General features: G+C 62.0%; 41 protein-coding genes. 15 read left to right on the top strand and 26 right to left on the bottom strand.

Annotated elements, in window-relative coordinates:
* Window positions 1-244: hypothetical protein (locus HX873_RS16465; protein WP_102606462.1), on the bottom strand; the 244-nt coding region annotated here is incomplete at its 3' end.
* 236 nt (window positions 245-480) lie between these two features.
* Here HX873_RS16465 and HX873_RS16460 point away from each other — a divergent pair.
* Complete coding sequence (locus HX873_RS16460) at window positions 481-1,779, top strand: hypothetical protein (RefSeq protein WP_003210581.1); 1,299 nt, start codon at window positions 481-483, stop codon at window positions 1,777-1,779.
* On the top strand, window positions 1,772-2,560 hold the full coding sequence (locus HX873_RS16455; protein ID WP_003210582.1) for a VacJ family lipoprotein: 789 nt from the start codon (window positions 1,772-1,774) through the stop codon (window positions 2,558-2,560). The genes HX873_RS16460 and HX873_RS16455 overlap by 8 nt, the downstream gene beginning before the upstream one ends.
* Window positions 2,561-2,590: 30 nt before the next feature.
* Here HX873_RS16455 and HX873_RS16450 read toward each other — a convergent pair whose 3' ends face one another.
* The 7 genes from HX873_RS16450 to HX873_RS16420 all read right to left on the bottom strand — a co-directional run bounded on the left by HX873_RS16450 (window position 2,591) and on the right by HX873_RS16420 (window position 15,396).
* Window positions 2,591-4,582, bottom strand: a complete 1,992-nt coding sequence (locus HX873_RS16450) for an FUSC family protein (RefSeq protein WP_177035109.1) — start codon at window positions 4,580-4,582, stop codon at window positions 2,591-2,593.
* Window positions 4,583-4,653: 71 nt separating this feature from the next.
* On the bottom strand, window positions 4,654-5,637 hold the full coding sequence (locus HX873_RS16445; RefSeq protein WP_177122909.1) for a GlxA family transcriptional regulator: 984 nt from the start codon (window positions 5,635-5,637) through the stop codon (window positions 4,654-4,656).
* Window positions 5,638-5,671: 34 nt separating this feature from the next.
* Window positions 5,672-6,577 carry a DUF808 domain-containing protein gene (locus tag HX873_RS16440; RefSeq protein ID WP_177008362.1) on the bottom strand — a complete coding sequence of 302 codons (906 nt, stop codon included), beginning with the start codon at window positions 6,575-6,577 and terminating at the stop codon, window positions 5,672-5,674.
* A gap of 66 nt (window positions 6,578-6,643) precedes the next feature.
* Entirely contained in the window at window positions 6,644-8,065 is a 1,422-nt protein-coding gene (locus HX873_RS16435; RefSeq protein WP_177122908.1) for an efflux transporter outer membrane subunit, read from the bottom strand.
* A complete protein-coding gene (locus HX873_RS16430; RefSeq protein WP_177122910.1) occupies window positions 8,062-11,187 on the bottom strand; it encodes an efflux RND transporter permease subunit in 3,126 nt (1,041 codons plus the stop codon). Before HX873_RS16430 ends, HX873_RS16435 begins: the two co-directional genes overlap by 4 nt.
* Before the next feature lie 5 nt (window positions 11,188-11,192).
* The gene (locus tag HX873_RS16425) at window positions 11,193-14,255 is read right to left on the bottom strand and encodes an efflux RND transporter permease subunit (protein WP_177019606.1); all 3,063 of its coding nucleotides are present in this window, start codon (window positions 14,253-14,255) and stop codon (window positions 11,193-11,195) included.
* A 13-nt stretch (window positions 14,256-14,268) separates the two neighbouring features.
* A complete protein-coding gene (locus tag HX873_RS16420; protein WP_177122907.1) occupies window positions 14,269-15,396 on the bottom strand; it encodes an efflux RND transporter periplasmic adaptor subunit in 1,128 nt (375 codons plus the stop codon).
* Window positions 15,397-15,637: 241 nt separating this feature from the next.
* Here HX873_RS16420 and HX873_RS16415 point away from each other — a divergent pair, with 241 nt between their 5' ends.
* Together HX873_RS16415 and HX873_RS16410 are read left to right on the top strand one after the other, a co-directional pair.
* A complete protein-coding gene (locus HX873_RS16415) occupies window positions 15,638-16,243 on the top strand; it encodes a TetR/AcrR family transcriptional regulator (RefSeq protein ID WP_003210590.1) in 606 nt (201 codons plus the stop codon).
* A 211-nt stretch (window positions 16,244-16,454) separates the two neighbouring features.
* Window positions 16,455-16,913 carry a transposase gene (locus HX873_RS16410; protein WP_003210591.1) on the top strand — a complete coding sequence of 153 codons (459 nt, stop codon included), beginning with the start codon at window positions 16,455-16,457 and terminating at the stop codon, window positions 16,911-16,913.
* 126 nt (window positions 16,914-17,039) lie between these two features.
* On the opposite strand, the gene HX873_RS16405 is transcribed toward HX873_RS16410, so the two are convergent.
* On the bottom strand, window positions 17,040-17,480 hold the full coding sequence (locus HX873_RS16405) for a heme-binding protein (RefSeq protein ID WP_003210592.1): 441 nt from the start codon (window positions 17,478-17,480) through the stop codon (window positions 17,040-17,042).
* Window positions 17,481-17,747: 267 nt separating this feature from the next.
* On the opposite strand from HX873_RS16405, the gene gcl reads away from it, so the two are divergent.
* The 8 genes from gcl to HX873_RS16365 all read left to right on the top strand — a co-directional run bounded on the left by gcl (window position 17,748) and on the right by HX873_RS16365 (window position 27,234).
* Window positions 17,748-19,523, top strand: coding sequence for a glyoxylate carboligase (gcl, locus tag HX873_RS16400; RefSeq protein ID WP_003210593.1), 1,776 nt, complete (start codon window positions 17,748-17,750; stop codon window positions 19,521-19,523).
* Window positions 19,524-19,533: 10 nt separating this feature from the next.
* Window positions 19,534-20,316 carry a hydroxypyruvate isomerase gene (gene hyi / locus HX873_RS16395; protein ID WP_003210594.1) on the top strand — a complete coding sequence of 261 codons (783 nt, stop codon included), beginning with the start codon at window positions 19,534-19,536 and terminating at the stop codon, window positions 20,314-20,316.
* A gap of 176 nt (window positions 20,317-20,492) precedes the next feature.
* Window positions 20,493-21,383 (top strand): 2-hydroxy-3-oxopropionate reductase, encoded by an 891-nt coding sequence (locus HX873_RS16390; protein ID WP_003210595.1) that lies wholly within the window; start codon window positions 20,493-20,495, stop codon window positions 21,381-21,383.
* A 178-nt stretch (window positions 21,384-21,561) separates the two neighbouring features.
* Complete coding sequence (locus HX873_RS16385) at window positions 21,562-22,857, top strand: glycerate kinase (protein ID WP_003210596.1); 1,296 nt, start codon at window positions 21,562-21,564, stop codon at window positions 22,855-22,857.
* Window positions 22,847-24,262 (top strand): pyruvate kinase, encoded by a 1,416-nt coding sequence (gene pyk / locus HX873_RS16380; protein WP_003210597.1) that lies wholly within the window; start codon window positions 22,847-22,849, stop codon window positions 24,260-24,262. Before HX873_RS16385 ends, pyk begins: the two co-directional genes overlap by 11 nt.
* 129 nt (window positions 24,263-24,391) lie before the next feature.
* Window positions 24,392-25,267, top strand: coding sequence for an urea transporter (locus HX873_RS16375; protein WP_177122906.1), 876 nt, complete (start codon window positions 24,392-24,394; stop codon window positions 25,265-25,267).
* A 31-nt stretch (window positions 25,268-25,298) separates the two neighbouring features.
* Entirely contained in the window at window positions 25,299-26,123 is an 825-nt protein-coding gene (locus tag HX873_RS16370; RefSeq protein ID WP_177008368.1) for an ion transporter, read from the top strand.
* Window positions 26,124-26,229: 106 nt separating this feature from the next.
* Window positions 26,230-27,234: a sulfate ABC transporter substrate-binding protein gene (locus HX873_RS16365; RefSeq protein WP_003210600.1), complete on the top strand. Its 1,005-nt coding sequence runs from the start codon at window positions 26,230-26,232 to the stop codon at window positions 27,232-27,234.
* Window positions 27,235-27,410: 176 nt separating this feature from the next.
* Here the strand turns inward: HX873_RS16365 and HX873_RS16360 are convergent, their stop codons facing one another.
* The gene (locus HX873_RS16360; RefSeq protein WP_003210601.1) at window positions 27,411-28,025 is read right to left on the bottom strand and encodes a DUF5666 domain-containing protein; all 615 of its coding nucleotides are present in this window, start codon (window positions 28,023-28,025) and stop codon (window positions 27,411-27,413) included.
* Window positions 28,026-28,203: 178 nt separating this feature from the next.
* Here HX873_RS16360 and HX873_RS16355 point away from each other — a divergent pair, with 178 nt between their 5' ends.
* Window positions 28,204-29,400: an MFS transporter gene (locus tag HX873_RS16355; RefSeq protein WP_087694461.1), complete on the top strand. Its 1,197-nt coding sequence runs from the start codon at window positions 28,204-28,206 to the stop codon at window positions 29,398-29,400.
* A gap of 157 nt (window positions 29,401-29,557) precedes the next feature.
* On the opposite strand, the gene HX873_RS16350 is transcribed toward HX873_RS16355, so the two are convergent.
* From HX873_RS16350 to phnC, 15 genes are all read right to left on the bottom strand, one after another.
* Window positions 29,558-31,540, bottom strand: a complete 1,983-nt coding sequence (locus HX873_RS16350; protein WP_177122905.1) for a M10 family metallopeptidase C-terminal domain-containing protein — start codon at window positions 31,538-31,540, stop codon at window positions 29,558-29,560.
* A 446-nt stretch (window positions 31,541-31,986) separates the two neighbouring features.
* The gene (locus tag HX873_RS16345; RefSeq protein WP_177049324.1) at window positions 31,987-33,483 is read right to left on the bottom strand and encodes a M10 family metallopeptidase C-terminal domain-containing protein; all 1,497 of its coding nucleotides are present in this window, start codon (window positions 33,481-33,483) and stop codon (window positions 31,987-31,989) included.
* A gap of 348 nt (window positions 33,484-33,831) precedes the next feature.
* Window positions 33,832-34,581 carry a phosphonate metabolism protein PhnP gene (gene phnP, locus HX873_RS16340; protein ID WP_003210610.1) on the bottom strand — a complete coding sequence of 250 codons (750 nt, stop codon included), beginning with the start codon at window positions 34,579-34,581 and terminating at the stop codon, window positions 33,832-33,834.
* Entirely contained in the window at window positions 34,572-35,135 is a 564-nt protein-coding gene (gene phnN, locus HX873_RS16335; RefSeq protein ID WP_087694466.1) for a phosphonate metabolism protein/1,5-bisphosphokinase (PRPP-forming) PhnN, read from the bottom strand. Before phnN ends, phnP begins: the two co-directional genes overlap by 10 nt.
* Window positions 35,135-36,280: an alpha-D-ribose 1-methylphosphonate 5-triphosphate diphosphatase gene (locus tag HX873_RS16330; protein WP_177122904.1), complete on the bottom strand. Its 1,146-nt coding sequence runs from the start codon at window positions 36,278-36,280 to the stop codon at window positions 35,135-35,137. The genes phnN and HX873_RS16330 overlap by 1 nt, the downstream gene beginning before the upstream one ends.
* Entirely contained in the window at window positions 36,270-36,989 is a 720-nt protein-coding gene (gene phnL, locus HX873_RS16325; RefSeq protein WP_008434762.1) for a phosphonate C-P lyase system protein PhnL, read from the bottom strand. The genes HX873_RS16330 and phnL overlap by 11 nt, the downstream gene beginning before the upstream one ends.
* Window positions 36,989-37,798 carry a phosphonate C-P lyase system protein PhnK gene (gene phnK / locus HX873_RS16320; protein ID WP_085988730.1) on the bottom strand — a complete coding sequence of 270 codons (810 nt, stop codon included), beginning with the start codon at window positions 37,796-37,798 and terminating at the stop codon, window positions 36,989-36,991. The genes phnL and phnK overlap by 1 nt, the downstream gene beginning before the upstream one ends.
* On the bottom strand, window positions 37,759-38,625 hold the full coding sequence (locus tag HX873_RS16315; protein ID WP_008434764.1) for an alpha-D-ribose 1-methylphosphonate 5-phosphate C-P-lyase PhnJ: 867 nt from the start codon (window positions 38,623-38,625) through the stop codon (window positions 37,759-37,761). Before HX873_RS16315 ends, phnK begins: the two co-directional genes overlap by 40 nt.
* Window positions 38,618-39,694 carry a carbon-phosphorus lyase complex subunit PhnI gene (locus HX873_RS16310; RefSeq protein WP_177122903.1) on the bottom strand — a complete coding sequence of 359 codons (1,077 nt, stop codon included), beginning with the start codon at window positions 39,692-39,694 and terminating at the stop codon, window positions 38,618-38,620. The genes HX873_RS16315 and HX873_RS16310 overlap by 8 nt, the downstream gene beginning before the upstream one ends.
* Window positions 39,694-40,284 (bottom strand): phosphonate C-P lyase system protein PhnH, encoded by a 591-nt coding sequence (phnH, locus tag HX873_RS16305; RefSeq protein ID WP_063028147.1) that lies wholly within the window; start codon window positions 40,282-40,284, stop codon window positions 39,694-39,696. Before phnH ends, HX873_RS16310 begins: the two co-directional genes overlap by 1 nt.
* Entirely contained in the window at window positions 40,284-40,721 is a 438-nt protein-coding gene (gene phnG / locus HX873_RS16300) for a phosphonate C-P lyase system protein PhnG (protein ID WP_003210619.1), read from the bottom strand. The genes phnH and phnG overlap by 1 nt, the downstream gene beginning before the upstream one ends.
* A gap of 11 nt (window positions 40,722-40,732) precedes the next feature.
* The gene (gene phnF, locus HX873_RS16295) at window positions 40,733-41,437 is read right to left on the bottom strand and encodes a phosphonate metabolism transcriptional regulator PhnF (protein WP_023659262.1); all 705 of its coding nucleotides are present in this window, start codon (window positions 41,435-41,437) and stop codon (window positions 40,733-40,735) included.
* Between the two features lie 35 nt (window positions 41,438-41,472).
* Entirely contained in the window at window positions 41,473-42,255 is a 783-nt protein-coding gene (phnE, locus tag HX873_RS16290) for a phosphonate ABC transporter, permease protein PhnE (protein WP_003210621.1), read from the bottom strand.
* 148 nt (window positions 42,256-42,403) lie between these two features.
* Window positions 42,404-43,405 carry a phosphonate ABC transporter substrate-binding protein gene (gene phnD, locus HX873_RS16285; RefSeq protein WP_003210622.1) on the bottom strand — a complete coding sequence of 334 codons (1,002 nt, stop codon included), beginning with the start codon at window positions 43,403-43,405 and terminating at the stop codon, window positions 42,404-42,406.
* Window positions 43,406-43,437: 32 nt separating this feature from the next.
* Complete coding sequence (phnC, locus tag HX873_RS16280; protein ID WP_177122902.1) at window positions 43,438-44,271, bottom strand: phosphonate ABC transporter ATP-binding protein; 834 nt, start codon at window positions 44,269-44,271, stop codon at window positions 43,438-43,440.
* Window positions 44,272-44,766: 495 nt separating this feature from the next.
* Here phnC and HX873_RS16275 point away from each other — a divergent pair, with 495 nt between their 5' ends.
* On the top strand, window positions 44,767-45,177 hold the full coding sequence (locus HX873_RS16275) for an NUDIX domain-containing protein (RefSeq protein WP_177122901.1): 411 nt from the start codon (window positions 44,767-44,769) through the stop codon (window positions 45,175-45,177).
* 141 nt (window positions 45,178-45,318) lie between these two features.
* Here the strand turns inward: HX873_RS16275 and HX873_RS16270 are convergent, their stop codons facing one another.
* Window positions 45,319-46,215, bottom strand: a complete 897-nt coding sequence (locus HX873_RS16270) for a LysR family transcriptional regulator (protein WP_177122900.1) — start codon at window positions 46,213-46,215, stop codon at window positions 45,319-45,321.
* Between the two features lie 135 nt (window positions 46,216-46,350).
* Between HX873_RS16270 and HX873_RS16265 the strand changes: the two genes are divergently transcribed.
* A complete protein-coding gene (locus HX873_RS16265; RefSeq protein ID WP_102370293.1) occupies window positions 46,351-47,550 on the top strand; it encodes an MFS transporter in 1,200 nt (399 codons plus the stop codon).
* Window positions 47,551-47,609: the final 59 nt, after the last annotated feature.

Raw genomic sequence — 47,609 nt, 5'->3', positions numbered from 1 at the left:
ACCCGGCCCGGCCCGGCACGAAAAACGCCAGCACCGCAGTGACCAGCGCCGCCCAGCCCAGCACCTTGAAGTGAATCATCAACCCCAGGTTGGAACGCACCTGGCATTCCCAGCGGCTGGCTTCGTCAGCGCAAATGCCCACCCAACGGCCATCCTCCATGAATCCGTAACGCGCGCCATAACTGGCGGCCAGCCAAAGCGGCAGGGCAATAAGCAACAGGATCAGCGGAAAACGGCGGGACATGGGGCACTCCGATAGGCGAAAACGGCGCCCAGCTTAATCCCCCGGTGGCCGTTGGCAAGTTTTGCAAACAGATAAGTGTTCATTAAGGCGTGCCAAAGTGTATCGTCTCGCTACTATTACCCCGATTCCGACGTTTTTTCCGACTTTTAGTGCCGAAGGCTGGCACTTCGGCAGCAACGCGGTGGTCATAGCCTGCGAACTCCACTTCAGCACGTTTTCCTCTTAGGGATTTAGTCATGCTCCGTTCCTTGCGCTGTGCGGCCCTGTTGGGCAGCCTTTTTCTGAGTGCGTCAGCACTGGCGGTCGATATCGACCAGGCCAGCTATGGCTACCCTTTGACCAACCCGTTTGAAGCGACCATCGCCACCACCCCGCCGAACCTGCGGCCGGAACTGCCATCGGACGATCAAATCAATCAGTCCGACTACACCCTGACGATGCGTCCCGAGCGCGAGTTCAGCCTGCCTGACAACTTCTGGGCGGTGAAGAAACTCACCTACCGCATCGCCAAGCAGGACCGTGCCGCACCGCTGATCTTCCTGATCGCCGGCACCGGCGCACGCTTTGACAGCACCATCAACGAATACCTGAAAAAGCTCTACTACAAGGCCGGTTACCACGTCGTCCAGCTGTCGTCCCCCACCAGCTTCGACTTCATCGCCGCCGCCTCGCGCTTCGCCACTCCCGGCATCAGCCAGGAAGACGCCGAAGACATGTACCGCGTGATGCAGGCCGTACGCGCGCAAAACCCGACGCTGCCCGTGACCGACTTCTACCTCACCGGCTACAGCCTCGGCGCCCTCGACGCAGCCTTTGTCAGCAAGCTGGATGAAACCCGTCGCAGCTTCAACTTCAAGAAAGTCCTGCTGCTGAACCCGCCGGTCAACCTCTATACCTCGATCACCAACCTCGACAAGCTGGTGCAGACCGAGGTGAAGGGCATCAACAACAGCACCACCTTCTATGAGCTGGTGTTGAACAAGCTGACCCGCTACTTCCAGCAAAAGGGCTACATCGACCTCAACGATGCCCTGCTCTACGACTTCCAGAACTCCAAGGAACACCTGACCAACGAACAGATGGCGATGCTGATCGGCACTTCGTTCCGCTTCTCGGCGGCCGACATTGCCTTCACCTCGGACCTGATCAACCGTCGCGGCCTGATCATCCCGCCCAAGTACCCGATCAGCGAAGGCACCAGCCTCACGCCGTTCCTCAAGCGTGCGCTGCAGTGCGACTTCGACTGCTACCTCACCGAACAGGTGATCCCGATGTGGCGCGCCCGTTCCGACGGCGGCAGCCTGCTGCAACTGGTTGACCAGGTCAGCCTGTATGCCCTCAAGGACTACCTGCACGACAGCCCGAAAATCGCCGTCATGCACAACGCCGACGACGTGATCCTGGGCCCGGGCGACCTTGGCTTCCTGCGTAAAACCTTCGGCGATCGCTTGACCGTCTACCCCCTGGGCGGCCATTGCGGCAACCTCAACTACCGCGTCAACGCCGACGCCATGCTGGAGTTCTTCCGTGGCTAAATATCTTCTGCTGCTCGCCGCCCTGATGTGCGCGGGCGTGGCCAATGCCGACAACAGCAAGGCTCACACGCCAACCGTAGTGGACTCCGACGGCTTCAAGGAGCCCCTGAGCCACCTCAAGTTCAACCCTGGCCTGGACCAGCGTGAGTTCGAGCGCTCGTCGGTCAACGCGCTGAATGTCTACGACCCGCTGGAGTCGTGGAACCGCCGGGTCTACCACTTCAACTACCGCTTCGACCAGTGGGTGTTCCTGCCCGTGGTGGACGGTTACCGCTATGTCACCCCGAGCTTCCTGCGTACCGGCGTCAGCAACTTCTTCAACAACCTCGGGGATGTACCCAACCTGCTGAACAGCCTGCTGCAGCTCAAGGGCCATCGTTCCCTGGAAACCACCGGCCGCCTGCTGCTCAACACCACCATCGGCATCGCCGGTCTGTGGGACCCGGCCACCGCCATGGGCCTGCCGCGCCAGAGCGAAGACTTCGGCCAGACCCTGGGCTTCTACGGTGTACCGGGCGGCGCCTACCTGGTGCTGCCGCTGTTTGGTCCGTCGAACCTGCGGGATACCACCGGCCTGCTGGTGGACTACGGCGCCGAGACCGAGATCAACTTCCTGAACGTGTCCAAGGTCAGCGAAAACCACCCGGAAATCTGGGCCCTGCGCGCCGTCGACAAGCGCTACCAGACCAGCTTCCGCTACGGCCAGATGAACTCGCCGTTCGAGTATGAAAAGGTGCGCTACGTGTACACCGAGGCGCGCAAGTTGCAGATCGCCGAGTAATACCCCGTGTAGGCGCTGGCTTGCCAGCGCCTACACCCCCCGCCGACACCACTTACGCCACGTAAACCGCAATTGCAGTACCGCCGCCCTGGCCATTTCCCGATCCTGCTCCGCCAATCCCGAAGGCTGTTCAAGCGCTTCAAGCATCGCAACGCTGGCCGCATCCATCAGCGACTCATTCGCCACGCTCGGCCCCCCCTCCTCCAACACCGACTCCAATGCCCGCAAATAGCGATCGCGCTCAATCGCCAACGCACCCCGGCTGTCCGCCAGGCAGGCGCGCAACTCCAGCAACTCATCCCCCAGGTCCAGCCCCAGCAATCCGTTATCCCAGTGGACACGGCGATCGGCAGGCAAGGTTTCGCTGTAGCGCGACAGGCGAATCAGCCGGTCCGCCATGCGCCCGCCAAACCAGCTTTCAGCCTGCTCCAGGGGACGGGAAGTCAATTGCGCCAGGTCGAACAGCGACGCCTTGAACATCCGCCGATAGTGATGCTCGCCGGGATTGAGTTGGATCAGCCGAAACACCACCACGGCAATCCCGACACCCACCAGCGTCGCGATGGCCTTGTTGAGGAACGCGGCGAAGTCATAGGTCATCACATTGCTGGGCCCGACGTTGTTGACGAAAAAGATGCAGAACGCCGAGGCCGTGGCCGCCAGCTTGAGGCGGCTCATGCACAATGAGGCGAAAAACAGCGGCACTCCCAACGCCAGGCATAACAGGGGAAAGCCATCGAAGCCGGGCAACAGCACGAAGCACACAAAACCGGCCACCGGGATCGACAGCGCTATGCCCTTGAGGAAATTCAGGCTGGAGGCCGACGGGTTTTCCCGCGCTGCAAACAGGCTCAACACCACGCCACAAATCGATACCGCGCCCAAACCCGAAGGCCATGCCGTAAAGATCCAGAACGCCGCGACCGCCAGAAACGCCAACGCACTGCGCAGCCCGCCAAGCACCCCCTGCTCGATATCCCGGTGCCAGGACATCGCCCCCGGTGCGCCGGGCGGCACCCTGCCCTGCTCGACCGCCGACAGCGTCAATGCACCCAGCTCAATCAAGCGCAACACCTGCGCCAGTTGCACCAGGCAAAAGTGCGCCTCCTGGCCAAGCTGCGGATCCTGCAACGCCAGGCCAAGCCGTTGTGACAACTCGGGCAGTTCATCAAGACGCTCCTGCTGCAACGCCGAAGCCACCGCTTCAATCAGTGGCCCGACCGCCGCCGTTTCATCGAGCATCATCCGCTGGCGCGCCACGCCCCGCGCCGCCCGCAGCAGGCTAAGCAGATCACGGCTGAGCACCCGCAAGGCCTGGGAGCGGCGCCGGCCCTTGGGCCCTTCAAACCAGGCATGGTCGCGCTGGCTGTCCACCGCCACCAGGCGGCTCAATGCTTCGAGCAAGCCTTTACGCTGGTCGGTACCCAACAGCTCCGAAGCGGCAGCCCGCACCCCGGCCTGCCAGGCGGCGCGCGCCTGAACCGCCAGCACCTGCTCGACCCGGCGCGGCCACAGAATCGTACTGGCGATGGAGGCACAAAGAATCCCCAGGCTGATCTCCTGGCAGCGTGCCACCGCCTCATCGAACACTCCCAGCGGTGCCGCCGTAGCGGGTAGCGCAATAATCGCCGTGGTGTACCCCGCCAGCACAAACCCATAGGACGCATGATTGCGCAGCAAGGATGCCCCCGTGGTGCAGAACGCCAGCCACAGCGCCATGCACAGCAGGAACAGCAGCGGCGCCTGGCCAAACACGCCGATCATCGCAATGGAAACCATGGCCCCGACAAACGTACCCACCAGCCGATAGGCGCCTTTGGCCAGGACCATGCCGCTGGTGGACTGGCCCACGATAAATACGGTGGTCAGGGCCCATTGCGGTTGCTGCAAGTCAAAACAGAAGGCCAGGTACAACGCGACCCCGCCGGCGATCATGTTGCGCAAGGCAAACAGCAGATCGCTACGGGACGGGGTCAACGTCGCCTGCCAGAAATCAGGGAGCTGGAAGGTGGAGGATTTCATTAAACCCACATATAGATAGCAAGCTAATGATTAGCATCGTATCTATATTTGTGGCGAATGCCAATCTCAGGCTATTTGACCAGGCGCTTTTCCTTGGATGGCCTGTAGCCAAAGTAGGCGCTGTAGCACTTGCTGAAATGGCTCGGCGAGACAAACCCGCAGGCCACCAGCACGTCCACCTGGGACAGCTCGGTGTGTTGCAGCAGCCGACGGGCCTCGGTGATGCGCAGTTCCAGGTAATAACGCTGGGGCGTGGTGCCAAGCTGCTCCTTGAACAAACGCTCCAACTGGCGTCGGGAACGGCCCGCATAAACGGCCAGTTGCTCAAGCTCCAGAGGCTCTTCGAGGTTGGCGTCCATCAGGTTGACCACCTCGCGCAGGGGCGCGCTCAAGCACACGTTTTCCGTGGGTTTCACCCGCCGGTAGCGCGACTCCTCAAACGCCAGGATGTCCTCGATCCCCTCCACAAGCGCTTTGCCGTACAGCCCCTTGATCCAGTCCAGCGCCATATGAAACGCACCGGAAGGGCTCGATGCCGTCAGCCGGTCGCGATCAATCACATAGGGTTCGCTGCTGACCTGCGTCGCCTTGCAGAAATCAGCGAGGGCCGGGCGATGTTCCGGGTGCACGGCGCAGCGGTAGCCGCCCATCAATCCCGCACGCCCCAGGAACCACGCACCATTCCACAAACCGGCCAGGCTCACACCCTGCTCCGAGGCGCTTTTCAGCAGGTGGATAAACTCCTCCGCAGCCTTCAGTTCAGTGCGATAGCCACCGCATATCACCAACAGGTCCAACGCTTTAAGCACCGAAGACTCAAGCCGCGCATCGGGCCGGATCACCAGCCCCAGGTCACTGATCACCTCGCCTTCCCGCAAGCCGAAGGTCGAGGTAGAAAAAGAAGCGGGCCGCAGCAGGTTGGCGGTGATCAGCGTATCCAGCGCCTGGGTAAACGCCGGCAGCGAGAAATGTTCGAGCAACACAAATCCCGCACGCACCGTCTGACGGGCCTCGCCGGGATTTTCATTCAGGTAGCGGAGGTTTTTGCCTTTCATGCCCCCGCTGAATTGCCGTCGCTCGATCAAATGCCTATGCCCTCACACGCTTCCAGAGGTTACCCACCACGCTGACCACCGCCAACACCACGGCCCCGGCAATGATCCCCGCCACGGCATTGAGCAACGTCGGCATCAACCACGCCAGGCCGCCAGTACTCTGGCTCACGGTCTCGATCCAGTGATGCACCACCGGCACACCATGGGTCAGGATGCCACCGCCGACCATGAACATCGCCGCCGTACCGATCACCGACAGGCTTTTCATCATGTACGGCGCCGCCCGCAGGATCGCCCCGCCAATGCTGCGCGCCGCCTGGCCGGGCTTCTGGGTGAGCCACAGGCCCAGGTCATCGAGTTTGACGATACCCGCCACCAGGCCGTAGACACCGATGGTCATGACGATGGCGATACCCGACAACACGATCACTTGCTGCATCAGCGGCGCATCGGCCACGGTGCCGAGGGTGATGGCGATGATTTCGGCGGAGAGGATGAAGTCGGTACGGATCGCGCCCTTGATCTTGTCCTTCTCGAAGGCCACCAGGTCCGTGGCCGGATCCGCCACGGCTTCCACCAGGTGCGCCTGCTCTTCGGTGCGCTTGTGGAAGAAGCTATGGGCGAGTTTTTCGAAGCCCTCAAAACACAAATAAGCGCCGCCCAGCATCAACAGCGGTGTCACCGCCCACGGCGCAAATGCGCTGATCAGCAACGCAGCCGGCACCAGGATCAGCTTGTTGACGAACGATCCCTTGGCCACCGCCCACACCACCGGGATTTCCCGCTCGGCGCGCACCCCGGAGACTTGCTGGGCATTCAACGCCAGGTCATCCCCCAACACGCCGGCGGTTTTCTTCGCGGCCATCTTGGTCATCAACGCCACATCATCGAGCACCGCGGCGATGTCGTCGATCAATACCAGCAAACTGCTTCCTGCCATGGCTCAGGCTTCCGTGATTCAAAGTGCGCCGAGAATAACGCGGCGCACACCGGGTTAGCGAGCCGTTCAGCGCGCAGGCGTTTGCCAGCCCCCGCCAAGGCTCTGGATCAGCGCCACACTGCCCTGGCTGAGCTGGCCCTGGGTGTCGCGAAGATTTTGCTCGGCTTGCAGCAACACCAGTTGCTGGGTCAGCACGGCCTCCTGGCTCACGGTGCCGGCGCGCAACTGTGCTTCCTGGCTGCCGAACAGTTGCTGATTACGCTGGTACACCTGCTGGAACGCATCGGCCTGGGTTTGCAGGTGGTTGATTGCCGACAGGTTGTCTTCAACGTTCTGCAAGGCGCTGAGCACGGTGCCCTTGTAGGTCGCGGCGATCTGGTCATAGCTGGCCTCGGCCTGCTTGACCGCCGCTTCGCGGGCGCCGCCATCGAACAGGGTTTCCGCCAGCGCCGGCCCCAACGTCCAGATGCGATTGGGCAGGGAGAACAACCCGCCCAACGCACTGCCGCGGTAACCGGCTTCGGCAGTCAGATCCAGCGTAGGGAAGAACGCAGCTTCGGCCACGCCGATTTTCGCGTTGGCCGCCGCTGCCGAGCGCTCCGCCGCCACCACATCGGGACGCCGTTGCAGCAGGGTCGACGGCAAGGTCAACGGTGGCCGCGGGACCACGAAGCTGTAGTCATTGCGCACCGCCACGCTGAATTCACTCGGCGCCACGCCCACCAGCACGGCCAGCGCGTGTTCGTATTGCTCGCGGTCGCGCAGGGAGGTCTGCAAGTCGGCAATCGAAGTGGTCAACTGGTCCTGCGCCACCAGCAACTGGTCGTTGGTGGCGACGCCCTGGGTGAACTGCACCTGGATCATGTCCAGCAGTTGCTGGTTGATCTTCTGTTGTTGCTGCAACAGGCGCACGTCGATGTCCATCTGCCGCAGGGCGAGGTAGTTACTCGCCACGCTGGAACTGATGGACAGCCGCACCCCGGCCAGCAACGCATCCGATTGCTGGGCCGTCGCCTGGCTGGACTCTATCCCGCGCCGCACCAGGCCCCACAGGTCCGGCTCCCAACTGGCGGTCAAGGTTGCGCTGACGCTGTTCGCGACGCCGCCCGTCGTGGTGCCTGTAGTCGACGTACCGCTGCCGCTGCCCGCCGTTCCCCGCGAACCCGACAACCCCACGCCCACCGTCGGCCACAAACCGGCCCGGCTGGACGCTACCTGCGCCTGAGCCAAACGGTACGCGGCCTCCGCCGCGATGATCGACTGGTTGGCCTTGGCCGAGCGCGCCACCAAATCGTTCAGTACCGGATCCTGATAAGCCAGCCACCACTGACTGTCCATCGCCCCCTGGGGGTTGGCCGCCGCACGCTGCCACTGCGCGCCTTCCTTGAAGGTCTGCGGCAGCTCCATGGCGGGCTTCTGGTAATCAGGCCCGACCATGCAGCCGCCGAGCAGCAGGCTGATGCAAAGCACGCTGTATTTCACGTTCATAACCTTGCTTCCTTACGCCGACCCAGGCGCTGTGACGCCCGGTCGAGCCACAGGTAGATCACCGGGGTGGTGTACAGCGTCAGCACCTGGCTGAACAGCAGGCCACCAATAATCGAAATCCCCAACGGCCGGCGCAACTCAGAGCCATAACCGGTGCCGAGCACCAGCGGCAGCGCGCCAAGGATCGCCGCCAGGGTCGTCATCATGATCGGCCGGAAACGGATCAGGCACGCTCGGCGAATCGCTTCCTTGGCCGTGAGGCCGAACTCCCGCCGCTCGGTGATCGCGAAGTCGATCATCATGATCGCGTTTTTCTTCACGATGCCAATCAACAGAATCACCCCCACCAGCGCAATGATCGACAGCTCGGTGCCGGTCAGCAGCAAGGCGATCAACGCACCGACGCCGGCCGAGGGCAAGGTCGAAAGAATGGTCAGCGGGTGCGTCAGGTTTTCGTAGAGGATGCCCAGCACGATATACACGCACAGCAACGCAGCGACGATCAGCAGCGGCTCACTGGCCACCGACGACTGGAACACCTGGGCCGTACCGGCAAACTGGCCGACCACACTGGCGGGCATGCGCAGTTGCTTCACCGCATCGTCCACCATCGCCGTGGCCTGGCCGATGGACGTGCCGGGCGCCAGGTTGAACGAGACTGTCACCGCCGGGAACGTGCCCTGGTGACTGATGGAAATTGCAGTGCGCGCCACCGTGTTATCCGCCAGTGCCGAGAGTGGCACCAGGGTCTGCCCGGTGGTCAGGTTGGGCGCCGCCGTGGTGCCCTTGGTGGTCGTGGCCTGGGTGCCCGTCGGCACATAAATGCCCTTGAGCGCGGAAGGGTCGGTCCAGTATTCCGGCGCGATTTCCATCACCACGTGGTACTGGTTGGCCGCGCGATACAGAGTCGCGACCTGGCGCTGGCCAAAGGCGTCGTACAGCGTCTGGTCGACCGCCGAGACACTCACCCCGAGGCGCGCCGCCGTATCCCGGTTGATTTGCACATTGGCCAGCAAGCTGTTGTCTTGCTGGTCGGTATTGAGGTCGGTGAGTTGCGGCAATTTGCGCAGCACCGCCACCACCTTGGGCACCCATTCGTCCAGCGACTCCTGGTCATCGGCGGTCAGGGTGTATTGGTATTGCGCGCCACTTTGCCGGCCACCCACGGTGATGTCCTGGGCCGACTGCAAATACAGCTTGGTGCCCGGCAAGTCGCCGAGGCTGCGGCGGATCTGGCCGATGATTTCGGTGGCGTTGTCCTTGCGCTCGCCCAAGGGCTTGAGCAATACAAACATCTGCGCGCTGTTGACCGCCCCGCCGCCCCCTCCGCCACCGCCGACAAACCCGGCGACGGTTTCGATGTTCGGGTTTTTCATCACCTTGCGGTTGATCTCGGTGAAGTCCTTCTGCATCGCCCCATAGGAAATGCTCTGGTTCGCCAGGATGCTACCCTGCAAGCGCCCGGTGTCTTCCTGGGGGAAAAAACCCTTGGGCACCAGCACGTACAACACGCCGGCGAGCACGATCACCAACACCGTCACAAAACCCATCAGCACCGTATGGTCGATCACCCAACCGAGGGTGCGATCGTAGAAGCGGTGAAAGCGCGAGTCCGGGTGTTCATTGCCTTCATGAATCGCTTTCGGCGCGCGCAGCAGCACGCTGGCGAGCATCGGTGTAACCGTCAGCGAGATCAGCATCGAGATCACAATGGCCACCGACAACGACACCGAAAACTCGCGGAACAGGCGCCCGACAATCCCGCCCATCAGCAGCAGCGGAATAAACACCGCCACCAGCGACACGCTGATAGTCAGTACCGTGAAGCCGACTTCCTGGGCACCGGCCAGCGCCGCTTCCACCCGGGTCTTGCCGCGCTCCAGGTGGCGCATGATGTTTTCCACCACCACAATCGCATCGTCCACCACAAAGCCGGTGGAAATCGTCAGCGCCATGAGTGACAGGTTGTTCAGGCTGTAGCCGAGGAAGTACATCGCGCCGAAGGTGCCGAGCAGCGACAGCGGCACCACAATCGCCGGCACCAGGGTGCTGCGCCAGTCGCGGAAGAAGCCGAAGGTCACCAGGGTCACCAGCAGGATCGACACCAGCAACGTGATCTCGACGTCATGCAACGAGGCGCGAATGGTGGTGGTGCGGTCCATCAGCAGGTTGAGCTTGATCGTCGCCGGAATCGAGCTTTGCAGGAACGGCAGCGAGGCCTTCACCGCGTCCACCGTCTCGATCACATTGGCGCCCGGCTGCTTGAACACCACCAGCAATACCGCCGGCTTGCCGTTGGACAGGCCGAAGTTGCGCAGGTCCTGCACGTCTTCGCGCACGTAGCCCAGGTCGGCGATATGGATCAGGTCGCCGTCGTGGGCCTTGACCACCAGCGGCCCGTAGTCCTTTTCATCGAGCAACTGGTCATTCGCCGCAATACCGTAGTTACGGTCGCCGATGGCCACGTTGCCCTTGGGCAAGTTGACGTTGGAGGCGTTGATCACCTGGCGCACCTGCTCCAGGCTGACGCCGTACTGGTTGAGCCGATCGGGGTTCAATTCCACCCGCACCGCCGGCAGCGCGCCGCCGCCCACCGTCACGTCACCGACCCCGGTGGTCTGCAACAACTTCTGCTCCAACAGGGTCGAGGCCACGTCATACATCTGCCCCGGCGTGGCGCTGTCGGAGGTCAGGCTGATGATCAGAATCGGCGAATCCGCCGGGTTGACCTTGCGGTACGTCGGGTTGCCGGACAGGTCGCTGGGCAGGTTGCTGCGGGCGGCATTGATCGCCGCCTGCACATCCCGCGCGGCGCCGTCGATGTCGCGATTCAGGTCGAACTGCAAAATGATCCGCGCCGAGCCCAAGCTGCTGGACGAGGTCATCTGCGTGACCCCGGCAATCTGCCCGAACTGGCGCTCCAGGGGCGTGGCCACTGAACTGGCGACGGTGGTCGGATCGGCGCCGGGCAACGAGGCGCTGACGCTGATGGTCGGGAAATCCACCTCCGGCAACGGCGCCACCGGCAACAGCATGAAGGCCAGCGCGCCAAACAGCGCGAGGCCGGCCGCCATCAAGGTGGTTGCAATCGGGCGGCGAACAAACGGCGCGCTGAGGTTCATTGCCATCAGACCGCTTCAGCCGGGCGGCGGCTGAAGCGCTGCCCCAGGCCGTGCATGGCGAGAAAGATCACCGGCGTGGAAAACAGCGTCAGCAACTGACTGAGCAACAACCCGCCGATAATCGCGATGCCCAGCGGGTGACGCAGCTCCGAACCAATCCCCGTACCGAGCGCCAGCGGCACGGCGCCGAACAGCGACGCCATGCTGGTCATCAGGATCGGCCGGAACCGCAACTCTGCCGCCTGGCGGATCGCGGCCGTGGGGCTCAGGCCGCCCTCGCGTAACAACTCCAGGGCAAAGTCGACCATCATGATGCCGTTTTTCATCACGATGCCGATCAGCAGCACAATGCCGATCAATCCGATAATGTCGAACTGTGTGCCGGTCACCAGCAGTGCCAGCAAGGCCCCGAGCGCTGCCGAGAGCAGCGTCGAAAGGATCGTCACCGGGTGCACGAAGCTTTCGTACAGAATCCCCAGCATCAGGTACACCACCACAATCGCCGCCACCACCAGGAATACCTGGTTGGACAGCGACTGTTCGAACGTCGCCGCCGCGCCTTCCAGGTTGGCCTGCACCGACAGCGGCAAGCCGACCTTGGCCTCGATGTCCTTGAGCCGCGTCACTGCCGTGCCAAGGGTCTGGCCCGGAGCAAGGTTGAACGACACGTCGGCATACGGAAACTGACCCAGGCGGTTGATGGTCACGGGCGTGCGCACCACCTGCAGGGTCGCCATGCTCGACAGCGGCGCCACACCGCCACCGGGAATGTCCACGTACAACCCGGTGAGCAGGTCCGGCAAGTTGCGCGGCGGATGGTCGGTGGCGATCACCACGTGGTACTGGTTGAGCTGGGTGTAGATCGTCGAGACCTGGCGCTGGCCGAAGGCGTCATACAGCACATCGTCAATCGCCTGGGGCGTGATACCCAGGCGCGAGGCGGTGGCGCGGTCAAAGGTCAGCTGGATCTGATTGCCGAATTGCATCGCCTGGCTTTGCACGTCGGTGAACATCGGGTCTTGCTTGATCGCCGCCAGCAGCTTGGTGGTCCACGTTTCCAGCTCGTCCGGATCGGTGGCTTGCAGGCCCAGGCGGTAGCTGGTGGTGGACACCGTGGCGTCGAGGGTCAGGTCCTGTACCGAGTGCAGGTACAGGCGGATCCCGGCGTCGTCGGCGTTGGCATCGGAGAGCCGGCGGATCACCTCGGTGGCACTGTCACGCTCGCCGCGCGGCTTGAGGTTGATCAGCAGGTTGCCCTGGTTGATGGTCGGGTTGGTCTGGTCGATACCCACAAAGGACGACAAGCTTTGCACCGCCGGGTCCTTGAGGATTCGCGCGGCCAGGCGCTGTTGTTCGGTCTGCATCTGCTGGAACGAAACCGTCGGCGCCGCCTGGGAAATACCCTGGATCAGCCCGGTGTCCTGGTCGGGGAAAAAGCCCTTGGGCATGATCACCAGAATCATCAGGGTCAGCGCGGCGGTGAGCGCTATCGAGATCAGGGTCAAGGTGCGGTGCGCCAACACCCAGTCAAGGCCACGCACGTAGTGGGTGTTGATGCGGTCGAAGAAATCCGCGCGGCGTTCCTGGTGCTTATTCTTGAGCATCCGCGCGCACATCATCGGCGTGAGCGTCAGGGAGATGAACGCCGAGATAACGATGGTCACGGCCACGGTCATGGCGAATTCGCGGAACAGCCGGCCGACCACATCGCCCATGAACAGCAGCGGGATCATCACTGCAATCAGCGCAATCGACAGCGAAATAATCGTGAAGCCGATTTGCTCCGACCCCTTGAGCGCCGCCTCCAGCGGCGAGTCGCCCGCCTCGATATAGCGTGTGATGTTTTCGATCATCACGATGGCGTCGTCCACCACGAATCCGATGGCGATAGTCAGCGCCATCAGTGTCAGGTTGTTCAGGGAAAAGCCCAGCGCATAAGCCACCGCCAGGGTGCCCACCAGCGTCAGCGGCACGGTGACTGCCGGAATAACCGTCGCCGCAACGTCGCGCAGGAAAATGAAAATCACGATCACCACCAGCAGCACCGCCACCGCCAGTTCGTACTGCACATCGGTGACCGAGGCGCGGATGGTTTGCGTGCGGTCGGTCAGCACATCGACCTTCAAGGTACCCGGCAAACTGGCCCGCAGCTTGGGCAGCAATTGCTGCACGCGGTCGACCACCTGGATCACGTTGGCGCCGGGCTGGCGCTGGATGTTCAGCACAATCGACGGCGTGCTGTTGGTCCACGCAGCCTGACGCGGGTTCTCCGGGCCCTGGGTGGAACTGGCGATCTGCGACAGGCGAATCGGCGCGCCATTTTTATAGGCGATCACCAGGTCGCGGTATTCCTCGGCCGATTGCAGCTGGTCGTTGGCACCAATCGAATACGCCTGGAACTTGCCGTCGATATTGCCCTTGGCCTGGTTGACGTTGGCCGTGCCGAGGGAGGTGCGCAGGTCATCAATGGACAGGCCGAGGCTATTGAGCGCCGAGGTATTCGCCTCGACCCGCACCGCCGGGCGCTGACCGCCGCTGATGGTCACCAGGCCGACGCCAGTGATCTGCGAGATCTTCTGCGCCAGCCGTGTATCCGCCAGGTCCTCGACCTTGGTCAGCGGCAACACATCGGAGGTCAGGGACAGGGTCAGCACCGGCGCATCCGCCGGATTGACCTTGCTGTATACCGGTGGGTACGGCAGGTTGGCCGGCAGGAAGGTGCCGGCGGCGTTGATCGCGGCCTGCACTTCCTGCTCTGCCACGTCCAGGGACAGCGACAGGTCGAATTGCAGGGTCACCACCGAAGCGCCGTCGGAGCTGGTGGAGTTCATCGACTTGAGGCCCGGCATCTCGCCGAGCTGGCGCTCCAGCGGCGCGGTGATCGAGGAGCTGACCACGTCCGGGCTGGCGCCGGGGTATTGGGTGAAGACCTGAATGGTCGGGTAGTCGACTTCAGGCAACGCCGACACCGACAACAGGTGATACCCCAACATGCCCAGCAACAGCACCGCGACCATCATCAAGGTGGTGGCGACGGGACGTTCGATAAAGGGCCGCGAAATGTTCATGCTCGGCAGCTCCTCACTGGGCGACGACCTTCACGGCCGAACCGTCATCCAGTTTGTCGGCGCCTTCGGTGATCACCTGCTCGCCTGGCTTGACCCCGTTTTCGAGCACCGCCGACACATCGCCCATCGATGGGCCGGTCTTGATGTTGCGCAGGCTGGCCTTGTCGCCATTCACCACGAACACAAAATCGCCCTGGCTGCCATGCTGGATCGCCCGGGTGGGCACCACGGCAACCTGGGCCAGGGTGTCGGCCTTCAGGCGCGCATTGACGAACTGGTTGGGGAACAGCGCACTGCCCGAATCATCGAACTGCGCCTTGACCTTGATGGTGCCGGTGGAGGTGTCTACCTGGTTGTCCAGGGCCAACAGGCTGCCGGTGGCCAGCAGGGCTTTCTTGTTGCGGTCGTAGGCCAGCACCGTCACGGCGCCACGGCCCAGTGCCTGGTTGATAGCGCCCAAGTCGTCCTCGGGGACCGCGAACACCACGGTGGCCGGGTTCATCTGGGTAATCACCACGATGCCGGTGGTGCTGGTGGTGGTGACGTAATTGCCGGGGTCGACCAGGCGCAGGCCCACCACACCGTCGACCGGCGAAGTGATGGTGCAGTAGCCGACCTGCACTTCAAGGTTCTGCACATTGCCCTGGTCGGCGGCCACGGTGCCCAGTTGTTGCTGGACCAAGGACGCCTGGGTGTCGACGGTTTGCTGGCTGGTAGAACCGGCCTTGACCAGTTCGCGGTAGCGCACCAGATCGCGCTGAGCATTGCTCAACACAGCCTGGTCGTGGGCCAGGGTACCCTTGGCCACGGCCAGTTGGGCCTTGAGGGCGCGGTCATCGATCCGCGCAATCACCTGGCCCTTGCTGACGTGCTGGCCTTCCTTGAATTCCACGCTGCTGAGGATGCCATCGACCTGGGTGACCACGGTCACACTGCGGGTGGGGGTGACGGTTCCGAGGGCATCGATATACACCGGCACGTCCTGCAACACCACCGGCACCACGGCCACCGGTTCGCCGGTGACGGCCGGCCGGCCTTTGTGCCCGCCTGCAAAGAAGTGCAAACCCAGGGCAATCAACAACGCTACCAGTAACAACGTGCCAACGGCCCAGGCGAACGTACGTCGTCTGCTTTTCTCCACGGGTTTCTCTCTCGAACGCCGAAAACAGGAAGCGGTGGCCAGGCTAAATGGCCGCTCGCTGCCTGAACTCTAGCAGCGCGCTGGAGCTGTGCCTGTACGACCGTGAATGCGTTCAGCATCAAGACAGACAAAGTCAGCTGGGCGCCCCGCCATGCAAGGGCTGCGGCGGGATTCTTGAGCCCTGCGCAAAGCCGGTGCTACCATGCCAGACCGCCTGTCTTGGCAAGGAACCTCCTGGTCTATGAGCACCATTCGCGAGCGCAACAAAGAACTGATCCTGCGGGCTGCCAGTGAGGAGTTTGCCGACAAGGGCTTCGCCGCGACCAAAACCAGCGACATCGCCGCCAAGGCCGGGCTGCCCAAGCCCAACGTCTACTACTACTTCAAGTCCAAGGACAACCTCTATCGCGAGGTGCTCGAAAGCATTATCGAGCCGATCCTGGCGGCCTCCACACCGTTCAATCCTGATGGCGACCCTTCGGCCGTGCTGAGCGGGTACATCCGCTCGAAGATCTGCATCTCCCGGGATTTGCCGTTTGCCTCGAAAGTGTTTGCCAGTGAGATCATGCACGGCGCCCCGCATTTGAGCCCCGAGCAGGTGGAACAGCTGAATGCCCAGGCCAAGCACAACATCGACTGCATCCAGAGCTGGGTGGACCGTGGGCTGATTGCGCCGATTGATCCGCATCACCTGATGTTCAGCATTTGGGCGGCGACGCAGACGTATGCGGATTTTGACTGGCAGATTTCGGCGGTGACCGGGAAGGCGAAGTTGGATGAAGCGGATTATGAGGCGGCGGCGCAGACGATTATTCGGTTGGTGTTGAAGGGGTGTGAGCGGGACTGATAGACCGCAGCGTCTTCAAGATTCGCGAGCAAGCCCGCTCCCACATTTGAATTTGTGCCAGACATAAATTGTTTAAACGCCGCAGATCCAATGTGGGAGCGGGCTTGCTCGCGAAAGCGCCCTCCCAGACACATCCTGCACAAAGCCAAACCATCATCTCCAGATTCCCCGATCTAGCCTCTCAGAACCCCACCTGAAGAGAGGCAAAGGAATGCCTGATCCAGCTGCTTCACATCGCCTGCGCATCGGGCGATTCAGCGAATCCAACCGTATTTACCTGATCACCACCAATACCCACGAACGTGTGCCAATCTTCAGTGACTTTTACCTGGATCGGCTGGTGGTCTGGCAATTCCGGCTCGCCCAATACCAAGGGTTGGCGAAGTCCCTGGCCTGGGTGGTCATGCCCGACCACTTTCACTGGTTGATTGAGCTGCAAAAAGGCTCATTGGGAGACCTGATGTGCCAGGTGAAGTCCAAAAGCACTCGAACCGTTAATGGCGCAACGGGCCGCAAAGGGCGGCTATGGCAAACCAGCTTTCATGATCGTGCGCTGCGCAAGGACGATGACTTGGTGAAGATGGCTCGGTATGTCGTGGCCAACCCATTAAGAGCAGGGTTGGTGGAGCGGATTGGCGACTATCCGCTGTGGGATGCGGTTTGGGTTTAGGTCCGGGACCGAGTCGCCCCTTTCGCGGGCAAGCCCGCTCCCACATTTGACCGAGTTCCAGCCTTGGAATGCAGTCAAATGTGGGAGCGGGCTTGCTCGCGAAGAGGCCCGACCAGTCACCTCACATCAAGCAGTAACCCCCGCATCCGCCAACAACCCCAACCCCTCGATCGCACTGATCGCACACTGCTCGTCAATATCCGACGTATCCCCGCTGATCCCGATCGCGCCCAGCACCACACCCGCCTGATCCCGGATCAACACCCCGCCCGGTGCCGGCACCACGCTGCCCTGCCCCAGGCTGTTCAACGCGGCAATAAACGCCGGCCGTTGCTGTGCGTCCAGCGCCAGCAAGCGCGAGCCCTTGCCCAGGGCTATCGCACCCCAGGCCTTGCCAATCGCGATCTGCGGGCGCAGCAGGCTCGCGCCATCCTCGCGCTGCAACGTTATCAAATGCCCGCCGCTGTCGAGTACCGCAACGGTCAGCGGTGCCGCCGAAATGGTGCGGCCTGCCGCGATGGCGTGGCTGGCCAGGTTGACTGCGACTTTCAAGGTTAAAGCGCTCATGGGTGCCGTCCTTATCTTGTTATGGGAAAGCCGTGGGGCTCTGTCTGATCAGAAGCTCGATCAAACAAATAGAACACAATAGATTTATTTTTTGTATACAATATTTCGAAACATACGCACCGCACGTCGAAATATTCCCGTCCATAAGCCTTCCGACGAACGTAAAGGCCACCCAAGAAAATGGATTGACCTGCCCCGCTCGCCGTGAATACACTTCGGACCAACACCACTTGTATACAATTACAAAACGCAAGAGGCACCAAAACCATGAGCAAAATGAGAGCAATCGAAGCCGCTGTCCTGGTGATGCGCCGTGAAGGGGTCGACACCGCCTTCGGTATCCCGGGCGCCGCGATCAACCCGCTGTATTCGGCCTTGCAGAAGGTCGGTGGCATCGATCACGTCCTTGCTCGCCACGTTGAAGGCGCCTCGCACATGGCCGAGGGCTACACCCGCACCAAGGCCGGCAATATCGGCGTGTGCATCGGCACCTCGGGCCCGGCGGGCACCGACATGGTTACCGGCCTGTACAGCGCCTCGGCGGACTCGATCCCGATCCTGTGCATCACCGGCCAGGCGCCACGGGCACGCATGCACAAGGAAGACTTCCAGGCTGTCGACATCACCAGCATCGTCAAGCCGGTGACCAAGTGGGCGACCACCGTCCTGGAACCCGGCCAGGTGCCGTATGCCTTCCAGAAGGCCTTCTATGAAATGCGCTCCGGCCGCCCGGGCCCGGTGCTGATCGACCTGCCATTCGACGTACAAATGGCCGAGATCGAATTTGACATCGACGCCTACCAACCACTGCCCCTGGCCAAGCCTTTGGCGACCCGCATCCAGGTGGAAAAAGCCCTGGCCCTGCTGGACCAGGCCGAGCGCCCATTGCTGGTGAGCGGTGGTGGCGTGATCAACGCCGACGCCAGCGAACTGCTGGTGGAATTCGCCGAGTTGACCGGCATCCCGGTGATCCCGACCCTGATGGGCTGGGGCACGATCCCGGACGATCACCCGCAGATGGTGGGCATGGTCGGCCTGCAAACGTCCCACCGCTATGGCAACGCCACGATGTTGAAATCGGACGTGGTGCTGGGCATCGGTAACCGCTGGGCCAACCGTCACACCGGTTCGGTGGAGGTGTACACCGAGGGCCGAAAATTCATTCACGTGGACATCGAGCCGACGCAAATCGGCCGCGTGTTCACCCCGGACCTGGGCATCGTTTCCGACGCCGGCTCTGCATTGACCATGTTCATTGAAGTGGCCCGCGAGTGGAAAGCCGCCGGCAAGCTCAAGGACCGCAGCGCCTGGCTCCACGATTGCCAGCAGCGCAAGGCCACCCTGCACCGCAAGACCCACTTCGACAACGTGCCGGTCAAGCCGCAACGGGTGTACGAAGAGATGAACCAGGTGTTCGGCAAAGACACCTGCTACGTCAGCACCATCGGCCTGTCGCAGATTGCCGGCGCGCAGTTCCTGCACGTCTACAAACCACGCCACTGGATCAACTGCGGCCAGGCCGGCCCGCTCGGCTGGACCATTCCGGCGGCACTGGGTGTGGTCAAGGCGGACCCGACCCGCAACGTCGTGGCACTGTCCGGCGACTATGACTTCCAGTTCATGATCGAAGAGCTGGCCGTGGGCGCACAGTTCAAGCTGCCGTACATCCACGTGGTGGTGAACAACTCCTACCTGGGGCTGATCCGCCAGGCCCAGCGCGGGTTTGAAATGGACTACTGCGTGCAGCTGTCCTTCGACAACCTCAACGCACCGGAACTCAACGGTTACGGCGTCGACCACGTGGCCGTCGCCGAAGGCCTGGGTTGCAAGGCCCTGCGGGTGTTCGAGCCGGGACAGATCCAGCCGGCACTGCGCAAGGCCCAGGAAATGATCGAAGAATTCAAGGTTCCGGTGATCGTTGAGATTATTCTGGAACGGGTGACCAATATTTCCATGGGCACCGAGATCAACGCCGTCAACGAATTCGAAGATCTGGCACTGGTGGGCAACGACGCGCCGACTGCCATTTCACTGCTCGATTAAGGAGAACCCCATGCCGCGTTTTGCCGCCAACCTGTCCATGCTGTTTACCGAACAGGACTTTCTTGCCCGTTTCAAAGCCGCCGCCGATGCGGGGTTCAGTGGTGTGGAATACCTGTTTCCCTATGAATTCAGCTCAGCTGAAATCAAGGCGCAACTCGATGCCCACGGCCTGACCCAAGTGCTGTTCAACCTGCCGGCCGGTGACTGGGCCAAGGGCGAACGCGGCCTGGCCTGCCACCCGGACCGGGTCGAGGAGTTCCGTGCCGGGGTCAACCTGGCCATCGCCTACGCCCAGGTACTGGGCAATACCCAGGTCAACTGCCTGGCGGGGATTCGCCCGGCCGGCGTGGATGACGCGACGCTTGAAAAAACCTTCGTCGCCAACCTCAAGTACGCCGCCGACAAGCTGCAGGCGGTAGGCATCAAGCTTGTGATGGAGATGATCAATACCCGCGACATCCCGGGCTTCTACCTGAACAACACGGCGCAGGCCCTGTCGATTCGCGAGCAGGTAGGCAGTGCCAACCTGTTCCTGCAATACGACATCTATCACATGCAAATCATGGAAGGCGACCTGGCCCGCACCATGGCTGCGCACCTGGGTGAGATCAACCACATCCAGCTGGCGGACAACCCGGGGCGCAACGAGCCGGGGACCGGTGAGATCAACTACCGCTTCCTGTTCGAACATTTGGACCGCATCGGTTATCAGGGTTGGGTCGGCTGTGAGTACAAACCGTTGACCACCACCGAAGCGGGTTTGGGTTGGCTCAAAAGCCACAACGCGATCTAACTGAACAAACACAGCACCCAATGTGGGAGCGGGCTTGCTCGCGAAAGCGGTGGATCAGTCGACATCAATGCTGAATGTCGGCCCCCATTCGCGAGCAAGCCCGCTCCCACAGTGGATCTCCTGTGTTTAGCAGGCCGCGCCAGGCCTGCACACCTAACAATAAGAGGATTTTCGTCATGGCTAAAATCGGATTTATCGGCACCGGCATCATGGGCCAACCCATGGCTGCCAACCTGCAAAAGGCCGGTCACCAACTGTTTCTTTCCGAGCATCACGGCAAGGCGCCGGCTGAACTGATCAGCGCTGGTGCGGTGGCCCTGGCCAACCCGCAGCAAGTGGCCCAGGAAGCCGAATTCATCATCGTCATGGTGCCCGACACTCCGCAGGTCGATGATGTGCTATTCCGCGCCGACGGCGTTGCCGCAGGCCTTGGGCCGAACAAAGTGGTGATCGACATGAGTTCGATCTCGCCCACCGCCACCAAGGCCTTCGCCGCGAAGATCAACGAGACCGGCGCACGCTACCTCGACGCCCCGGTGTCCGGTGGTGAAGTCGGTGCCAAGGCCGGCACCCTGAGCATCATGATCGGCGGCGACCCGCACACCTTCGAACGCGCCCTGCCGCTGTTCCAGGCCATGGGCAAGAACATCACCCTGGTGGGCGGCAATGGCGATGGCCAGACCGCCAAGGTGGCCAACCAGATCATCGTTGCGTTGAACATCCAGGCGGTGGCGGAAGCGCTGCTGTTCGCCTCGAAGAACGGCGCCGACCCGGCCAAGGTGCGTGAAGCACTGATGGGGGGTTTTGCTTCGTCGAAAATCCTCGAAGTGCATGGCGAGCGCATGATCAAGGGCACCTTCGATCCGGGCTTCCGCATCAACCTGCACCAGAAGGATCTGAACCTGGCCCTGGCCGGTGCCAAGGAGCTGGGGATCAACCTGCCGAACACCGCCGGCACGCAGCAGGTGTTCAGCACCTGCACCGCCATCGGTGGCGGCAACTGGGACCACTCGGCGCTGATCAAGGGCCTGGAACATATGGCGAATTTTTCGATTCGCGATAAATAAACCCCGTTGAAATGCGATCGAATGTGGGAGCGGGCTTGCTCGCGAAAGCGGTGTATCAGTCAGCATGGATGTCGAATGGTAGACCGCTTTCGCGAGCAAGCCCGCTCCCACATTTTTGACCGCATTTCACATCGAATTTGATGCACCCCTAATAACAAGAATCCCCGGGAGCCCGCTTATGTCGGTCGATCCGCAACACCTGCTTCGCGAGCTGTTTGCCACAGCCATCGACGCCGCCCACCCCCGGCAAGTCCTCGAACCCTATCTGCCCGCCGACCGCAGCGGCCGTGTCATCGTGATCGGCGCCGGCAAAGCCGCCGCCGCCATGGCGCTGGTGGTGGAAAACTGCTGGCAAGGCGAAGTCTCGGGTCTGGTGGTCACCCGCTACGGCCACGGCGCACCCTGCAAGAAAATCGAGGTGGTCGAAGCCGCGCACCCGGTGCCGGACGCCGCAGGCCAGGCCGTGGCCAAGCGTGTGCTGGAGCTGATCAGCAACCTGGGCGAAGACGACCGCGTGATCTTCCTGCTCTCCGGCGGCGGCTCTGCACTGCTCGCCCTTCCGGCCGCCGGCATCACCCTGGCGGACAAGCAAGCGATCAACAAGGCCCTGCTCAAATCCGGCGCCACCATTGGCGAGATGAACTGCGTGCGCAAGCACCTCTCGGCGATCAAGGGCGGGCGCCTGGCCAAGGCAAGCTGGCCTGCCACCGTCTACACCTACGCGATTTCCGATGTACCGGGCGACCAGGCCACGGTCATCGCTTCCGGCCCCACTGTTGGCGACCCCAGTACCTCGCAACAGGCGCTGGCGATTCTCAAGCGCTACCAGATTGAAATCCCGGCGTCGGTGCGCACCTGGCTGCAAAGCCCGGAGTCGGAAACCGTCAAGCCCGGGGACCCGGTGCTGGCCCGCAGCCATTTCCAACTGATCGCCCGTCCGCAGCAATCCCTGGAAGCGGTGGCGGTGAAAGTCCGCCAGGCCGGTTTCAGCCCGCTGATCCTCGGCGACCTGGAAGGCGAAGCGCGGGACGTGGCCAAGGTGCACGCCGGTATCGCCCGGCAAATCATCCAGCACGGCCAACCCCTGGCGGCGCCTTGCGTGATCCTCTCCGGCGGCGAAACCACCGTCACCGTACGCGGCAATGGCCGTGGCGGACGCAACGCCGAATTCCTGCTGAGCCTCACCGACAGCCTCAAGGGCCTGCCCGGCGTCTACGCCCTGGCGGGTGACACCGACGGCATCGACGGCTCGGAAGACAACGCCGGCGCGATCATGACGCCCACCAGCTACGCCCGCGCCGAAGCCCTGGGCTTGAGCGCCAGTGACGAGCTGGACAACAACAATGGCTACGGTTACTTCGCGGCCCTCGACGGCTTGATCATCACCGAGCCGACCCGCACCAACGTCAACGATTTCCGCGCCATTCTGATTCTTGAAAGCCCTGAAAGAGAGTCCCCTGAACATGACGCCTGACAAGAAGGTCAAGATCCTCGCCACGCTGGGCCCGGCCACCGACAGCATCGACGACATCCGCGAGCTGGTGGAAGCCGGGGTGAATATCTTTCGCCTGAACTTCAGCCATGGCGATCATGCCGACCACGCCCAACGCTACCAGTGGATTCGCCAGGTGGAGCGCCAGCTCAATTATCCCCTCGGCATCCTGATGGACCTGCAAGGGCCGAAGCTGCGGGTGGGGCGTTTTGCCGAAGGAAAAGTGCAACTGATTCGCGGCCAGGCCCTGCGCCTGGACCTCGACCCGACACCCGGTGACCAGCGGCGAGTCAACCTGCCCCACCCGGAAATCATCGCGGCCCTGCAGCCCGGCATGGACCTGCTGCTGGACGACGGCAAGCTGCGCCTGCGGGTGATCACCAAGCACGCCGATGCCATCGACACCACCGTGCTCAACGGCGGCGAACTGTCGGACCGTAAAGGCGTGAACGTACCCCAGGCATTGCTGGAGCTCAGCCCGCTGACCGCCAAGGACCGCCGCGACCTGAGCTTCGGCCTGGAACTGGGGGTGGACTGGGTGGCGCTGTCGTTTGTGCAACGCCCGGAAGACATCCGCGAAGCCCGCGAGTTGATCGGCGACAAGGCGTTCCTGATGGCCAAGATCGAGAAGCCCTCGGCGGTGCAGCGCCTGCAGGAAATCGCCGAGTTGAGCGACGCGATCATGGTCGCCAGAGGTGACCTGGGGGTGGAAGTGCCGGCGGAAAGCGTGCCGCAAATCCAGAAGGACATCATTGGTGTGTGCCGCCAGTTGGGTAAACCGGTGGTGGTGGCCACGCAGATGCTTGAATCCATGCGCTTCTCCCCGGCGCCGACCCGTGCCGAAGTCACCGACGTGGCCAACGCAGTGGCGGAAGGGGCGGACGCGGTGATGCTGTCGGCGGAAACCGCTTCCGGTGAATACCCGTTGGAGGCCGTGCTGATGATGAGCAAGATCATTCGCCAGGTGGAAAATGGCCCGGATTACCAGACCCAGCTGGACGTCAGCCGGCCCAAGGCGGATGCCACGGTGTCGGACGCCATCAGCTGTGCGATCCGCCGTATCAGCAGCATCCTGCCGGTGGCAGTGCTGGTGAACTACAGCGAGTCGGGCAGCTCCACCTTGCGGGCGGCGCGGGAACGGCCGGCGGTGCCGATTCTGAACCTGACACCGAACCTGTCGACGGCGCGACGCTTGAGCGTGGCGTGGGGCGTGCATTCGGTGGTGAACGATCGGCTGCGGCAGGTGGATGAGGTGTGTTCCACGGCGTTGGAGATTGCCCAGGCACAGGGTATGGCGGAGCGTGGGGATACGTTGGTGATTACTGCTGGGGTGCCATTCGGGCAGCCAGGGTCGACCAATTCGTTGCGGATCGAGACATTGATCTAATCCCCTGTGGCGAGGGAGCTTGCTCCCGCTGGACTGCGCAGCAGGCCCATCTTTTGGGGCCGCTGCGCGCCCCAGCGGGAGCAAGCTCCCTCGCCACAAGATTCGGCGCTTTCCTGCAGATTATTGATCATGCCCAACCAACCCTGCCCCGACTGGGCCGAAGCCCTGCTCAACGGCTTCAGCCAGATATTCCTGCAGCGCCACCCGCTGTGTGGCCTGCTCTGCCTGCTGGCGATCCTGGTCGGCGCCCCGGCCCTGCTCGGCGGCGCGCTGCTGGGCGGTGTCGCCGGCTTGCTGACCGCCCAACGCCGCGGCTATCCCAAGGCCGAACGCCAGGCCGGTCTCTATAGCTACAACGGCGTGCTGCTCGGCTTGCTGATCAGCCAGCACTTCAGCTGGTCGGCACTGCTGCCGCCGTTGATTCTCGCCTGCGGTGGCCTCAGCGCAATCCTCACTCGCCAGTGGCTCAAACGCGCCGCCAACCCCGATGACCTGCCCGCCTACACCGCACCGTTTGTGGTACTCGGCTGGCTGCTGCTGGGCACCACCGCGCCCGCCGCATTTGCCGCCAGCGAACCCCGCACCTGGGCGCTACTCTGCGCGCCGTTCACAGGTCTGGCCCAAGTCATCCTGATGGACCACCCCCTCGCCGGCCTGCTGATCGCCCTCGGTCTTGTAATAGCCAGCCGCCGCGCGGCCTTGTGGGCGCTGACCGGCGCGAGCCTCGGCGTGTTGATCGCCCTGTTGATGGACGAGCCCGCCAGCGCCCTGCTCGGCCTGCACAGCTATAACCCGGCATTGGCCGCCCTGGCCCTCAGCCAGCATCGTCGCCAACCCTGGCTGCCGCTGATCGGCATCCTGCTGGCGATCATCCTCACGCCCGGCTTCACCGGCCTGAACCTGCCCGCGCTGACCGCGCCGTTTATCCTCGCCACCTGGCTGGTGCGCGCCAGTCAGCGGGTGATGCAGAAAACCCGCATGGACAGCCCCTTCGAATCCCCCTAGGCTTCGCTGATCTTCGATTCAGGCGACTTCCATGGACAGCAACAAGCACTGGCGTGAGCGTCTCTACGTCATGGTTTTCCAAAGTGACACCCCGGCCGGCCGACGCTTCGACAGCACCCTGTTGCTGATCATCCTGGCCAGCCTGGTGATCGTGATCCTCGACAGCATCCAGGAGGTCCACGACAACTACGCCAACGTGCTGGCCTATATCGAGTGGGGCTTCACCATCATCTTCGCCATCGAGTACGGCCTGCGGCTGTATTGCTCGCCCAAGCCGTTGCGCTATGCCTTCAGCTTTTATGGGCTGGTGGATTTGCTGGCGATCGTGCCCGGGATCCTCGCGCTGTACTACAGCGACGCGCAGTACCTGCTGATTATCCGAATCATCCGGATGCTGCGGATTTTCCGCGTGCTCAAGCTCGGCCCGTACCTCAAGCAGGCCAACTACCTGATGTCGGCGCTGCGGGGCAGCAAGCAGAAGATCGTGGTGTTCCTGGTCAGCGTCTGCACCCTGGTCACGGTGTTCGGCACCTTGATGTACGTGATCGAAGGCCCGGAGCACGGGTTTACCAGCATTCCCAAGGGCATCTATTGGGCGATCGTCACCCTGACCACCGTGGGCTTTGGCGATATCGTGCCGAAGACCCCGCTGGGCCAGGTGATTTCGTCGCTGGTGATGATCACCGGTTATTCGATCATCGCGGTGCCCACCGGGATCTTCACCGCCGAACTGGCCAACGCCATGCGCGGTGAGCAATTGCAAACGGATTGCCCGGTGTGCAAGAAAAACAGCCATGAGCCCAATGCAGCGTTTTGCTCACGGTGTGGCAGCGCGCTTTTCAAGAAACTGGAATAAGCAAAGTTCTTTTTAATCTTTAAGCGACTATGCCCCCCCCGTTATAGTCGCTGGCATATTGCCCCCATGCGTTTCAAAAACCTTCTCGAACAACAAGGAATGAGCAGTGAAAAAACTCGTTAGTGCCTCTCTCCTGGCCGCCGGCCTCGCACTGGCTGGCGTCGTCCAGGCCGCCCCGGTCACCCTGCTCAACGTCTCCTATGACGTGATGCGTGACTTCTACAAGGACTACAACGCCGCCTTCCAGAAGCACTGGGCCGCCGAGCATCCAAACGACAAGCTGACCCTGCAGATGTCCTTCGGTGGTTCGAGCAAACAAGCGCGCTCGGTGATCGACGGCCTGCCGGCTGACGTGATCACCATGAACATGGCCACCGACATCAACGCCCTGGCGGACAACGGCAAACTGGTGCCGGACAACTGGGTTACCCGCCTGCCGAACAACAGTGCGCCGTTCACTTCGGCCACGGTGTTCATCGTGCGCAAAGGCAACCCGAAAGCCTTGAAAGACTGGCCGGACCTGCTCAAGGATGGCGTGCAAGTCATCGTGCCGAACCCGAAGACCTCCGGTAACGGCCGCTACACCTACCTCTCGGCCTGGGGTTATGTGCTGAAGAATGGCGGCGACGAAGAGAAGGCCAAGAAGTTCGTGGGTGACCTGTTCAAGCACGCACCCGTGCTGGACACCGGTGGCCGTGCCGCTACCACCACGTTCATGACTAACCAGATCGGCGACGTGCTGGTGACCTTTGAGAACGAAGCAGAAATGATCGCCCGTGAATTCGGCCGTGATCAGTTCGAAGTGATCTACCCGAGCGTTTCCGCAGAAGCTGAGCCGCCAGTGTCGATCGTCGACAAAGTGGTCGAGAAGAAAGGCACCAAAGTGGCTGCCGAAGAATACCTGAAGTACCTGTGGTCGCCGGAAGGCCAGGAAATTGCCGCCAACAACTACCTGCGTCCACGTGACCCGAAAGTGCTGGCCAAGTACACCGACCGTTTCCCGAAAGTCGACTTCCTGTCGGTAGAGAAGACCTTTGGAGACTGGCGCACCGTGCAGAAGACCCACTTCAATGATGGCGGGGTTTTTGACCAGATCTACTCCGGCCAATAAGCAGTTCTGACTGGAGAAACCCGGTCGCTGATCGTTCCCACGCTCCGCGTGGGAATGCATCATAGGACGCTCCGCGTCCAGGTCGCGCCGCAAGACCTGGACCGTGCGCAATGGTGACGCAGAGCGTCACTGGATGTATTCCCACGCGGAGCGTGGGAACGATCTATCTACAGCCGTTACATCGGCGGTGTCACGCCATCCTTACCCGCAGAAATCGCCTGGGCCGTCACGCTCCCGTCCGCGCCCTTCGCCGCAAACATCACCACCTTCACCCCAGGCTTCAGCAAGCTGCGATCACCCGGTTCCAGGTTGACGATCGGCACATCATCCGGCACCACGATCTTCTGCTCGCCGCCCTTGTACTTGACGGTCAACGTGCGGCCATCGCTCACCACCAGGTCACCCACGGTGCCGTTGGTCATGCTGCTGCCTTCCTTCAGGTCGAACGCACGGTGCCCATCGCCTGTACCGGCCATCGCCGGTGGGAATACATGCACTTCCAGCGCCGTCAGGGTGCCATCCGCGTTGGGCATGGCCGCCGAACCGATGTAACTGCCGGGCTTGATGTCTTCGATTTTTGCCAGGGTGACCGCACGCACCTGCGTGTCCTTGGTCAGGTGCACGGTGACGTCTTCACCGCTGTTGACCTTGACGTGCATCGCGTCGCCGTCCATCGCGGTAATCGCACCCCGCACGCCGACACGCGGGGCATCTGCGGCCTGGGCAACGCCCACGGTCATCAGCGCGGCCAGGCTGGAGGCCAGGAGCATCTTGTTGAATGTCGTCTTCATGGCAGTCGATTTCCTGTTTATGCAGTTGTGACTGAATGTATCATCGACCTTCAGCGCGAAAGTTAACGTTTCAGTCATTAATTCCCGGCATGAGTGTTATCACCACAGACAGGCTACTCGCGCCCGGGGCCAGTCTTTATGCTCGCTCGCCACAATCCTTCGCTTTTATGAGAACGCCATGAACGCCACGCCCCCCGCTACAAGCACGATGACCCGAGGCATGGTGATGCTGTTTGCGTTCTGTTGCGGCGCCATCGTCGCCAACATCTACTACGCGCAACCGATCATCGAGCTGATCGCCCCGGACATCGGCCTCACGCCGGCCATGGCCAGCCTGATCGTGTCCCTGACCCAGATCGGCTATGCCCTGGGCCTGTTCTTCCTGGTGCCGTTGGGCGACCTGCTGGAAAACCGCCGGCTGATGATCATCACCACCGTGGTGGCCATCGCCAGCCTGCTGGGTGCGGCGTTCACCGAACAGCCGAACCTGTTCCTGCTGGTGTCGCTGCTGATCGGCTTCAGTTCGGTGTCGGTACAGATCCTGATTCCGCTGGCGGCGCACCTGGCGCCGGCTGAATCCCGTGGCCGGGTGGTCGGCAGCATCATGGGCGGCTTGCTGCTGGGTATCCTGCTGGCGCGACCGGTGTCCAGCGTGGTGGCCGACCACTTCGGCTGGCGCGCCATGTTCATGGCCGCTGCGGCACTGATGGCGTTTATCAGCGTGGTGCTGATGCTGACCATCCCCAAGCGCCAACCGGATCACGCGGCCAGCTATGGCCAGCTGCTCGCCTCGCTGGGCACCTTGCTGCGCCGCCAGCCGGTGCTGCGCCAGCGCGCGTTTTACCAGGGCTGCATGTTCGCCACCTTCAGCCTGTTCTGGACCGCCGCCCCGCTGGAACTGTCCCGCAACCACGGCCTGAGCCAAAGCCAGATCGCCCTGTTTGCCCTGGTCGGCGCCCTGGGCGCCATCGCTGCACCCATCGCCGGGCGCCTGGCGGATGCCGGCCACACCCACCGCGCTTCGCTGCTGGCGATGCTGTTTGCCGCACTGAGCTTCCTGCCGGCCTTCGTGCACCCGCTGTACAGCGTGATCGGCCTGGCGGTGACCGGCGTGGTCCTGGACTTCTGCGTGCAGATGAACATGGTCCTTGGCCAGCGCGCCATCTACGCCCTCGACGCCAGCAGCCGTAGCCGACTGAACGCGCTGTACATGACCAGCATCTTCATCGGCGGCGCCTTCGGCTCGGCGATTGCCAGCAGCGTGTACGAACACGGCGGCTGGCTGGGGGTGATGCTGGTGGGCAGCGCATTCCCGCTGGTGGCGTTGCTGCGCTTCTTGAGCGCCTCGCGGCAAGGGGCGGTGGCGACTGCCTGACCCACCTTACAACCGCATCAACGGCTCCAACGCCGCATCCGCCAGAAATGACGAGTGACGAGGTCAAGGGCTTGCTGACTGATTGGGAATTACCGCCCAGGGATTTATGGGCGGTATCCCCTCCAGGAGGATGGCGAGCGCCCTGGCGCGTTGCTTTTCAGCGCAGGTGAGTAGACAGACCGATCACGTCCTCTGGCCGGATCAAGCGTGTGCTTTTAAGCAGGAAGTTTGTCTGACGCCGTCCCAGTAAGTCGATGCCCACAAAGTAACGCCCGCTCTGCTGGTTGTATTTGACGACGGTATCTCCAATACGGCCCGTGTAGCTATCCACCAGCCGCAAGGGCGTTCCGACTTCTGTCATTAAACCCGTCAGATCAATTGTGTCTTGGCCACTGGTGAAATCCATGATCAGGTCAGCGTCGTCATAGGCCGAGTCGCTGGCCTTCTCATACCTGAACGTGTTTCTACCGCCCACACCCCAGAGCGTATCTCCACCTGCCCCGCCGGTGAGAACGTTATCCACCGTATTGCCTATGAGCGTGTCACGGCCTGAGCCGCCAATCGCATTCTCCACGGTGACACCTTTGGCTATACCAACGTTATTGCGCAAGCCGCCTACGCTGGAGGCTGCGCCCTCGCGCAAGTCGATGGTCTGGTTCTGCCGGAAGCCCGAAAAGTCCAGGGTGTCATCGCCACCTTTGTCCCTCACCAGGAACCTGGGAGCGCCACTCTGGGAATGCAGGCTAAGGAAGGGATCACCGGTGTTGGAGTTGAAGCCATAGACAGTATCGTGCGGAGCAGGAAAAGGTTCCGGATTCGGGTCCGGTTGAGGTTCTGGCTTGGGCTCTGGTTGGGGCTCCGGCTTGGAAACTCCAGGTTCGTGTGCCCCGCCAGTGACTATGTCACTTGCCTGAATGCCACCCACGCTCTTAATCAGAAAATCCGCTTTGCCCCTGCCAGTGGTGTCGAGACCCAGACTACCGTTTCCGCTGCGCGGGTCATGGCTCAGGACAATCTCGCCAGCACGCCCCGTAAACCGCTCAACAATGTTGAAATGCTTGATTGAGGTATTTTTCAATAAGCCCGAAAGGTCGATCTTGTCTGTGCCGCTGGTGAAATCCAGGATTTCGTCAGGCCTGGTGAGTGTCGAGTCACTCGCTCTATCGTAAGCAAACACGTCCGCGCCTGCGCCGCCTGTCAACCTGTCTGAACCCGCTCCACCCTTGAGCCGGTTGCCGGCCTCATTCCCTATGAGCTCATCGTCACCTGAGCCACCTGTGGCATTTTCAATGACAACGCCCTTGGCGATAGACACATTACCCTTCAAGCCACCCACATTGGAAAACGACTCCGCATTCAGGTTGATCTTCTGGTTCTGGGAAAATAGCGAAAAGTTCAGCGTGTCATTCCCGCCCCCGTCCCATACCGAAAATATCGGGGCGTCCTTCGAGGATTCAAGGCTGAAGTGGTCACGGTCAGTATTGGATTCAAAGCCATAAGTAGTATCGGTATTCCGAATATTGAGATTGGCCCCGTAGAGTTTCTGTACGGCAGCAATATCATCTTTCATTGGCGTTGAAGGTTCGCGCGATTTGAAGTCATGGCCCGTATGATTGGTTTCTCGCCAGTAACTCATCACGCTGTGGGCTCTGGTGTCCTGCGTGTATAGGGCATCTGCATAAGAGTGCACACTTTCACCATAGTCCCCAGGGTGGCCAAGCCCCAGGGCATGTCCCAACTCATGTATGGCCGTTGATAAAAAAACATCGCCATGCCGTGGGGCATCAGAAGCGCCTTTCGTTCCAACCGTAGTGCTCATATCACCGTACCAGCGATTAGGCAGCCCCGACACCCCGCCATTGTCTTCGGGATTGGCCTTGATGGTTATTGAACCATCCGGACCTGGCGCCCCCTCCTTGAAGACAATATTTGTCACGTCCTGCCAAGACGTCAGGGCTTTGCGCAAGGACGCTTTCTGTTGCACAGAGAATTGATCGTCAAGGGTGAAGGAAAGCTCGATTTTGTTATCGCCATTACGATCGTAATGCCTCGAACCCTCTCGCAGGATTTGCTTTGGAGCATCATCCGTGGTGAAGGTTTTTTTTGAGGTTGCGCCATCACTGGTAGTGGCCGCATTCAACGTAGATAGCTCATGACTTGATACAGGCGGACTAACGAAAGAAGCAGTGACTCTCATACAAACAACATCCTTTTAGTTGAGACTTTGATTCATCAGGTAACAGACTTTCAACGCGACTGTTTCACTTAACAGCCGCCTTAAAATCTCACATGAAAAAACCGAATGTCACCCCTATGAACGTTTCAATTTAAATATCCAAACAGCCAGAAACACATCACCAATTTTTTAAGCGCACTATATTTATATTCAGAAGTTTCAGATCAGGCCAGTTCTGCATTCAATATGCGATACGAAGAAAACCGGAGACATATAAACCTACAATTACCCATCGCCCTAACCAGGGCATGAAAACAATCTGCTACACATCCGGCTGCTGCACCACGTGGTGCTGATGGCTGAGAGCCAGGCACTGGAAACAGGGCCAGACTCTGCCTTCACTCTGGCGGTTACCCAGGGGCGCCCGGCTGTTGAAGCAGACCTTTCAATAGCTGCAGCAACGTCGACAATGTCTTGGCGATCATCTCGTTCAACACTGCAAGTGTGGTCGTTTTCGAATCAGGCGCAGGGGGCGGCGCCGGGGACGGTACTACATTTGGCATGGGTAATGGCACCGGCTTGAACCCAGGCGTCGCCCCCGCCCACTGCACATCCGTCGACTTGATCTGGCCAACACTGTTGATCAACAACTCGGCTTTGCCACTGCCGTTCAGGTCAACTTCAAGGCTTGACCGGCCCGTGGCGGCGTCGTACTTGAGCAAGGCCTCGCCAGCGCGCCCCGTGAATCGGTCCGTGAACACCAGGGTGCCCACGCCGGCTTCTTTCAATGCGCCCGACAGGTCGATCTTGTCGGTACCGCTGGTAAAGTCCTCGATCAAGTCAGGATCCTGGGGCGTGGAATCACTGGCCTTGTCGTAGATAAACATGTCCGCTCCCCCGCCACCGCGCAACGTATCAGCCCCTGCTCCACCTTTGAGTCGATTGCCCGCCTCGTTACCGATCAGGGTGTCGCGACCGGCCCCACCTGTTGCGTTTTCAATTGTGCACCCCTTGGCAATCGAGACATTGCCCTTCAAGCCGCCCACGTCAGAGAACGACTCGGCATTGAGGTTGATCTTCTGGTTCTGTGAGAACCCTGAAAAGTCCAACGTATCGTCACCGCCGCCGTCCCATACGCAAAAAACGGGTTTGTCCGTGGCGCTCTTGAGCGTCATCGCCTCCCGCTCGGTGTTGGAGTTGAAACCATACGTGGTGTCGGTATTGCGGGTTTGGTGATTGGCCCCATACAACCGCTGCGCTGCCGCGATGTCGTCCATCATTGGCGCGGATGGATTCGAAGACTGAAAGTCGTGGCCGGCCTGGTTTTTCTCCGACCAGTAGCTCATGACGCTGCGCGCCTTGGTATCCCCGGCATAGACCGCGCCACTGTTGTAGGCAGAGCCGCCACCATTGTAGTTGCCTGGATGCTGCAGGCCGATGGCGTGCCCGATTTCATGTACCGCGGTCACCGAAAAGTGGCTGCCCAGGCCAGGTCTGCTCCCTGCTTTCAGCGTGCCTATCGTCGCGGTCGTGCTGGTGTTGGAGCGTGTAGGTGATGTGGCAACACCACGGTCACCGCGAGGGTTATTTTTAATGTTTACCGTGCCGTCTGCCCCATCTGCCTGCTCCTTGAGGTTAATGTTGGCAACATCCTGCCAGGACTGCACCGCTTGACGAACGCGTTGTTGCTGCTGCGCGGTGAAACTGGGGTCGACGGTGTAGGACAGATCAACTTTCTTGTCGCCGTTACGATCGTGAAACCGCAGGTTGTCCCGCGAGATCTGCTTGCCGGCCTGATCCGTGGTGTAGGTCGGCTTGGCTTTCGCGCCGAAGCCAGTCGGACCGGGGTCAGACTCCGGCAAGTTTTGAAGCATGGGCCTGATGGAGATCGCGTCAAAAACGTTCATGAGAAAGAGCACTCTCTTTTAATTAATAGACGAGCCGGAACAATCGGCATCAGCCATTAAGCTCCCATGCATGGAAAGCACGGGACAGCGCTTATTTAGTTCTCACCGAAACACTTAAAAGCGATGAAACACCCGCTAAGAAACTCAATAAATTACTTGCAATTTAAACAACTGAACACACACCAGCCGTTGCGGCAGCGCCTTGGTTTATCAGAAAAAAAACAAAAACCTACATAATGCCGCCAATATGAATACTCCAAACCGGCATCAACAAAGATACATCCACTCAAACTTTTCATCCAAATCCACCAGCGATCAGGACTTCACCGCTTGACATAACTTCCCACGTTAAATCACCCGCCCATCCCAGCCCACCGTCACATGCCGCGGCAGCTCCCGCCGATGCTGCAACAACCACGCATCCAGCGTATGCCCCACATGGGTCAGCACTCCCAACTGCGCACCCACCTCCTCAATACACTGCAACGCCAGCGTCAGGTCATTGTGATTGCGCGGTGCCTGCGGTTGCGGCGGCATGGAGCAATCGAGTACCAGCACATCCAGCGGCTCGCGTTGCAGCCAATCGCGGGTGGCGGGTGGCAGGCCGACGGTGTCGGTAAGGTAGGCAATGCGCCGCCCTTCACCTTCCAGCAGATACCCCAGGGTGGGCTTGGAATGCAGCAGCGGTAACGCGGTGACGCTCAGTTCACCCAACCGGCGGGTTTCAAACTCGGCAAACGGCTGGCTGAAATCGAGGATGCCGGGGTGCTTGTACAGGTCGGACAACCCTTCCGGATCCACCGGCCCATGCACCGGAATCACCAGCCCCTGGCCCCAGCGCAGATGCAGCAGACCCTGGGCATGATCGGCATGGTAATGGGTCTGGAGAATCCCGTTGAAGCTGCGCGGCGGGAAGCGCTCGGTGAGGTCGGGCAACCCGCTGTCGATCAACCAGCGCTGGTCGCCACACTCGATCAATGCGCTGCATGGGCGGCGGCGCAGGCTCTGGTCATGGCGGGCCAGGCCACAGGCGGCGCACTCACAGCCATACACCGGCACTTGCCGCGCATCGCCGGTGCCCAGCAGTGTCAGGCGCATGCAGGTTGCCCGTCGAGGCAGCCCAGCAAGCGCTCAACCGTGTGTTCCAGTTGGCCGGAATTGTCGAGCAGGAACACGTCTGCAGCAGCGCTCAATCCCTCGGCGAATCGCGCATTGCGCGCCAGGCGCAGATCAATATCCGCCAGGGATTCGCGACCCCGCGCCAACAAGCGCTGGCGCAACACCCCTTGGTCTACCGTCAGCAGCACCACCAGCAGGTTCGGGTAACGCAGCCGGGTTTGCGCCAGATGGCCGCGGGAGCCGTTGACCAGCACATCGTGCCCCGCCGCCAGCCACTCATCGATTTCTCGTGGGATGCCATAGGACAACCCGTTGGCGTGCCAGCTGAGGGCAAATGCGCCCTCGGCCTCCATTGCGGCAAACTGCGCCGGGCTCACACCCTGCGCCGCTTCGCCCACCGCTTCCGCCGAGCGGGTGATGACCCGCCGCACAATGCGGCAGCCACGCTCGGCCAGACGCGGTCGTGCGGCATCCAGCAGGCTGTCCTTGCCCGAACCCGATGGTCCGATGAGATAGATCAACCTGCCTGCCATCAAAACACCCTCTTCGCTTGTCGCCACACTTGTTGGACCACGGGCAGTCCGTCGCGGCTCCTGGCTTGCACCAGGTCGGCCCGCAGACCCGTGGCGATTTCGCCGCGATCACTCAGGCCCGCCGCGTGTGCGGGCGCCAGGCTGATCATCCTGACCGCCCGCGACAGATCGCCGCCATCCTGTTGATCGGCCAGCACGAACGCCGCCTGCAACAGGCTGGCCGGGTAGTAGTCACTGGAAAGTATATCCAGCAATCCTTCGGCGGCCAGGCCGGCGGCGGCCACATTACCCGAGTGGGACCCGCCACGCACCACGTTCGGCGCGCCCATCAGAACTTTCATGTTCAGTTGCCGGCAGCCACGGGCGGCTTCCAGGGTGGTGGGGAATTCGGCGATGGTCATGCCGTAGCGCGCCGACTCCTCGACGTGAGCCAGGGTCGCATCGTCATGGCTGGCCACCGACAGGCCGCGTTCCAGGCAATGCTCGACGATCGCGGCGCGGTAGCGGTCGCTGTACTCCCTGGAGTTGGCCATTTGCAGCTTGATGAACGCGTCCATGGTCTCGTCGTTCAGGTGGTACTTGCCCATGTAGTACTCACGGTACTTGGATTCGAGCACGAACTGGCGCTGGCCCGGCGAGTGGTCCATCACCGACACCAACTGCACCAGCGGGTTTTCCACCAGGTCACGAAACACGCTCAAGGTGTCGGGATGGCACAGCTCGCAGCGCAGGTGCAGGCGGTGTTCGGCGCGGGTCAGGCCGGCGCTTTCTGCTGCCGCGATGGCGTTGAGCATCGCCGGCAGTTTCTGCATGCGGTTGCCCTTGGGGTTCACATCGCCGATGGACACCGCGTCGAACACCGTGGTGATGCCGGCCGCAATGATTTGCGCGTCATGGCTGAGTACCGCCGAGGTCGACGGCCAGTCCACGCCGGGGCGCGGGGTCATGTGTTTTTCCAGGTTGTCGGTGTGCAGTTCCACCAGGCCCGGCAACAGGAAATCCCCTTCAAGGTCTTGGGCCTGGGGCAGTTGGCTGCGGCCTTCGGCGATGTCGACGATCAGCCCGTCACGCAGCACGACGCTGCCAAGGAACATGCGATCAGCCGTCACCAGCCGGGCATTACTGAGGATCTGTTCAGCGGGCATGGGCGTATTCCTCTTGGGCAACAGGCGCGGGGGTCATGTCGAAATGGCGGTCGGCGACCGCTTCACGGGCGGCGCGGTCGTGGAAGATGCCGATCAAGGCCGCGCCGGCAGCCTTGGCTTCGTTCATCAGTTCCAGCACCACCTGGCGGTTGCTGTCGTCGAGGGACGCGGTGGGTTCGTCCAGCAGCATCACCGGCCAATCCACCATGAAGCCGCGGGCGATGTTGACCCGCTGTTGCTCGCCGCCGGAGAACGTACCGGGTGCCAGCTGCCACAGGCGTTGTGGGATATTCAGGCGGGTCAGCAGATGCTCGGCGCGCGACTGTGCATTGGCCTTCGACCAGCCACGGGCCAGGGCGGGCTCCATCACCACATCCAGGCAGGCCACCCGCGGGATCACCCGCAGAAACTGGCTGACGTAGCCGAGGGTCTGCTGGCGCACCTGCAACACCTCCCGCGGCTCGGCACCAACCAGCTCCAGCCATTCGCCGAGGTGCTGTACTCGGATGCTGCCGCCCGCCGGCAGATAGTTACCGTACAGGGTGCGCAGCAACGTGCTTTTACCGGCGCCGGACTGGCCATGCAGCACCAGGCACTCACCGCCTTTCACACTGAACTCCACCCCGCGCAGCACGTTCAGCACCACGCCGTTCTGCTGGTGCAAGGTGAAGGTTTTCGAGAGGTCACGGACCTCGATCAAGGCGTTCATCATGGTTGCAATACCGAAGACACCAGCAGTTGAGAGTAAGGGTGCTGTGGATCGTCGAGGATCTGGTCCGTCAGCCCGGTTTCCACCACGCGCGAGCGGCGCATCACCATCAGGCGGTCGGCCAGCAGGCGCGCCACGGCGAGGTCGTGGGTCACGATCACCACCGCCAGATCCAGCTCGCGAACGAGGCCGCGCAACAGGTCGAGCAAGCGCGCCTGCACCGACACGTCCAGGCCGCCGGTGGGTTCGTCCATAAACACAAGGCGCGGGCTGGAGACCAGGTTGCGGGCGATTTGCAGGCGCTGCTGCATGCCGCCGGAAAAGGTCCGGGGCAAGTCGTCGATGCGCTGCGGGTCGATTTCTACCTGGCCCAGCCAGTCGAGGCCGGCGCCACGCAGTTGCTCATAGTTGCGCACGCCCTGGGCCATCAGGCGCTCGCCGATATTGGCGCCGGCAGACACGCCCATGCGCAAACCGTCCCGAGGGTTTTGCTCGACAAAGCCCCATTCTGTGCGCAGCAAGGTGCGACGTTCGGCTTCGCTGGCGCTGTACAGATCCAGCCATTCACCGTCCTTGCCGCGATAGCCGATGTTGCCGGCCTGCGGTGGCAGACGCCCGCTGAGCAGCGAGAGCAAGGTGGACTTGCCCGAGCCCGACTCACCGACAATCCCCAACACTTCGCCGGGGTACAAATCGAAGCTGACGTCCTGGCAGCCCTTCTCTTCTCCGTACAACAACGACAGGTCACGCACTTGCAAAAGAGGCTGGCTCACTGGTTGTTCTCCTTGACCCGTTGGGCGCAGTACCAGGTGTCGGAACACACAAAACTCTGGGTACCGGCGTCATCGAGAATCAGCTCATCGAGGAACGATTCATGGCTGCCGCAGATCGCGCAGGTGTGTTCCCACTTCTGCACTTCGAACGGATGGTCTTCAAAGTCGAGGCTGGTGACCTGGGTGTACGGCGGCACCGCGTACAGGCGCTTTTCGCGACCGGCACCGAACAGCATCAGCGCCGGGCTCATGTCGAGTTTCGGGTTGTCGAATTTCGGGATCGGCGAGGGGTCCATCACGTAGCGCTCATCCACCATCACCGGGTAGGCGTAGCTGGTGGCGATATGGCCGAAGGTGGCGATGTCCTCGTAAAGCTTTACGTGCATTACCCCGTAGTCATTCAGGGCGTGCATGGTGCGGGTCTCGGTTTCCGACGGTTCGATAAAACGCAGCGGCTCCGGGATCGGCACCTGGTAGACCATGATCTGATCGGCCTGCAACGGGGTTTCCGGGATGCGGTGGCGGGTCTGGATCACCGTGGCGTCCGGGGTGCTTTCGGTGGTGGCGACGCCCGCGGTGCGCGCAAAAAAACGCCGGATCGACACGGCGTTGGTGGTGTCGTCGGCGCCCTGGTCGATCACCTTGAGCACGTCGTCAGCCCCCAGGATCGCGGCGGTCAGTTGCATGCCGCCGGTGCCCCAACCGTAAGGCAGCGGCATCTCGCGGCCACCGAACGGCACCTGGTAACCGGGGATCGCCACGGCCTTGAGCAAGGCGCGGCGGATCATGCGTTTGGTCTGCTCGTCGAGGTAGGCGAAGTTGTACGCCGGGTCACGCGCAGGCGCTTGAGTCAGGTCATTCATGGCGGGTGCCCTCGGCCGGTTGGCGCAGTTTGCGGATCAGTTCCAGCTCGGACTGGAAGTCCACGTAGTGGGGCAATTTGAGGTGGGAAACGAAGCCCGCCGCCTCGACGTTGTCGCAGTGGGACAGCACGAACTCTTCCTGTTGGGCCGGCGAGACGATCTCTTCGTTGAACTCATTGGCCCGCAGCGAGCGGTCCACCAGGGCCATGCCCATCGCCTTGCGCTCGGCATGCCCGAATGCCAGGCCGTAGCCCCGGGTGAACTGCGCCAGCTCGGTGGCCGAGCCGACGAACTGGTTGACCATCTCGCACTCGGTGACTTCGATGCTGCCCAGGCAGACCGGGAAACCCAGCTCTTCCGGGTCGATCCACACCTCGACGTCGCCGATGCGAATCTCACCGGCAAACGGGTGGTTGCGACCGTAGCCGCGCTGGGTCGAGTAACCCAGTGCCAGCAGGAAACCTTCGTCGCCACGGGCCAGGGCTTGCAGGCGCTGGGCGCGGTTGGCCGGGTATTCCAGCGGGTCGCGGGTGATGTCGGCGACGCTGCCGGTGTCGTCGGATTCGTTCTTGATCAGCCCTTCCTTGGCCAGCAGGCCGAGTACCCGAGGGCACGCTTCCAGAGTCGCATCCGGCGTGGTTTGCGGGCCCGGGTATTCACCTTCGGCCAGCAGTGCGAAGTCCAGCAGGCGGTGGGTGTAATCGAAGGTCGGGCCCAGCAGTTGCCCGCCCGGCACGTCCTTGAAAGTCGCCGACAAACGCCGACTCAGTGACATCTGCGCGGTATCGATCGGCAGGCTCGGGCTGAAGCGCGGCAACGTGGTGCGGTAAGCCCGCAGCAGGAAGATCGCTTCCACCAGATCCCCCGCCGCTTGCTTGACCGCCAGTGCGGCCAGCTCCGTGTCGTACAGCGAGCCTTCGCTCATCACTCGCGCGACCGCCAGCGGCAGTTGCTCGCGGATCTGCTCCACGCTCAATTCCGCAATGGAAGTATCGCCCCGGCGTTTTTTCGCCAGCAGGCGGTGGGCATTGTCGATGGCCTGTTCGCCACCCTTGACGGCTACGTACATCAGGCATGCTCCTGTGCAATTCGAGTGCTGCGTGGCAGGCCGATCAGGTGATGGCCGGCGGCGAACAACACGTCCAGGCCACGGGGAAACGTCTCGCGGCGTTGACGTTCCAGCCAGAATGCTTGAGGCACCGGCAGGTTGACCTGACGCTGGGTCTTGATCCCCGGACCGCGCCAGTTCAAGGCGCGACCGGCTTCCAGGTCGGTCAACTGGACCAGCAAGGTGCAGGACTGATCCGGGTAGCGGTCATTGCCGTGGTCGAAGCCGCTGAGGTCGAGCAAGTCCTGTTCACCGAGCAAGGCGAACGCGGCCTCTTCCCGGTTGGCGGTCAGCGGGCAGCCGCAGTGGAAGGCCAGGTTGGCGCGGATCAGCGGCGTGTCGAAGCACGGCGCCAGCCACAGCGGTGTGTCCATATCCAGCAGCGCCAGGCACAGCGCATAGGTAGCCGGCGCCAGGCCTTCAAGGCTGGGGGCCGCGGGCAAGGACTGGATCAGGCCGGGCTCGGCGAGGGCCTTGAGGGCCCCGCGAAAACCGCGCTGGGCATCCAGCACCGGGTCTACAAAGGCCGGTTGCAAGCGTTGGGCATTCATCAGTTTTCTCCTCGAACCAGGGTGAAGAACTCGACCTTGGTGGCGGCGGTGTCGGCCTCTTTTTGCGCCCGGCGCTCGGCCTGGGCGTTGGCCAGTGCGCCGATCAGGTCGCTGAGCCAGGGGCTCGGGTGTGCGCCCTGCAAATGCGCATCCGCCAGGGCCGCCAGTTCGGCGTGGACCTTGTCGCGCCCGGCCAAATAGCTGTAGCCGGTACGCCCGTCAGCCAGGCGCACCACGCAGCGGGTCACGCTCATTTCGCCGAGGTTGAACGGCGCGCCATTGCCGCCCATGCGGCCACGCACCAGGGTCATGCCGATTTCCGGGGCGCGGATCAGTTGGTAATCCACGTCGCGCAGGGCGTCTTCATGGGGCAGCAATTCACTGCGAAAGGCGCGGGCGAGCACGCCGATCCAGTGTTGACGCGGGGACAGGTTCATCGGGGTCTCCATCAGGTCACCACTTGGTACTGGAAGCGATCCGAACGGCTGGTGGACTGCGCCAGCTCCACCGGGCGGCCGTCGCGATCGCGGGAAAGGGTGAATACGGTGAGCGCCGGCAAGTGCCGGGGCATCATCAGCAGTGCGGCTTCGTCGCGGTTGGGCAAACGCGCGCCGATCAGGCTTTGGGTACGGGTCAACGGCATGTCGCGCTCACGCAGGTAGTGGCGCAGCGAGCCGCCGTTGTAGTCCGCCAGCAGCGGCGCATGGCTGGCGCAGTAACGGTGGCGGATCAGGCTGACCGGCTGGTGATCGAGCTTGCGCAGGGTTTGCAGCTCGATCATCGGCGCCATCTCGGCAATGCCCAGTTGCTGGGCCTCTTCACGGCTGGCGAAGCAGTAGCGGCGCTTGAGCAGCATCGCTTCCACGCCCACGCCTTGGGCCGACAAGGACTGGCTGTAGGAGGTCTCGGCGCCCATCGGGTAAATCAGCGGGCGGTCCAGCACCTGGGTGCCTTTGCCCTGGCGGCGCAACAGGCTGCCTTCGAACACCAGCTCGTCGATGGCGCGGCGCAGGGTGTGGCGGTTGACGCCGAAGCGTTCAGCCAGTTGCACCTCGCCCGGCAGGAATTCACCGGCCTGGTAGCTGCTCAGTTCGCGGCGCAGGATGTCAGCGAGTTCGCGGTACACCGGCTCATCTTGTCTAGACAACTGCATGCTTAAAAAAAGCGCCTTGGGGCACCCCTCCGACGTCAGATGAACTGCTTGCGCAGGCGTTGGGACAGCACGTCGATACAGCTCACCACCACGATGATCACCAGCAGCACCGCGCACGTCTGCACGAACTGGAACGCGCGGATGTTCTCCCAGAGGATCACGCCGATCCCGCCGGCACCGACCATCCCCACCACCGTCGCCGAACGCACGTTGGCCTCGAAGCGGTAGAGCGCGTAGGACACCCACAGCGGCATCACTTGCGGGATCACGCCGTAGATCACCTCTTGCAGGGCACTGGCACCGGTGGCTCGCACACCTTCAACGGGGCCCGGGTCGATGGCTTCGACGGCTTCGGCAAACAGCTTGGCGAGGACCCCGGTGGTACTGATCCACAAGGCCAGGACACCGGCAAAAGGACCGAGGCCGACGGCGACCACGAACAACATCGCGAACACCATTTCGTTGATCGAACGGAAGGCATCCATCACCCGGCGCAGCGGCTGGTGAATCCACCACGGCGTGATGTTGTCGGCGCACAGGATGCCCAGGGGCACCGAGCAGACGATCGCCAGCACCGTGCCCCAGAGGGCGATTTGCACGGTGACGATCATCTCCTTGAGGTAGGAGCGCCATTCGTGGAAGTCCGGCGGGAAGAAGTCGGCGGCGAAGGTCGCCATGTTTCCGGAGTCGCGGTACAGCGCCAGCGGGTTCATCTCGGCGCCGTGCCAGGCCCAGGCCAGCAGGATCAGGAACAGGCCCCAGCCCAGGTATTGCGGCCAAGTCCTTTTGCCCACTGCTTCAGCATGCAAGGTAGTCATGGGTCACTCTCGGTGTAGGGTTGGAACTGGGCTTAATGTGGGAGCGGGCTTGCTCGCGAATGCGGTGACTCAGTCGTCGGATGCGTTGAATGACACACCGTATTCGCGAGCAAGCCCGCTCCCACATGAACCCGATTCCTACAGGGGGTTAGCCGTTGGCTGCGGTCTTCTTGTCCAGTTCGGTGATGCGCTCCTGCAGCTTGGCCAGGTCGGCGTCGATGTCGGCGAGCTTCCTGGCCTTGTCAGCCGCTTCCAGCTTGTCGTCGGCGCTGATGGTGGTGCGCTGCTTGAACAGCTCCAGTTGGCGGATCGGCAACAGCTGGTCGTCGCTGGACTTGAGGAACTTGCCCAGTTGCATGTTCTTCAGCACGGCCTTCTCTTCGTCGGTGTCACCGTAGTTGGCGAAGAAGTCGCGGATCTTGGTCTTCTCGCTGTCGCTCAGGGCCTTGCTCCACACCATCGGGTCGGCCGGGATCAGCGGCGACTTCCAGATCACCTTGAGCATGGCGGCCTTGTCCGGCTGGGTGACTTCCAGGCGGTCCCAGCTTTCGGTGTTGAAGGTGGCGACGTCCAACTGCCCCTTGGCCACGCTCAATGCGTTGACTTCATGGCTGGAGTTGAGGGTGCGCTTGAAGGCGGTGGCAGCGTCGACGTGGTTCTTGGCGAACACGTAGTAGCCGGGTACCAGGTAGCCCGAAGTGGAGTTCGGGTCACCGTTGCCGAAGGTCAGGTTCTTGGCGTTCTTGAGCATGTCATCGACGTTGTTGATCGGGCTGTCCTTGCGCACGATCAGCACGCTCCAGTAACCGGCAGCCCCGTTGGCGGCGGCGGTCTGGGCGAAGATTTCGCCGTTGGAACGGTCCACCGCTTCCATCGCGGCCTTGTTGCCCAGCCAAGCCACGTCGACCTTGTTGAAGCGCATGCCCTGGATCAGGCCGGCGTAGTCGGAAGCGAAGGTGGCGTTGATGGTGAGGCCGGTCTTCTTGTGCATGTCATCCAGGAAGGGCTGCCAGATGCTCTTGAGGTTCTGCGAAGACTCGGTGGACATGATGCCGAAATTGATCGCCTTGTCGGCGGCCTGGGCAGTGCCCATGGCCACGCTGGCAAGCAGCACGGCAGACAGAAACACATGACCGATACGGTTCAACATGGAGAGGATTCCTGTGGGTCGTTAGTAAGGTTTCAAGCGCGGGCCAGGGCCAACCGTGCGGGGACGACGGGTGTGCGGGTCTGGTCGGAAAACATCAGGCTGGTGTCCACATCGGCACCGTACAAATCGTTGAGGAACTGGCTGCTCAGCTCGCTGGCCTGGCCATCGAAGTGAATCCGCCCGCCCTTGAGCGCCACGGCTCGCGGGCAATAACGCATGGCGTAATCGACCTGGTGCAGGGTGACCACCACGGTCTTGCCGTCGCGGCCGTTGATGTCGGCGAGGATCTCCATGACCTTGCGCGCCGACTCCGGGTCCAGGGAGGCGATGGGTTCATCCGCCAGGATCACTTCGGCGCGTTGCGTCAAAGCGCGGGCGATTGCCACGCGTTGCTGCTGGCCGCCGGACAAGGTGGAGGCGCGCTGGCAGGCCAGGTCTGCCAGGCCGACGCGGGCCAGGGATTCCATGGCGAACTGTTTTTCCTCGGCATTGAACAAACCGAGGTTGCCGCGCCAGCGCGGCATGCGGCCCAGGCAACCGAGCAGTACGTTGTCGAGCACGCTCAGGCGGTTGACCAGGTTGAACTGCTGGAAGATGTAGCCGATGTCGGCGCGCAGGCGCCGCACCTTGCCATTCAACCGCCCGCTGGCCTGCACTTCCCGGCCCAGCACCTTGACGCTGCCGCCGTTGCTCTTGTCGCAACAGGCCAGGCCCGCGAGGTGGCGCAGCAAGGTGGACTTGCCGGAGCCGGAAGCGCCAATCAGCGCGACCATCTCACCGGTGGCAACGGTGAGTTCGAGGTCGACCAGCGCGGATTTCTTCGCAAAGGTCTTGTTCAGATGATCGACATGGATAGCTGGAGTCATGGGCTTCTCTGTCTGGTTGAACAGCCATCCGTGGCTGCGTTTGAGTTCAAACGACAGTAGGCGCGGGCTGTGTCAGCCCTATGACTTGCACATGACTGGAGTAAAACCGTTTGATGAAGGTTTGATGAAAGGTTGGAAGTAGCTGTAGGACGTTGATCGTTCCCACGCTCTGCGTGGGAATGCCGCCTCGGACGCTCTGCGTCCATTGAAGTCTTGCGCAGTGGTGACGCCGAGCGTCACGGGATGCATTCCCACGCAGAGCGTGGGAACGATCCATACCTAACTTGTGGCGAGGGAGCTTGCTCCCGCTGGGCTGCGCAGCGGCCCCAAGCCTGGGTGACACGGTCTGTCAGATGTACTGAAGTGGCTGACTTGGGCCTGCTTCGCAGTCCAGCGGGAGCAAGCTCCCTCGCCACAAGGTCTTCGCCCGGCATTGGAAATGTGCCGGACTGTGGTGCAATAGCTGGCCGCCAATATGTGCAAAAGGACAACGTGATGGGAAAAGACAAGGCATGTCCGGTCATCCTGCGAACCCGCCAATCCCTGGAAATCCTCGCCTTCAAACACCCACTGGCAGGTCTTCAACTGGTCAAGGGCAGCTTGGAGCCTGGCGAAAGTACCGAGGCTGCGGCAGTTAGAGAGTTGCTTGAAGAGGCCGGGATAACCGGCAAGGTGATACGTGACCTGGGCACTTGGCACTCAGCGTCCACGGGGCATACATGGGCCTTTCATCAATGCCTGATCCCTGAAGACCTGCCAGATACCTGGACCCATTTTGCAGAGGATGATGGCGGCCACGAGTTCCAGTTCTTCTGGCACCCGCTGGCGGGCGAACCGTCAGAAGAGTGGCATCAGGTGTTTAAAGATGCCCTGGAGTTTCTAAAGCCGCGTCTTGCCGAGATCTAACTGGCAACGTAAATCCAATGTGGGAGCCGGGCTTGCCCGCGATAGCGGTGTATCAGCAACAGTTTCAAAACCTGATCCACCGCTTTCGCGAGCAAGCCCGCTCCCACATTTTGATTTTCATCAGGTTCAAACTGCCCGGTGTTATTGAGCGATGCGGGCGCGCAACCGCGGCATTACAAAATCCAGAAACGCGCGCAGTTTCAGCGGCAACGGCGACTGGCCTTTGTGCACCAAACTGATGGGCAATGGCGCCGACTCAAACGCTTCAAGCAACACCGCCAGTGCCTCTTCCCGCAGCGCATCCGCCACTTGATACGACAGCACTCGAATCACCCCAACCCCCAACGTCGCCGCCGCAATTGCCGCTTCTGCGGTGTTCACCGACAACCGCGAATGCACCGGTACCGAGAGCCCGGTTTTACCCGCGCCAAATCCCCACGCCCCTTGGGACGCCAGCACTTCGAAGGTGATGCAGTCATGTGCCGCCAAGTCCCGGGGTTCGGCCGGTACACCGCGAGCGGCCAGGTACGCCGGGCTGGCGCACACCACCCGCCGCACCGCGCCCACCTGCATGGCCTTGAGCGAGCTGTCGGGCAACTCGCCAATGCGCACCGCGACGTCGCAGTGTTCTTCCATCAGGTGCACGACGCGGTCGGTGAGGATCAGGTTGATGTCGATCTCCGGGTACTGCGCGAGGAATTCCGCCACCACCGGCACGATGTGCAGCCGCCCGAAGACCACTGGCGCGGTAACCACCAGTTCGCCCCGGGGCTGGGAATATTCGCCAGTGGCCGCGCGCTCGGCCTCGCTGATGTCTTCAAGAATGCGCCGGCACGCGTCGAGGTAAGAGGCGCCGGCATCGGTCAACGACAGCTGGCGCGTGGTGCGGTGCAGCAGGCGGGTTTTCAGGTGCGTCTCGAGCTCGGCCACCTTGCGGCTGACGCTGGCCAGCGGCATGTCGAGGCGCCGCGCCGCAGCGGTCAGGCTGCCTGCATCAACCACGGCAACGAAGATGGACATGGATTCAAGACGGTTCATGGCAACCTATCAAATTCTGGAAGGATGATTCCAAATCCTAGGGGATTATCCTGCCAAGCGCGAGTGCGTAACGTTAGCCACTCATCTCCTTCCCGGAGATCTGCATTGAAGGAGAGCGCCGTGAGTGGCCTGCCGATGACATCCCAACCTTCCACAGCGCCTGCGGTCGCGCCGCGCGGCAAGATCATCATGATGGCGGTGATCGCCGGCGCGGTGATTACCAATATTTACTGCACCCAGCCGATCCTGCCGCTGATCGCTTCGGACATGGGCGTGGACGTGACCACCGTGGATCTGGTGGCCGGTTCCGCCCTGCTGGGTTTTGCTACCGGGCTGGCGTTGCTGCTGCCGATGGGCGACCGTTTTGACCGCCGCAAGCTGGTGCTGGGGCAGATTGCCCTGGCGTTCTGTTTCGCCCTGGCGGCGGCGTTTTCACCGGGCATCTGGGCGCTGATCGGCGCGTCTTTCGGCTTGGGGATTGTGAGCTGTGTACCGCAGCAACTGGTGCCATTCGCGGCGGTGATGTCGCAGCCCCACGAACGCGGGCGCAATGTGGGCACGGTGGTCAGCGGGATCATGGTCGGCATCCTGCTCGGGCGCACGATCGCCGGCGTAGTCGGTGAGGCTTATGGCTGGCGTGCGGTGTACGCGATGGAGGCGGCCTTCATGATCCCGGTGTGGATCGGTGCCGCCAGGCTGCTGCCACAAGGCGTGCCGAGCACCAACCTGTCCTACCCTCGCCTGCTGGCTTCGCTGTGGCCGCTGATGCGCGACAACAGCCCGATTCGCCAATCAATGATGGTGCAGGCGTTGTTGTGGGCTTGCTTCAATGCGTTTTGGGTGAATCTGGCAGCACTGTTGGCTCATGGGCCATGGCAATTGGGCAGCGCCTGGGCCGGTGGCTTCGGGATTATCGGTGCGGCGGGTGCGTTGGCGGCGTCGCTCGGTGGGCGGGCTTCCGACAGGCTGGGTTCGCGCAAGGTGATTGGGGCGAGTATCGGGATTGTGACCTTGGCGTTCCTGCTGCTGGCGGGTGCCGAGACTTCGATTATCTTGCTGGTGCTGGGGGTGATCGTGCTGGATATCGGCGTGCAGTCGGGCTTGGTTTCCAACCAAACCCGGGCGTTTGCGGTGGACCCGAAAGCCCAGGGCCGCATCAATAGTTTGTACATGACGGCGACGTTTTTTGGCGGTGCGGTGGGGGCGACAGTCAGCGGCTGGTTGATGTCGCGGTTGGGCTGGATGGGGATTGTGGAGTTTGGGGTGATGCTGGGGGTGATTGCCGGGGTGGTCCACTGGACAAGCGCGCCCAGGCAGACTGAGGAGCTGGCGTAATTTCAAATCAAACGAGATTCAAAATGTGGGAGCGGGCTTGCTCGCGAATACGGTATATC

This window comes from Pseudomonas sp. P7758 (assembly GCF_013386485.1).
GTDB lineage: Bacteria > Pseudomonadota > Gammaproteobacteria > Pseudomonadales > Pseudomonadaceae > Aquipseudomonas.
The sequence above is the reverse complement of the archived record's forward strand: the minus strand, read 5'-3'. Positions and strand labels throughout refer to the sequence as shown.

Excerpts from the sequence above, each read along its gene's own strand:
- HX873_RS16460 (WP_003210581.1), top strand. The coding sequence starts at position 481 with ATGCTCCGTTCCTTGCGCTGTGCGGCCCTGTTGGGCAGCCTTTTTCTG.
- HX873_RS16450 (WP_177035109.1), bottom strand. The coding sequence starts at position 4,582 with ATGAAATCCTCCACCTTCCAGCTCCCTGATTTCTGGCAGGCGACGTTG.
- HX873_RS16445 (WP_177122909.1), bottom strand. The coding sequence starts at position 5,637 with ATGAAAGGCAAAAACCTCCGCTACCTGAATGAAAATCCCGGCGAGGCC.
- HX873_RS16440 (WP_177008362.1), bottom strand. The coding sequence starts at position 6,577 with ATGGCAGGAAGCAGTTTGCTGGTATTGATCGACGACATCGCCGCGGTG.
- HX873_RS16435 (WP_177122908.1), bottom strand. The coding sequence starts at position 8,065 with ATGAACGTGAAATACAGCGTGCTTTGCATCAGCCTGCTGCTCGGCGGC.
- HX873_RS16430 (WP_177122910.1), bottom strand. The coding sequence starts at position 11,187 with ATGAACCTCAGCGCGCCGTTTGTTCGCCGCCCGATTGCAACCACCTTG.
- HX873_RS16425 (WP_177019606.1), bottom strand. The coding sequence starts at position 14,255 with ATGAACATTTCGCGGCCCTTTATCGAACGTCCCGTCGCCACCACCTTG.
- HX873_RS16415 (WP_003210590.1), top strand. The coding sequence starts at position 15,638 with ATGAGCACCATTCGCGAGCGCAACAAAGAACTGATCCTGCGGGCTGCC.
- HX873_RS16410 (WP_003210591.1), top strand. The coding sequence starts at position 16,455 with ATGCCTGATCCAGCTGCTTCACATCGCCTGCGCATCGGGCGATTCAGC.
- HX873_RS16405 (WP_003210592.1), bottom strand. The coding sequence starts at position 17,480 with ATGAGCGCTTTAACCTTGAAAGTCGCAGTCAACCTGGCCAGCCACGCC.
- gcl (WP_003210593.1), top strand. The coding sequence starts at position 17,748 with ATGAGCAAAATGAGAGCAATCGAAGCCGCTGTCCTGGTGATGCGCCGT.
- hyi (WP_003210594.1), top strand. The coding sequence starts at position 19,534 with ATGCCGCGTTTTGCCGCCAACCTGTCCATGCTGTTTACCGAACAGGAC.
- HX873_RS16390 (WP_003210595.1), top strand. The coding sequence starts at position 20,493 with ATGGCTAAAATCGGATTTATCGGCACCGGCATCATGGGCCAACCCATG.
- HX873_RS16385 (WP_003210596.1), top strand. The coding sequence starts at position 21,562 with ATGTCGGTCGATCCGCAACACCTGCTTCGCGAGCTGTTTGCCACAGCC.
- pyk (WP_003210597.1), top strand. The coding sequence starts at position 22,847 with ATGACGCCTGACAAGAAGGTCAAGATCCTCGCCACGCTGGGCCCGGCC.
- HX873_RS16375 (WP_177122906.1), top strand. The coding sequence starts at position 24,392 with ATGCCCAACCAACCCTGCCCCGACTGGGCCGAAGCCCTGCTCAACGGC.
- HX873_RS16370 (WP_177008368.1), top strand. The coding sequence starts at position 25,299 with ATGGACAGCAACAAGCACTGGCGTGAGCGTCTCTACGTCATGGTTTTC.
- HX873_RS16360 (WP_003210601.1), bottom strand. The coding sequence starts at position 28,025 with ATGAAGACGACATTCAACAAGATGCTCCTGGCCTCCAGCCTGGCCGCG.
- HX873_RS16355 (WP_087694461.1), top strand. The coding sequence starts at position 28,204 with ATGAACGCCACGCCCCCCGCTACAAGCACGATGACCCGAGGCATGGTG.
- HX873_RS16345 (WP_177049324.1), bottom strand. The coding sequence starts at position 33,483 with ATGAACGTTTTTGACGCGATCTCCATCAGGCCCATGCTTCAAAACTTG.
- phnP (WP_003210610.1), bottom strand. The coding sequence starts at position 34,581 with ATGCGCCTGACACTGCTGGGCACCGGCGATGCGCGGCAAGTGCCGGTG.
- phnN (WP_087694466.1), bottom strand. The coding sequence starts at position 35,135 with ATGGCAGGCAGGTTGATCTATCTCATCGGACCATCGGGTTCGGGCAAG.
- HX873_RS16330 (WP_177122904.1), bottom strand. The coding sequence starts at position 36,280 with ATGCCCGCTGAACAGATCCTCAGTAATGCCCGGCTGGTGACGGCTGAT.
- phnL (WP_008434762.1), bottom strand. The coding sequence starts at position 36,989 with ATGAACGCCTTGATCGAGGTCCGTGACCTCTCGAAAACCTTCACCTTG.
- HX873_RS16315 (WP_008434764.1), bottom strand. The coding sequence starts at position 38,625 with ATGAATGACCTGACTCAAGCGCCTGCGCGTGACCCGGCGTACAACTTC.
- HX873_RS16310 (WP_177122903.1), bottom strand. The coding sequence starts at position 39,694 with ATGTACGTAGCCGTCAAGGGTGGCGAACAGGCCATCGACAATGCCCAC.
- phnH (WP_063028147.1), bottom strand. The coding sequence starts at position 40,284 with ATGAATGCCCAACGCTTGCAACCGGCCTTTGTAGACCCGGTGCTGGAT.
- phnG (WP_003210619.1), bottom strand. The coding sequence starts at position 40,721 with ATGAACCTGTCCCCGCGTCAACACTGGATCGGCGTGCTCGCCCGCGCC.
- phnF (WP_023659262.1), bottom strand. The coding sequence starts at position 41,437 with ATGCAGTTGTCTAGACAAGATGAGCCGGTGTACCGCGAACTCGCTGAC.
- phnE (WP_003210621.1), bottom strand. The coding sequence starts at position 42,255 with ATGACTACCTTGCATGCTGAAGCAGTGGGCAAAAGGACTTGGCCGCAA.
- phnD (WP_003210622.1), bottom strand. The coding sequence starts at position 43,405 with ATGTTGAACCGTATCGGTCATGTGTTTCTGTCTGCCGTGCTGCTTGCC.
- phnC (WP_177122902.1), bottom strand. The coding sequence starts at position 44,271 with ATGACTCCAGCTATCCATGTCGATCATCTGAACAAGACCTTTGCGAAG.
- HX873_RS16275 (WP_177122901.1), top strand. The coding sequence starts at position 44,767 with ATGGGAAAAGACAAGGCATGTCCGGTCATCCTGCGAACCCGCCAATCC.
- HX873_RS16270 (WP_177122900.1), bottom strand. The coding sequence starts at position 46,215 with ATGAACCGTCTTGAATCCATGTCCATCTTCGTTGCCGTGGTTGATGCA.
- HX873_RS16265 (WP_102370293.1), top strand. The coding sequence starts at position 46,351 with ATGACATCCCAACCTTCCACAGCGCCTGCGGTCGCGCCGCGCGGCAAG.